Genomic DNA, 53,602 nt, shown 5'->3' with positions numbered 1-53,602 from the left:
TTGCCGCTCGGCCTGCGAAACCTGCCGTGACGGCGTGGTACGCGGAGGCGCCTTGGACCTTCTCTCGCCAGGCCTGTCCGTCACCATGTCCTGTTGGTGACGACGCAGTGTTTCGTCTCGAACCGAGTCGAGATGCGTGCCTAGGTAATCCTGCGCTGCTACGGGGCCAGTGGTGGCAAGTAATGCCAGGACTAGAGCGATGTTCCGCATTGAATTCTCCTGCGTGTTTCGGAAGCCACGGCGCGAAGTGCTGTGCCTTACTGCCATCGTCCGCCCTCGGTTTCAACGAACGTCTCCGGCAAGTGAAAGGCTTGCAGGGCGACGGTCAGGGCGTCTTGGACGTCCGACCATTCGACGCCATCGGGGCCGTCAAGATAGGCGCGGATCAGCAGGCGGCACGCCTGCGCGGCCTTGGACGGGTCGGGCTTGATGGTGAGCGGACTGCGACGCTCGGCGAGTGATGCGGTCACTGTCGTTCTCCTGTCTTGGGGTAGCCGTGAGCCGCTTCGATCTTCTGGGCCAGCTCGGCCAGGTGTTCGGAATCAAGTAGATCCTCGGCGCTAAGATCGGCCGCGAAAAACTCGCTTCCGCTGGGTGGCGCGCGATCGACGGCGAAAGCGGTCAGATAGGGCCGCGCCTCGTCCGTGGCGATCCAGCGCCAGAAAGCATTGCCCTGGCCGAATAAACCGCTCTCGAACATATCGAGCCGTGCTTGTGCGAAGTCGGTCAATTTGCGTCTCCTGACAATCAGGCGGTTCGGCAAAAAAAGGGAGGCCGAAGCCTCCCTTTGTCTTACTGGAACAGTTTGATGAAAGCGGGCGCGAGGCCGATGACTGCGAGGACGAAACCGACGCTGCCGATGACCCAAGTTTGTGCCGTCAGCTTGCTTTCGATTCCCTTGTTCGCCTCCTGAACCTTCACGGCGATATACTCCTCAATAGCCTCTACAACTTCCGCTGCGGCGTCGTCGGACAGATTAGCCGCTTTCAGTGCTCTAAACAATTTGATGTGCATCCGGTTCTCCTTCTCGTTGGTGACGGGAGACACCCGGCATGGGCACCGGCGCCGGCTGTCAGGGACCGCGAAGCGGCCGCGTTAGCGGGCGGTGGGGGAGCCGATTTGCGCAGCAAATTGGGGGGACCGCCGATCCTTGAAAGCTGGCGCGCACCCATGCCAAAATGCCACGACACACAGAGAGAAGAGATTGCGCGGGGCGGGGTTCGATGCCCCGCCCCGCGCTCTGCATGGCACCGAGATCATCGGTTTCGCCCAGCGGGCGAAAGGGGGCGGGGTTAGCCCGCCCCTCCGGCGTCAGCCGGATTGGCCGCGCTTCGCCTTGGCCGCCAGCACGACCGCGACGACTTGCGGATAGACGCATTCGCCGCGCTCGATGTTGCGGATGCCGGGGCCGTCGAGCACGTCCTTTATACGGTCCTCGATGATCTGGCCCAGCTCGGCCGCAACCGCCTCGATGTCAGCACTCGTCTTGCCGATAAACATCGGGTCTTTCGGCCACATGCTTTCCGCGTCGAAATGATCCTTATCGTTCAACGCGGTCGCCAGCGCCTCGATCGCAGCATTTCCAAGCGCACGCTCGAAAGCCAGCTGAGCGAACAGACGATGAGACATAACAACCTCCTTGTTGCCGGAATTGGCAAGGCCAAGGGGAGGGCAGCGCCGGGTCGGGTCAGGGACCGCGAAGCGGCCGCGCTAGCGGGCGGTGGGGGAGCCGATTTGCGCAGCAAATTGGGGGAACCGCCGATCCTTGATGCGGCCTGGTGCAGCCCTCATGCTAGGAAGACACTGACGGGGGGATTTAACAAACTAACGCCCGCCCATCGAGCGGACCTTCACCCTGCGCCGTCTCGCGCCCGAACGATCGCGCTGTATTCCAGCAGCGTTTGCCGGACATTCTCATCATCCACCACATTGAGCGCATGGCCGGTGGCCGATGCCTGATCCGTCCGCATTTCGAGCCAAGCGATCCGCGCCGCGTTCGGCGCTACGCAACCATGCTCGAGCGCGATCTGCTCACTGTAACCGGCGATAACGTCGTTGATGGCCTCAAGGGCCGCCTCATAGGCGATGGCCTGATCTTGGGTCCACAAGGGCGCTGTCGGTGAGAGGGCAGTCACCTTGCCATATAGAGAGGGCAACTGGTCTCCCGGCAAGCGCAAACTACGCCATTTGCGCTTGCCGAGAGTGGGCGGCCCTACCGGGGGGCTTGGGCCGTTGCTGGGCCTATAATCCTCAAACTCACAACGCCAAATGGCGTTGGATAGATTGAAAGGGCGGCGCGACAAACAGATGCCCCCTCGAAGCGCATCGTGCGAAGTTGCGCATGGACCGCGACAATTCTCGCTCTCAGTTGTCGCTCAACCAAGCGAGCTGCTGACCGATTCCAAGCCCCTCCATCGGAACCGATGCGCGCCGTTCGATCTGCGGCCAAAGGGGATCGCGATAGTTGCGGCCTGCGAGAACGATCAGCGGCGCGGCGGCGTCGATCTGCTCGGCCATTGCTTCGATCACGCGCGCGCCCCAAAGGCGGCGCGCGCCTGCCTTCATCGCGCCTAGCGTTTCGTCATAGGGCGCGATGACGGTTTCCGGGGCGATCAGGCCATGCTTTGCTGACAGGATGAACCATGCGCCGCCCTGTCGTTCGACATAGGCACGGGCCTTCTGGAACCATGGCGATGCGTAAAGATCGCGCGCCGGGGCGGGGCGGTCCAGCTTCGCAGCAACGCAAGCGACAAGGAAAACCGGAGACGGGGACGGGGGAGGGTCGATGACAGACGGCGGCGCTGCCTCAAGATCGGCAATGACGGTGCAGCGGCCCCATTTCTGCAATTGGCGCTGCCATCCTTTCGGCGGTCCTTGGCGCTCGGCAACGTGGCTAAGGGTCGGTCCACCGAACAAGTCGGGTTGCTCCCCGATGCGCTGCACCGGGGGAACGTAGCGAGGTTCGCGGATGCAATGGCGGGCCATGCTCGATCCCCTCAAAAGGCGAAAGCGGTCTGGCCGCTCGCCTCGGTAAAGCTGGCGCTATCGCCTGCCGCGTAACGGTCGCGGCCCATGGGGGACCATTGCAGATGCCCGGAACGGTCATAGGAAAACCAACCATCCTCGATCCCGATGATGAAAGACCATGCCTTATCCTCGGCGCAAGGTCCGTGAAGATTGATCGGCCAATGCTCGGCCCCGCGTTCCTGCTGGCAGGGCGACGGCGCGGAAAAGCTGCGAAGCAACGCGGCGCGGTCGGTCGGCTCGGTAGCTCCCATTTCCCGCATGATCTGGCGGGCCTCGACGGTGCTGATGTGGCCGCTCGCCTTCCTGTCGGCGTGGTCCGAATAGCGAAGGCCATAGACAACGGCATTGAAGATATTGCGCGGCTCGGTGAACTCCTGCGTGGCGAGCAATTCGCGCCATTTCCCGGCGCTGATAAGGTCCACCGCATGATGCCAGAGCGAATGAACGCGGTTGCTGTAGCCGTGGCGGTTCGTCACGCCATCGCGGGCGATCTCGATCCCAAGCGCACGCTCGACGTGTTGCACGAAAGGATGGGCGGCAAGCAAAGGATGGCGAAGGCCGATCTTGCGCGGCTCGTCCTGCTCTGCGCGGATGACCTCGATGGGGAACTGAAACAGGCGCGACGGCAGATTCCACGGCGCGGAAAGGGGAAAGTCGCGGGGCACATCAAGCGCCCCGTTAATGTCCAGCACAAAGCCGTTTGGCGCGAAGCCTGCGGCAATGATCTGGTCGCCCAGCTGGTCGGCCTGCGCGGTGCGTATCGCGGCGGCGGCGCTCATGCGCTCAACTCCGCATAGGTGGCGCTGCACTCGTAGCGGATCGCATCGCCATCCCACATAGGACCGCAAACGCCCTTGAATTTCGGTGCGCCCTGCAACTCAGGCCGCTGGCTCGGATTGCTGTCGTAACCGCTGCATTGAAGCCCCTCGACCGCTGCCCGGCTGACGATGGTTTCAAAGGTCGCGCCCTCGATCTCGATCCGGTCAAAGTCCTGCTCGGTCTGGCGGTAGATACGGATTTTCATGGGCTTTCCCTTCCTAATTGAGCCGAAGGCGATGACGGGTCATCGACTTCTGCCGAAAGCGGGCGACGCTGGGCCGGGGAATGCCGCAAACGGGGCCGATCAGGGGGGAGGGGGATCACCCGCCCTGCACGGAGCGCAGCGAAGGAAGGGCGGGGAAACCCGCCTGGTCGCCAAGCGGAGCCGCGCAGCGGCGGAGACGGTCTAGCCCTTGCGGCAGGGGGCAGGAACAGGCCCCAAACGCGACAAATCAGCGCGGCGGCTTGCCGCCTCAATCTGCGCCAGGACAGGCGGTGGCAGCTGCCACCGCCTGCACCGATCAACCCGGCTTGCGGATCGCAAGCAAAACAGTGTTCACGTTGGTTCCGGCGTGGGCGAAAGAACCGGGGGGAAGGTCGATCCATTTGCGACCGTGGAAATAGATCGCCTCGCAACCAGCGATCATGCGGTGTAGCGCCTTGTGGCGCTGATCCTCGCCATACTCTGCCCGCGCGCTCATGATTGCCACCAGCACGCCTCCCGGTTTGAGAAAGGCGAGGGCATGGCGCACATGGTCACAGTCGCGGCCTCGATCAAAAGGCGGGTTCATTATCACCGCGTCGAACGGTGCGTAATGGGCCGGGTCCAATGCGAGAAAATCGCCCTCGATCGCATCGGCAAAGCCGTGGATTACGCGTAGTTCGTGGGCGAAGCCGGGTTGCAGCTCCACGCAAGTTACATCGGCACCAGCGTTGCGCGCGGCCGAAGCAAGCGCGGCCTTTCCCGCGCTAGGCTCTAGAACGCGCTGGCCTGTGCTGATCCTCGCATGTTCGATGACCTGGGCGGCGATCTCCGGGGAAGTCATGAACGCGCCGAAGTTCTTAGCGGGCGTGATATGATAGGCCGGGGCCGCTTCTGCCTCGGTCGTCTCATAGCCATCACCGATAGCCTCGCCGTAATATTCCGCGAGCAACAGATTCACGCTCTGCAGAAGGTCGTCACGCTCGAACCATATGTGCAGATTCCCATTCTTGAAGACGCGAACGCGGAAATAGTCGCCCTCGATCACGGTTGGCAGCGATCCGCGCACGCGTGCCGAATCGGCAACCTGTGAGGCGATGCTGTGGCCCTCTGAAACCGGGGGCTTTTCGTCCAGTTCCAGAAAGACGCGCTCCACGTCCCGCAACGTGTCGCGGCGCTCGTAGCGGTCCCATGATCCCCATTCGTTCAAGGCGCGGTCGATGATGAGACGCGCGCCGATCTTGAAACCGTTGTGCGAGCGAAAGCGGCGATCCAGCTTGGCGAAGACGTTGGCGATGCCGCGCAAATAAAGGTCGCGCCGGTTGGTCCAGATATTCCCGAAAGTGGCGGCGCAGTTGTCGGGCGTGAACGGCACGGGATCATCGCGCAAGCCGTCATGAAACTCCTTGCGGGCCTGCTGATCTAGCAGCTGGTCAAAACCCAGCTGCTCCATGAGGGCCGCCCAGCACCGGCGGTCCATCGTGTGCGTCAAGACGCGCTCGAAATTGTCGCGTGCGTCGATGGTCTTGCGCGCTCCCGTCTCCTTGTCGCGCTGGTCGATAGGCTGCGACTGGATAAAAGCGCGGGTCAACGTGTCCTCGGTCCAGTCGCGGCCACATGACAGCGACAGTGCGCCGCCAAGGGTCAGGCGGGCCGCCTCGTCGCGGGTTGCATGGTAGGTGTCATAGAGGCTGAGCCAAAGGGCTATGGCCTTGTCTCGGCCGTCGCAAATATCCGCGATCTGCGCGGGCGTCATAAGCTCCTGGCCCATGTTCACGCCCCCCCGACAATAAGAGCACCAAAGCCGAAGCCCTCGGCGGCGTCCTCGATGGTGGTCACAAGGCCGTCAAAATCTTCCTCCGGCCCTAGTAGGTCGGCAATCTCGATGACAGCGGGAAGGTCAGCGCCATGATTTTCGGCAAGGTCTTTGATGTAGCCAAAGCGGTCGAAATTGCCCTCTTCCTCATAGCGAGTGAGCGGGATGGTGCGGGCGGCGTTGATCCGAAGAATTGTGGCCAGCGGAATGTCGGTCATGTGCTGTTTTCCCTGCCTAGAATGGAGCCGAAGGCGATGACGGGTCATCGACTTCTGCCCAGCGGCGAGCAGGGCCGGGGAATGCCGCAAATCAGGGCCGATCAGGGGGGAGGGGAATCACCCGTCCTGCACGGAGCGAAGCGAAGGAAGGGCGGGGAAACCCGCCTGATCGCCAAGCGAGGCCGCATAGCGGCCGAGACGGTCCAGCCCTTGCGGCAGGGGGCAGGAACAGGCCCCGAAGTCGAACAGCGGGCGCGGCGGCATTGCCGCCTCAATCTAGGAAAAGCGCCCGCCAGGTCATAGCATAGCGGCGACCTAGCGGGCGCTGCGGCATGTCGCCGGCGACATGCCCAACGGATAGCGCCGGAAGCATCCGAGTAATCGGATCCTCCGTCAGTTTAATTGCCCGAGCGGTTGCGCGACACGTCCGCATAAGGTTTGCGGCGGCACTGGCTGCACCGAAGCCGCGCGATGAGTTCGTATATGCGGGTATCGAAAGAAATGCGGCGTGAGCGGGCGAAGTCGCCCAGCGGGGCGACGACGCGGCGACCGCAAGCGCACTGGATGCGCAGATAGCAGCCTTGCCGATACCAGATAGGATCAATGGGCTTGGGGCGGTTGTAGTTCGCGGCCATTGGGCGCTTATGCGCCAAACGGAACAGGAGGGGAACGCGCCGCGCGCACGCCGGCTATTGGATTGGCAAGGGAAAAGGGCTATATAGGCAATGCTTCGTGTGCTGATTCATTTCACGCACCTACCTGAACCCGCCGTGCTGTCACACGGCGGGTTCAAACTTTTAGGGCGGGCGGCCCTGTCAGACCACCCGCCCCGCTGGATCAGCCCTTATCGGACTTCCCCAGCTTCACAATTGCAATCACGAGCGCGACGGCTGCGATCGTCAATTGAGCTGCTTCATATGCTGTCAAATCACATCACCTCCTTTGAGCGAGAGGATTTGCGAAAGGCCGCTGTCACAGTCCTTCGCCCTCGCTCGATGAAGGCTATACAACGGATTGACGACAATGCGCGCGAAACGCTCTTCACATTTTCGTGAAGCCATTGGATGATCGCCGGCGACCGTTGATGAAAAGGGGAAGCTATGGGCCTCGTATCGCAGGTTAGCGCCGATGACCGGGAAAGCGCATGGCGAATAGTCCGTCATCGCGAAATCATGGAACGACTGATTCCGCTTTGGGCCGTGCTCGGCGTTGCGCTGGTGTTGATGGGCGTGGACCTGGGCGGGCGTCTGCTGTGGACGCTGCCGATGATCGGATATGTCTTTGGGGTGATGGCGGTCGATCATGGCCCTGATTACCGCGCCGCGAATTATTGGGTGCCGGTCCTGGGAAGCCAAGCGGCGGCGCTGCTGCCTCTCATCACCAAATTCTAGATCTCTCTGGAGCGGTGGCAGCTGCCACCGCTCCACGCGCGTCAAGCTCTGCCCTCGAAGCGGGCGATCAGCTGCTCCGCTACGGAAGCAATTTCGGCGGGGTCGGCGGTTTGAGTGCAATCGCCGCCTACAACAGCGCCGAGCGTGCCGCCGTCCAGTTGGACAACGTGGACACGCCACACGTCGCGCCGGAGTTCGTATTGATCGGGAAGCGGCCTCTGCATGATTTCATGAAACACTAGGTCAACCCATTGGCGCGCGTCCGGATCGGAAGACGCATCGGCGTAGTCGGCGCGGCTCGCCATGACGCTGTATCGGTCGCCTAGCATGAATTGGCGTTCGCGCGCGCGCCGGTCCTGCTCGATCCGCGTTACGCGATCTTTTTCCGCCCGCTTCATCGCCTGTTTCATCCGAACATCGTCGGCGCTGCGCGTCAGCGCCGCCATGATGTTGGGGACGCGCGCGGGCATATAATGCCCCGCGCGCTCGGCCGCCTCGATCACAAATTGCAAATCGCTGATCTCGGTAGGCGAGAGGGTGACGCGAACGGCGCTCGCCGTGTTGCTGATTTTCATGGCTGCGGCTCCGGCTCTTCTTTCGCCTTGTAGGCGGCAAGGCCGATCCATGATCCGTTGTCGCCGCGAAACTGGCGCACAACATCGCCGCCGTCCCAATGGCCGGTGAAGATGCCGCGCCGGTTGATGCCGCCGACGGGGCGCGTGCGCGCCGCCAGAAGGCGGGCGCGGCGCGTGTCTCGATCTAGGTGGCGCATGGGTTGCATGGTCAATCCTTCCTATTCGCTGGCGGTGTCGAGGTTTGTGCCGATCTCGTCGGCGTCGAAGTCTTCAAGGGCTGAAATCGCGCTTTCCAGTTCGGAAACTGCGGCGTCCATCGCCTGCGCACGTTCGCTGTCCTCAAGGCTGGGTGGTAGATTCTCGCGGGCGGCCTGTTCGTCATCCTTGACGGTTTCAAGCATGTCGCGCGCCTCATCCAACAGGGCTTTGCCCTTGTCGATCAGCACGCGGGCGGCGGCGATCTGCTTGCGGCGTTCGCGGTTCATGCCTCTGCCCTCACGTCGCCGCTGTCGATCTGGAATCCTGCGCGGGCCAGCTCGTCACAAAGGGCGTGCTGCCTCTCTTCGCGGGTGCCGCTGGTGGCGATATAGCTGCATCGCCCCCAATGGAACGCGAAGCCTGCACGTTTCAGGCATCCGCGAAACCGCTGGTGGGTGCGGTCGCTCCAATCCAGTGTGCCCGCATAGTTGCGGAAAGCGGCGACGGCGCAGACGGAACCATAATTCTCATCACGCCAGCTAAGCTCGATAACCGGGGGCGATTTGGTCATGATGGCCTCCCTCAATATTCACTGGTTAGGAGAATGGTGAGCACGCGGGTTGTGGCATCGGGATTCCACGGTTCGGCGCTGCCAAATTCAAGATCGCGGTCGTAATAGTCGAACTTCCACATGACCGAGAGGGCTGGGCGCGTGCTGTCGTCAGTCCAGCGGGTATGCCATTGGCCGATCACATCACGATAAAGGAAACCGGCGTCATGCTCGCCGTGCGGGTCGTTGTCGGGTGTGAAATCCTCAAAGCCCTCGATCATCTTGAGAATGTCGGACTGCGTGTTCTCGTCCAGCGCCGCGATGCCTTGCGTAATCACGGTGCGACAAGTCACACCCATCGTTCGCCGCGCAATGTCGTTCAGCGCCGCGATGGTGGCGATCTGGTCAGTTGTCGCTTCCATTTTCCTCACTCCTTTAGGCGAAGCCGCTGCCTGCGGCCTGCGGCTCTGACCCGCTGGCGAAGCGCGGGATGGGGAGGGGGAAGCAAAATCGATGGGAGTGGTGCGGGCGGCGCGTCTAGGGAGGCCCCGGCGCGCGGGAGCGCGCCGGAACTGGCCGAACTTGGCGTGCAACCCGGTCCTGTCGATTATGCTTCGGGAACGAAAGGGCGGGTGCCCTTGGTGTTCCCCCCGGTGGCAACTGCCACTACTGACGGGGCGCGGCCCTGGGCCGCTCGATCCTATGTGGCAGCTGACAGACTACTAGGCGCGCGGCCCTGGCCGCTCATTTTCAGCGCTCGCGGTCCTTTGATTTCTCGGCCGCCTGTGTCGGTGATTTGCCTTCGCGCAATGTTGCGGCGACATGCGCCTTTGCGCTTTCGACGATCTGCGCCAGCTGTTCCTTCGATGCGCCGCGCTCGGTAGCTGTGGCGACGCGCTTATCAATGGCCAGCTGGAATTGCGCGAACCTGGCATCGGCCCGGTTCTGCTCAGGCGAGTTTTTCTCGAATTGCGCGGCAAGGCGTAGATCAACCTGACTGACGCCGGGAGGCATGACTTGCAGACGTAGCACGCGATCGGCGGCCTGAATGTCGCGGTCGGTCATTTTCGAAAGGAAATCAGCAGTGCCCGCGCTGATGGCGCGGACTCGTTGCAGCGGGTCCATGCCCTCGGACCAACTGACTTCGATTTGATGATAGCGGCGCTGTTCGATCAGTTGAAGGTGGTGCATCGGCCCTTTGGGATCACGGAAAAAGGCGAGTTCCTGCGCAGAACGGGCGGCTAGCTGGCGCATGTCAGCGGACGTTTCCGCGATCCGGTTAAGCTGCTCATACTGCCGCGACGCAACGGTTTGCGCAGTAGGTAAGTAACGGCTGATCTGATCCTTGGCTTGCTCGATGCTCATAGCGCGCCGTTCGCCAGCTGGCATGAGAGATTCCATCGAGGGCGGAAACGCGATGCCCGCTGGCCCGCGCGCTGGCTCGACGCGGCTCTGTTCGAGGGGCATGGCATCACGGATAACTTTGGCGAGGGAGGCGTGATTTCCGGTATGGAAGCTATCGCGGCTCGCCTCCATCCAGTCCTTCGGCCCCATTGCCTGGATCGAGACGAATTTTTCGGCCGCAAGGGAATGTAGCTGCAAGTGCAGCCGCATGGTACGACCATTGCCCTCACGGAACGGATGAACGGCATTTAATTCGGAGATATGCCGTCCCATGGTATCGGCAAAGCGATCACGATCCATCGACTTGAGGGTTTGGAGGTCGGGCAGCTGCTTAAATTCGTGCTCCATGCTGCGGGCAATGAAGTGCGCTCGCGCAAAAGTGCTGCCGGGTTTGCTTATGTCCACAGTCCGAAAGCGCCCCGCCCAATCATATACATCCTGAAACAGATGATTGTGCAGTTCGCGATACTCGCGCGCATTCGTCGCCGGCATGGCGCGCTGCACAATCAGCTCGCCATGCCGGACAACCGAGAAGAAAGCTTCTCGCTCCTTGAGAATATTATCGGCGCGGATTCCCAGCTTGTTCCGAAGAACGTCGCTGTTACGCCAGGTGTAAGGGTCGCTCACCAATCATGCAGCAAGTTTCTGGCGGGACAGAACATCACGGTTGTAGTCCTGCGCCAGACCAATCGCCACATCGACGGGAATTTGGGTTTCGACCAACAGCAAACAAAAAGAGTGGTCATCCGAAACCAATTCAAGTCCTTCAATCTTGCAATTTGCGATTGCTTCGCAATAAGCTGCCATCACGTCAGGAATGTCTTCCTGCCGACGCGGCTCATACCCCATCGCCTTGATGCGATTCCTGTAGGTGTCGATGATATTTTCCATTTTGCACCTAAAAACGACCTGCTCCCGCCCATAGTTAACATGTCGGGATTTGTATATAAACCACATTGAGTAGCCCCCCATATTTCACTTTCCTGAAATGAGACGCCGCGCAAGCGCGGCGTCTCGTGCATTTTGCGGGGCGGGGCATTCAATCCGCTTGGTCGGTCATCATCGCCAACAGGTAGTCGGCGGCGTTCTGCGCCTCGCGGGCTGCCTCAAAAATGGCGCGCTTGTCGTTGCGGAGCGCGGTCAACCAGTGCTCGATATACGCGGCATGGTCTTCGCGTTCCTCGACCTTGAAACCGACAATCGCGCCGATGAAGGATGCGCCCAGCTCGGCCACGAGTTCGTCCCTCGCATAGTCGGCGCGACTCGTTGAAATCAGGGTTTTTCGGTTGAGGCGGCTTTCATGCCCTGCATGATGCACGGCCTCATGCGCAAGCGTGGCATAGTAGTCGTCGGCGGAATGGAACGCTTCAAAAGCGGGCATTTGGATATAGTCGTCGCGGGTGTGGTAATAGGCTTGCGATCCGCCGATGCGAACGGTTGCGTCGATGCGAGAGAACATCACTTCAAGCTCAACGTCGCGGGTTTCGGGATTGGTGATGATCGGGGCGGGCGCGGGATATTTGCCGTCCAGTCCTTCGACCTGATCGGCATTGAAAACCGTGTATCGTTTCAAGAACGGAATGGCGCGCTCGTTGTCCGTCTCGGAGTCTTTCACGACAAGCTTGTTGGCATAGACAATGGTGGTTCCCTTGCTGCCCTTCCTGACATTGCCGCCCAGCTCCAACGCCTGTTTGAAGGTCAGCCAATAGGGCGAGGCGAAGCCCTGACGCATAGCGCTGGCCCAAAGGCTGAGGACGTTGATCCCACGATAGGCGACCCCATTGTGCCGGAGCGGAATGGTCGGCCCACCGCTCCACGGCTTCACCCACGGCTTGGTGCCCGCTTCCAGCATCGCAAGAATGTCGTCGGTGACGGCCTGATAAATGTCGATCCGGTTCGTTTCCTTAGCCATTTTTCACTCCTTTAGGCGAAGCCGCTGCCTGCGGCCTGCGGCTCTGACCCGCTGGCGAAGCGCGGGATGGGGAGGGGGAAGCAAAATCGATGGGAGTGGTGCGGGCGGCACGGCTAGGGAGGCTCCGGCGCTCGCGCGCGCCGGAACTGGCCGAACTTGGCGTGCAACCCGGTCCTGTCGATTATGCTTCGGGAACGAAAGGGCGGGTGCCCTTGGTGTTCCCCCGGTGGCAGCTGCCACCACCGGCAACGCGCGGCCCTAGCCGCTCATTATACGCGGCCGATTTTACCGGCTGCGTTCTGTAAAATGGGTGCGGTGGCAGCTGCCACCGCCCCGCAAGTTTGCGGGGAGCGCGGGAGTGAAGCGCGCTCCCCATGCCGTCATGCCGCTTGGCTTTCGCTATCAGCGGCATCGGGCAAGGCAGAGGGTCGAAGGGCGGGGGGCAGGATGCGCCGCCCCGCAAGGCGCTCGTTGACCGTCAAGGCAAGATCAGAGCGCTTCATGGTCTGGCAATTCTCTGCGGCGTCGTTGCCGCAACCTTCGGCCAGCAGCTTCAAGAGCGTGGCCTTGCTAAGCTGGTCATAGAATACCTGATTGGGTTCCCACTTGTCGGCCATGTCGATCTGCGCGGCCCCGACGATCTGCGCCAGCTGGCGGTCGCGGTCGCTATGGAACGAAAGGCTCGTGATCTGCGAGGCCACGCAGTAGGCCAGCAGCCGCAATTTCGCTTCGCTGTCCATCTGGCGCATGTCGTCCAGCGTGGGTGTCTCGGCCAAGCGGGCAAGATCGGCCCCCGCGATTTCGTCAATGTCGGCAATCGTGGAATGGCCCATGATCGCCTCGTCAACATGGAAGCGGTTCTTCTCGGCGGTGATTTCGGCGGCTTGTTGCCACGAATAGGAGTTGCCGCGAACCTGCCCCAATAGGCCCGTCAAGAGCACGTCCAGCGCCAGCTCCGGGTCGCTGGCAAGGGCTTCCCGAACCGCCATCGTGCGGATGCCGCCCAGCTGATCCATGACCTTCTGCGAGTAGTCGGGCCGGGGAGGCTTGGGGCCATCGGCGGCGGTGCCCTTGGCGCTGCGCGTGAACGCAACCTGTTCGATACCGTCATGCCCGATGAAGACGATAAGCGAGTGCTCGGCCTTCTGCTCGGCGGTGAAGACGCGGCAAGCCGATACGATAGCGTCCTGCTTGCGGGTCAGGGCGCGCAACTCGTCGTCATAGTCGTGCTCGTCCTCGTCCACCTCGCTTTCCCGCTTGGCGATTGCCGCCTCGATCTCGACCAGCTGCGCGGTTTCTTCCTCGGTCGGATGGCGCTCGCCAGCGGGTTCCAGATGGCCGCGCATCCAGTAGGAATCAGGCCGGTAGAGCTGCCCTTCTGCATCGCGCCAGCCATCTTCGCGCGCCGCCTTGGCGATGGCGTCGAGCCGATCTTGCACAAGGTCCATGACAAGGCCCGCATCATCGCAATAGCGACGTTCTCCGAAAAGATCGGTGGTGAAGGTGCCGCCTGCGGCGCAATAGGCTTCCTCGCCTACAATGCGAAAATGCTTGTCGGTATCGGCAACCTTCTCCTGGGTGAGCATGGCGCGGATTTGGTGGGCGTTGTCGCCGGTGCGCTTGAAAACCTCAAGCTGGCGGTCCTGATCGTCTGTCAGCGCGAAAGCCTGCGCCGCGCCCATGCCGATTTCGTCTTTCTGGAAGGCTTTGAGAATGGTCGGGTGCAGCGCCGCCAGCTTCAACACGCGGCGGACATAGGCGGGGGAGACGCCGAACGATGCTGCAACATCGTCAACGTCTTTGCCGCTGTCGATGATCGCCCGATAGGCGGCGATGGCATCGGCGGGGTGCATGTCCTCACGCTGCGCGTTCTCGGCAAGAGAGATTTCCAGCGCCTCGTCCTTGCTGCGGATTTCAACGGGAACCTCGAAAGTGCCGGGGATGGTCTTTGCCTTCTGCAACAGCTTCAAGGCCCGGTAGCGCCGCCCTCCAGCGCAAATCTTGATCTTGCCGTCCTCATCATAGCCGATCAGGTTTTGCAGCACGCCCCGCGCCTGAATGTCGGCTGCGAGGGCTTCAATTTCCTTGGGCTTCACCTTCCGCACGTTGAGGTCGGAAAGCGCCAGCTTGTTCAGTTGGATGGTCTGGATGGTCATTTTTCACTCCTTTAGGCGAAGCCGCTGCCTGCGGCCTGCGGCTCTGACCCGCTGGCGAAGCGCGGGATGGGGAGGGGGAAGCAAAATCGATGGGAGTGGTGCGGGCGGCGCGACTAGGGAGGCCCCGGCGCGCGTGAGCGCGCCGGAACTGGCCGAACTTGTCGAGCAACCCGGTCCTGTCGATTATGCTTCGGGAACGAAAGGGCGGGTGCCCTTGGTGTTCCCCCCCGGTGGCAGCTGCCACCACCGGCAAGGCGCGGCCCAGGGCCGCACATTTAGCGGCTAGAGAATGGCGAGAGCGAGAACCGCAACGATTGATCCGCACAATGCGGACAAGAGCATCAGGCGTGTCGTCGCGGCATTGATCGCGATCGCAGCGCCGGCACAGGCCCATAGCAGCGCAATCGTGGGTCCAGCGCGGTAGATAAGGAAGCCGATATAGCTGTTCGGCAGGAGCCGCGGATAATCGACGATCAGGCGTGCAACGATACCGCCGCCTGCGAGAATGAGCGCGGCGATCAGCCATGCCGCGATTGCCTCGACGCGCGGCGATGCACTGTGCCTGGGCGCGGCCTGCATCGTCGTTCGCATCGCATCATTCATGCTAATCTTCCCTTATAGCCCTGACCGTCACCCGAATGGGCGGAGACGGCTTTGCTGGCTCCGTGGAGCCGCGCGGCGCAGCCGTGGGGTGGAATAGGGCAGGTTCCCGGCTCCGATCATTTGCACTTGTTCGGCAACTGGCCCCTCTCGATCGCCAGATTCCTCATCGCCTCGTAATCGACACCCCAAAGGCCTCGCCGCTCGTCGGCTGCATCTTTCATGAAACGGGCATAGGCCAGCCCTGAATGTTGCCTGTAATCAACGGCATATCCATGGCGCACCATCGTTGCCGAAACAGATGCCCCATTCGACCGAAACCGGCACGACAGGTTAGACCGGCCCCAGCTTGTCCGCCGCGTGTTGCATATCGGCTCGATCGTCAGCTTTTCGTCCTGAAAATCGCTGGTGCAATCCATGCCGCCATTTTGCTTCACCAGCTCTTCCAAATAGAGCTGCGCTGCGATCTTGGGCACATTGCCCTTACCGTCCTCATCCGGCGCATCGATTCCCGACAACCGCACCCGCTTTTTATCGAGCGTTTCGAGCGTATCGCCGTCGATAATGCGCGGGTTCTCGACGTGGATCGAAACTGGCTCGCTATTCCTTGCTTGCATCTGATTGAACAGCGCACCGAACGCGAAAACAGAGAGAATCGGCAACGCGATTTGCTGATTTCGCGGCCATTTTTTGAAACCTCGGATCAGCACCTGGCTTTCTCCTGAAGAATGTCGTTCCAGTCCATCGGCGCCGGGGCTGGCGGGAGGATGATTTTCAATTCGCGGTCGTTGGCAGTGAGGTGGCCGCGCGCGTCCTCTATGGCCTGTGCCGCTTCCTGGCCGTGTTGCGAGTAGATGACGATTTTGCGGATGCGTTCGGGGATCGCGATCAGGCCATAGCGGCGAATGCCGCCCGCGCCCCATACCTTAAATTTCCCGGCGCTAAGCTGGGACACGGAAACGGCTTCCTCGAAGCCTTCCGCGAGGCGCAGCACGTCGCCGGGTGGCTGGCCGCCGATCCGCATGGCGGCATGTCGGACCAGGCCAAGCGTCAATTTCGCCTCGCGCAGCGCCGCATGGTAGCGTTTCTCGCCGGTTGCTGGATCGAGCAAGATCCGCTGCACGGCGATTATGCCTTCATCGGCCTCGAACGGCACGAGAAGGGCAGGATGCTCTTCGCGGGCATCGGGCGGGCCAACGATGCAGCGCGGTGCGAAGCGAACCTTGAGGCCGGTCGGGTCGATTGCGCGCGAACGCAGATAGCGTTCAGCCGCGGTGCCCGCGATCGGCACGGCGGAATCCCATAGTTGCAGGGCGAGCTTCCGGCGCGAGGGTTCAGGCGCGCGATCGACCGTCTCGCCGCTGGTGTGACGATTGATTTTGCGGCTGTTGAGCGCGGACCATACGGCTTCCTGGCTGCAACCGGCCCAACATTTGAACAGGACGGCCTTCTTGCCGGGGGTGACTTGGAGCGACGGATTGCGGTCGTTGTGGGCTGGGCAGCAAACCATGCCATATGAGCCGCGCCAGTGGCCGCCCATATCCGCTACGATCCGACGTGCGCGTGCTTCGACGTCCATCTGCATCGAACTTCTTTCGTCAACGGTATCCCTACATTGGGATTTATACACATTTCACGGAGGCGGGCAAACGGCCGGGATATATGCCAATATCGCGCATGGCCCGACTAGGGCCATTCAATATAAATATCTCCGCCGGTTATCTTCACTTGCGGATGACTCACGTTCTTTCGCCTCAATCGCTTCGCCCAAGCTGGCGAGAATATCGGCCAGCTCGCGCTTGTCCCGCTCTTCACGGGTTAGCTCCCATAGGGGCAGCTGATCCCTCATGCGCTCCATGTCGCGCGCCGCCTCGATCTGGCGATACTGTTCGCAAGCGGGGGCTGGGTCAGCCGCGATGCCGCGACGGCGGCGAGCGGCGAAGATTTTGGAGAGGAAGGCGGGGAAGAGGAAGCGATAGGCGTTCGTGGCCTGCTTGATGCGCGGGCCAGCGCCTTGCGCTTCTTGATCGGGAACCGGCTCGTAGCGCCGGAACCAGTCGATAATGCGCGCCTCTTTGAGGCGCGAAAGCGTCTGAACGACGCAATTTTTGCTGAGGCCGGTTCCCTCCATGATGGTGTGAAGGCTGGGGAACAACGCGCCGGTGCTATAGTCGATGACGCGGGCCAGGAACTCGATAATCTGGATGCCGGCCTGTCCGATCGCACCGTTACGAATGCGCGGCGTGGTTGTCCGCCGCTGCGCGAGCGTCTGCCGCTCGTAGAGCTTTGCGGCTTCGATCATCTCGCGCATCTGGCGAGCATTGCGGATCGGCGTGTAGGCCTTCGCCCGCTTCTCGTGGCCTACGGCGATGCTGCCGGCCCAGACTTTGACGCGCGGTTTTTCGGCACGCGCTAGCAAGGCGCGGTCGATCTTGGCGAGGCCAGTGCTACGCAGCACGGCGCCTATGGAAGTGGTCATGCGGACCTCCCTTCGTCGGTCCCGCGAGGCCAAGCGCCATCGCTCCCGAAAGCACGCTTTCGAGATTGACTTTCGCTGCCGCACCACCGATAAAGGGAGCCAAGTTAGACGCGCTCACCTTCGGTGGCACAAACAGCCCTCGCTCAGCCAAGCGAGGGTTTTTTGTTGCCCTGTCGCCTCGGGGAGCCACCCCGCACGCAACAGATGAATCGCCGACTCCAAGGCGGAATCAGCGCGTCATAACTGGCTCAAGTTTAAGGGGTTGGCAAGAATAAGCGTGCGCGCACGCTTATAAGGCCCAGTCGGCCCCAAGCTGGGGTTTGAGTAGCAACGGAACAGAAAACCTACATAAGGGGCTTCAAGCATCGTCGATACCTGTGGCACCAGGATCGCGTAGCGGCCTCAACTCGCCGCGCGCCACGATGTCGGGAATGGTGAAGGCATAGCGCCCGAGCATGTTGATGTGCCTGGAACCAAGCGGCGAGAGGCGGGCGACGTCCTCGTCCAGGATCACATGGCCTTCGGCGCGTAGCTGGCTGACCGCCGCGTCGATGTAGATCGTGTTCCAGAGCACGACCAGGTTGACGACGAGCCCGAGCGCGCCGAGCTGATCCTCCTGCCCTTCGCGGTAGCGCTGGCGAAGTTCACCGCGCTTGCCGTGGAATATGGTGCGGGCAAGCAGGTGGCGGCTCTCGCCGCGATTGAGCTGGACCAGGATCCGGCGCCGGTAGGTTTCGTCGTCGATGAACCGCAGCATGTAGAGTGACTTGATGAGGCGGCCAAGCTCCTGAAGGGCACGTGCCAGCCTGGTGGGGCGATCATTGGTCTGAAGGACACGGGTGAGATCGGTCGCGCGCACGACGCCGAGTTTGAGCGATCCGGCCAGTCGAAGGAGATCATCCCAATGTTCGACAATCAGCCTGGTGTTGATCCTATTCGCGGCGAGGTCATCCAGCACGCCATAATCGGCCTTGCCATCGACACGCCAGAACCGCGCGCCGCCAATGTCGGCGATGCGCGGCGAGAACTGGAGCCCGAGCAGGTGAAAAATGCCGAAGATCGTGTCGGTGTAGCCGGCTGTGTCGGTCATGATCTCGCCTGGCCGCAATTCGGTTTCCTGGTCGAGCACGACGGCAAGCAGATAGAGGCTGTCGCGCAACGTGCCGGGCACCGTCAGAGCATTCAGCCCGGAAAAGCGATCAGAAACCAGATTGTACCAGGTGATGCCGCGTTCGCGCCCGAAATAGCGCGGGTTTGGGCCGGCGTGGATCGTGCGGACTGGCACGGTGAAACGCAGTCCATCGGCAGAGGCGACCTCGCCGCTGCCCCAAACGCGGGCCAGTGGTATCCTGTTATGGGCCGCGACCAGCAGCGCGTTGGCTGTGGTCAGCGTCTCGGCGCGGATGAAGTTCTGCTTCACCCAGCTCAACCGTGACCGGCGCAGCGCGGACACCTCGGGACGGACAAGCGGTTCGAATCCGGTATTGGTGGCCTCCGCGACAAGCACCGCGCAGATCGTCGTCGCTATATCCTCGGCGCGTGCATTGCCTTCGCTGGCATGCGTGAACGCCGCCGCGAAACCGGTTCGCGCATGCATCTCCAGGATCAGCTCGGGAAGATCCAGCTGCGGCAAGCGCGCGTCGATTGCCCTATGGAGATCGGTGAGGCTGAGTGGCTCGTCGATCCTGTCGAGCGGTGCGATCGACAGGTCGGCGCCGCTCGCCGTTTTCGTGATGGTCACGGCATCGTTGTCCGGTACGCGCGCCGCTGTCTCGCGGTAGGCGAGATCGAGCCGCGCGGACAGCCTGGCGATCTCCTCGTCGCCAGCGACCGCCACGCCGACCGTGCGGCATACCGTCGGTCGCGCCGCTTCCCAGGCGGCTCCTGTCAGCAGGCCTTTGCGCGGGTCGGCGTAGCGAAGCGAGCGAACAGGAAAGACGTCGCGACGGCGAATGGCGCGGCGTAGCCGGTCGAGCGTACAAAGCCGGTATCCGGTCAGATCGAATGTACCGTCATCACTCTTCAACTGGCGCGCCCACCCCTTGGGGACGAACGATGTTGGTGGCGGTCCACGGCGCTTCTCGCCCCTGTGAACTCTTCGCAGGTGGTCGACCGCGTCGAGCAGCGGCTGTCCTGCGGGCGCGGCTGCAAGATCGAGCGCTGCCAGCATCTTCGGCAGATAGCGCATCGTCCCGGCCTGCTGGCGCAACTCGACAAAATAGCTCTCGTCGTTCGGCCGCGCGAGAAGGTTCACCTGTGCGACGGCGTCGGTCAGCGCTGCCCGGTCGACGAGCGCGAACACGGCCGCGCGCACCTGCGCATCGCTGATGCTATCATCGAGCAGCACGACGCCGGCATCGCGAAGCCGGAGCGATGCGGCATCGAGATCACGCAGCGAACGCATCCGAGCATCCCTGGCGTTGATGCGCGCGTTGGAAAACATTCTGGTCGACACGACGTCGAACAGGTCGATGACATCGTCGCTGGCCGACGCTTCGAGGGTGCGGATGAACGCGACGAGGGTGGCAGCGCGCCGATCGTCGGGGAGGCGGGCCACCGCCTGCGCCCGCGCCGCACCGGCAAATCGCGCCAATGCGACCGCCTTGCCGGGTGGCACCCGGTCAAGTTCGGGCAAGCCCGCTGTGAACGTGCGGATTTCGGTAAGGCGATCAACGGCGCGGCTGATCTCGGGTCCGCTTTGCAGGTATGGACCGTCACGCAGTCGATCGAGCGGGCTTTGCCGCCCGTCGCCAATAACGGCGACCAGCGTGTCGAGCCGGGCGCGTTGCTCTGACGTCAGCCTGTCGATGAGACGGCGATGAACGTGTGTGGCGACCCGTGTGCGGACTCGTGCGATATCGCGCTCGAGGACGGACAGCCCTGGCAACAGCACCTTGGATTCAATCAGCCACGTCGCCGCTGCATCGAAGAGCGCCGATGGCCGATCGGTGCCCGTCCAGCACAGCGCGTACAGGAAACGATGCAATCGGAACGCGATGCGTGGATCGGAGAAAACCTGGTAGCCATAATGGTCGCGGATGCGCGGGCCGTGCCGCCATCGTCCCTTGGTCGCGCAATATTGCGCCATCCGTTCGCACGGCTCGTCGATCGCCAGCTGGCTGCCTGCGAACCGCATGACCGACGCCGGTGTCTGTGCCGGATCTTCGAGAAAGGTACCGAGCAACCGCAAAGAGCCAAGCTGTACCGCAACGCCGAGCCTGTTGTGATCGCCGCGGTGCGCGCCGATGAACATCCGGTCTGCATCGTCGAGATGAAAATGGCGCGCCAACTGGTCCGATGTAGGATCGCCGGCGAAGCGACCATAGCGCCGTGCCTGCTCGTCCGAGAGAAAGCTGACCGGCACTGCTCGGCCTATGCTGCTATTTTAGGCCGAACCCCGCGCTTGCCCAGCAATTCGCTGGCCCGCTCTCGCGGCTGACCTTTCGCATCGACATAAGCATAAAGCGTCGACACTGACACGCCGAGTTGGAGTGCAACATCGCGTGCGGCATTGTCGCGATCCGCCGTCAGCGCCATCGCGGCCTTCAGCTTCTGCTTCGTCATGACCCGCGGCCGACCACCTGCACGGCCTCGCGCCCTGGCCGCGGCCAGCCCCGCCATTGTACGCTCATGGGTCAGATCGCGCTCGAACTCGGCCAGGGTAGCGAAAATACCGAACACCAACCGGCCCGTAACGGTCGTCGTGTCGATATCGCCGGTCAGCACCTTAAGGCCGATCCCGCGCTTCTGCAGATCGCCGACCAGCCCAACGACGTGGGGTAGCGACCGTCCGATCCGGTCGAGCTTCCAGACTACGAGGGTGTCGCCATCACGCATGATGTCGAGTGCCTTGTCGAGCCCAGCCCGTTCGGTCGCACGGCCCGAGCACACGTCGTCGAATACCCGGTCGCATCCGGCACGATCCAGCGCATCGCGTTGTAGATCGAGATTTTGCTCGCCTGTCGACACCCGCATATATCCGATCAGCATCGACGCCCGCTCCTTCTTGCATTAATCTATCGAAGGATGGGTTTACCGGCTATAGGTTTCTGGATGGGTAGATGTGAGATTGAGGGTCATCCAGCGGTCCGATCGTAATCGCCGGCCCGCTTCGCATCAAACCGGGGTTTGTTGTGACGTTCAGGCAAGGCTTTTGTGGATGCCACCGGTGGAGCATGGGGGAAAATCTCTTGCGAGCGAAACGTGATGACTGACAACGACGACCACCAGGATGTCGCGGACCTGCCGCCAGAAGATAAAATGGGCTTTGCTGTTCCGAAGACACCGACCCACTCGCTCATGCTTTTGAACAGCTACATGCGGACCGACATGCTGCAACACATCCATTTGCGCCTTCATAAGATGAGGGATGAGAATGGACCTGGTTCGCCGTTGCATCATATGGCGAAAAGCCTCGAACAGGTTATCGACACCTGGGACGGCATCAATCTGTTCGAGTGCTTTACCCGAAACCGATTCTACATCGATCCGGATTACGAGTTTCGGCCGGAGCAGGATTACCTCCACGACATCAGGCTGATGAAGCATCACCTCAAATGTCACAGGAAAATGATCAAGGACCTGGATAGCTGGCGCTAACTAACCGAGCTATGCGGGAAAAGTCGGCTGATCCCTTATGTAGGTTTTCTGTTCCGTTGATACTCAAACCCCGAACGCTATTGGCGCGAGGCCGATCCTGACTACTGCGACGGGGAAGGGGCGGAGAGTTTCAGCACCCTGTTACGGCGCTGCGAGGCGGCGCTAACGCGCCTCGCCGCCATGCCTGCGGGATCGCTGGCCTATGTGTTCGGGCATGGGCAGTTCATCCAGGCCGCGCGCGCGATCGTCGCCGACGCCCATCTGGACGATCGGGCCAAGATGCGCGCTTTCTGGCGCAAGGGCGAGCCGCCCGCGATCGGCAACGCGCAGCGGGTAGGGTTTCATTGGCAGGGCGACCGCTGGACCTGCGCGCCCGCGCTCGCCGCCTAGATCAACACGCGCTCCACCTCGTCCAGCGTCACGTCATCGGGGCGGCGGTCATAGAGCTGGGTGGTGCGCGTCGAGCTATGGTTCGCCATCGTCGCGGCCGTCTCCAACGTGCCGCCATTCTTCAAATAGGTGGTGATCCCGGTCGCGCGGAAACTGTGGTTGCCGATCGCCGTCCCGATCCCGGCCGCCGCCGCGCGCCGGCGCACCATCGCGAAGGCGTTGGCTTGGGGCAGGGGGGTATCGCTTAGTCGCTTAGTGCTGCGCGCGATCGTGCGGAATAGCGGCCCCTTGCGGTCCTCGCGCAGCTCGCAACCGTCGATATAGGCGGTTAGATAATCCTCTAGATTGTGGTGGCAGGGCATTTCATGGCGCTTGCCGCCTTTCTCATGCAGGCGGACCCATAGCCGCCGATTCTGCATGAACACGTCCTCGACCCGCATCGCCAGCGCCGCGCCGATCCGCGCGAAGCTATAGACCATGAGACCGATCAGCGCGCGGTCGCGCAGGCCCGCATGGGTGGTCACGTCGATGCTGTCGAGCAACCGCCGCGCCTCGTCGGGGGCCAGTACCGGCGTCTTGCCGCGCCGCTGGCTATGCGCCGGCCCGCGCACCGATCCGGCCGGGTTCGCCGGCACGGCATGACCCGTCACCAGCCAGTCGAACAGGTGGCGCACGCCGGCGAGCTGCTGCTTGACGCTGGGGGCGGCCAGCTCGCGCCCCAGCGCCTCGACCCAGGCCGCGACATGAAGCGGCTGCACCTGGGCGAGCGAGGCGACGCCGCGCGCCTCGCACCAGGCCAGGAAGTCGCCGGCCGCCCGCGCATAGGCGCGGCGTGTATGCGGATTGCGGATGGTGACGGCGAAGAACTCAAGGAATCGAAGCTGCGCGCGCTCGTCGGCCGCCGCGATCAGCGCCGGCAACGCCAGCGCGGGCGCGGGCGCGGGGAGGGGGGCGAGCTGGTTCATCGCGCGATCTTCTCCCATCGCGCCGGCGCGGGACGCGGCGCGGCCATCTTGCGGCGCAGCTCGTCGAACACCTCGTCGGCGTCGCGGACGCGGCCAGCCTCCGCGTCCTCAAGGCCGCGCTTTATCGACCCGTCCAATATCCGGCGTAGCAGCTCGTCGCGTAAATCGTGGTGCGGCTCCATGTCGATGAAGTTCTTGACGATCGCGAACACCGCCTCGGAAGGATCGGCGAACATGCCGCGCTCGATCCGCTCCAACAGCCAGTCGGCCTGATCGCCGGTAAGATACGCCTCGAAGCGCAAGCCGCCCGCGCGGGCCTGCTCGCGCAGCGCCTTGGCCTGGTCGCGCTCGGCATAGTTGTCGGCGAAAGCCGTGTCCTCGTCCTGGTCCATATCGCTCCCTTTCGGCGGTGGATCTCGGGACCGTTTAAACGGCTCCATCGGATCGCCATGAGTGTGTGATAAAGGACATTATCATACATAGAACGAGGCGTGAATCCCGCATGTCGCATTCCGGCTATTCAGCTATCGCGTCGAACCGGTCTCGAGCCTCACGCACAGCCATGTGGTTCTGGTCAGCCCATTCGATAAGGGCCAGCAAGGGTTGGAACATCGAGTGGCCCAAAGGGGTCAGGCTATATTCCACCTTGGGCGGCGTGCTGGGGACGACCAGCCTGTGAACGTAGCCATCCCTCTGCAATTCACGCAGGGTCTGCGTCAGCATGCGTTGCGAAATGTCGAACACAAGTCGGCGGATCTCGCTGAAACGGCGCGGGCGTTCCGCAAGCACGATCAGCAGGAGCGAAGACCATTTGCCGCTCAGATTGGCCAGGACGTCCCGTACCGGGCAATTATCCAGGTTGCCGCCATGCGCGCGACGTATCTCGTCGAGCTTCATGCCCCCGTCAACATTGAACACCGCGATGCCGGTGGTTCCCTTCGCGTAACCAGCTTCCATAAAACTGCCTTCTTTACAGGAGTTGAACTCAGTTTAACATCATAGTCTCAATAAGAGACCTAATCTAGCAGCAGGAATATCCCTTCATGAGTGAAACGATCCTCGTCACCGGCGCAACCGGCCAGCTCGGCCAGCGCGTGGTTCACCATCTCCTGGAGACCCAAGGTGTGGCGCCTGAGAGCCTGATCCTGCTGAGCCGTGATCCAGGCAAGTTGTCTGACCTCAGCGCAAGGGGTGTCCAGGCGAGGATCGGAGACTTCGACGACGCAGCGTCGCTGGGCCAAGCCTTCGACGGTGCCGATCGCATTCTCATCATCTCCACGGATGCTGTCGGCGAGCCGGGCAAGAGGTTGCGTCAGCATCTTGCAGCCGTTTCGGCCGCAGCCACAGCAGGTGCGCATATTGCCTACACCTCGATGCTGGCGCCCGAACCGGGTAATCCGGTGCTCTTCGCGCCCGATCATTATGGCACCGAGCAAGCGATCAAGGAAACGGGTCGTCCCTACACGATTTTCCGTAATGGCTGGTATCAGGAGAATCTCCTGATGACTTTGCCGCAGGCGATCAAGATGGGGACGCTCTACACATCGGCAGGCGAAGGCCGGACCTCTCATATTGCGCGAGAGGACGTCGCTCGCGCTATTGCCGCCTCGCTGGCGTCCGGTTCTACGGAGAGCATCACCTATCAGTTGACCGGCCCCGAGGCGCTGACGACCACCGATGTCGCCGCATTGGCGGGCGAGGTCGCAGGCAAGCAGATTCCGGTCGTCAACCTCACCGACGAGCAGTTACTGGAGGGCATCAAGGCGGCCGGCGTCCCGGAGGGCTTCGCGCGGCTTCTGGTGTCCTTCGACGCCAACGCACGCACCGGCAGCAACTCCCTCGTTACCGATGACGTGGCAACGCTTTCCGGACAACAGCCCCTCCCACTTCGGGCTTTTCTGGAGAGCAGCAAGGCCGCGCTTATCGCATAGCAACCGCTTCGCGATGCACCGGCAGGGGCGAGATCAGCAGTCAGTTCTTCGGCCGCCCCATCGATCTCGCTCATGCACCTGTTCAACACCATCCGCCCTCTCGATCCATGCCGCGAAGTCGGACGGTGCGGCCAGATCTAGAGGGCGGATGGCGCTGCACTTCAACGCCGCGATCGTCTCAGGCCGTTGCGCATTCACCAAGCATGGCGCGATCCTTAGCGATTGTTGTTCATTCTCTCACTGGACGGAATAAGCCCTAAGGAAGACGTCCACGGCGTCCGCGACGGATGCAGCCATTTTTCCCTTGGTTTTGGCTCCCCAAAGCAGAGGTTCTACATATCCCGCTTCAAGCAGGCCCTTGAGGTGGATCGCGATCAACATGGGATCGGTGGCGGCCAATATCCCTCTATCCTGCAACTGTTGCACATAGGCCGCCACTTCTTCCCATGCTCGCATTGGCCCGCGCGCATAGAGGCTTGCCCCTAGTTTGCTGTTCGCGCCCTCGGCGATCGCAGTCCGGGTAATGGCGAGCGTCTCCGGTGCGGTGATGAAACGCAGATAGGCCTCCCCAAAGCGCTGGAGCACCGTCCTTACATCATCATTTGGGGCGTCGAGCATATCCACGACCTGCTGGCCCTGCGTTTCGATGGCATTGAACATGGCGGCTGCGAACAGTTCGTCCTTGGACCGGAAATAATTGTAGAGCGTCGCTTTGGAGCCGCCCATCCGAGCCGATATTTCGGCCATGCTGGCCCGCTCGTAGCCGACCTCCTGAAACAGCTGTGTCGCGGTCTCCAGGATCGCCTCTCGCCGCATCTCGGTTTTCAAACGCATCGATTTTTCCTTTTCTGAACCCAACTGTACAGTTTTCCATTGACGAGACAAGGCCGAATCAATATCCGACCGTACAGTTCGGTTATTCAGGAGTCGTCTCGTGGCCCCAATGCTCTCATCCCGGCGAAAAAGACGGATGGCCTTCGCCTGTCTCGCCACCACCATCCTGTTGGCCGGCTGCGCCATTCCGCCACCGAAAGGCGATCTCAAGCCCATTGCCCGGCCCGAGAGTTATGCGGCCACCGAGAGCTTCGCGACCGCCACGCAAGCGCAATGGCCTTCGGACGGCTGGTGGAAGGCCTATGGCGATTCGCAGCTCGACGGGCTGATTGAGGAGGGCTTGGCCGGAGCCACTGACCTGCGTGTTGCCGAGGCGCGCTTCGAGCGCGCCCGCGCGCTTGTCGGGCAGGCGCGTAGCAACCTGCTGCCTTCCGTCAGCGCCAGCGTGGAAGGTGGCGTCACCCAGCAAAGCGACAATTATCTCTTTCCTGAGGGTTTTGCGCCGCGCGGTTGGCCCGATTACGGGCAAGGAAGCCTCAGTCTGAACTGGGAGCTTGATTTCTGGGGCAAGAACCGGGCGGCGCTGGCAGCAGCGAAGGCTGAAGCCGAAGCGGCGGGCGCGGAAGCTGCCGCAACCCGCCTGGCCGTATCCGCCGGGATCGCCGACGCTTATGCCGACCTTGCCGGCCTCTATGCCGAACGGGACGCGGCAGAAGAAGCGATCAAGGTCCGCGGTCAAACGCACGAACTCATGATCGGCCGCAAGAAGCAGGGGCTGGAGAATGACGGTGCGATACAGCGTGCCGCCTCGGCCCTGGCGACCGCGCAAGGCGAAATCGCCTCTCTCGATGAAAATATCGCGCTGACCCGCAACCGCATCGCCGCGCTGATGGGCGCGGGGCCTGACCGGGGGCTTGCTATCGCCCGCCCCGCAATTTCCAGAGTGGCGAGTGCCGGCCTTCCCGCCAATATCCCCGCTGAATTGATCGGGCGTCGCCCGGACATCATCGCGGCGCGCTTGCGGGCAGGTGCTTCGGACAGCCGCATCAGGCAAGCCCGCGCTTCCTTCTATCCCAGCGTCAATCTGACCGGCCTGATCGGTTTGCAGGCGCTCGGCATCGACAATGTCTTCAGCTCTGGATCGGACTTTGGATCGGCAGCCCCCGCCGTGACCCTGCCGATCCTCGACGGCGGCCGCCTGCGCGCGCAATATCGCGGGGCAGAATCAGACTATAAGGCCGCCGTCGCTCAATATGACGGCACGCTCGTCCAGGCATTGCGCGAAGTTGCCGATGCCGCCACCAGCCAGCGCGCGCTCGGCACAAGACTGGATCGTGCCAAAGCCGCAGAACAAGCGGCACAAGCCGCGTGGACCGTCGCCAACAATCGCTATCGTGGCGGCCTCGCCACCTATCTCGATGTTCTCGCCGCCGAAGACTCGCTGATTTCCACCCGGCGGACTGCCGCCGTCCTGCAAACCCGTGCCTTTAGCCTCGACGTCGCGCTGGTCCGCGCGCTCGGCGGCGGCTTTCGTTCCTGAAGGATGCTCCAGCCATGACCACTGTCACTCACGTCGTCGAACATGACATCATCACCACCACCGAGGTGGAAAGCGCCGATGAAGAAACCGCCCGCAAGGCCAAAAGGAAAAAGGGTTTCACCGGTCTCGTCGCGGCCGTGCTGCTGCTTGGCGGCGGCTATTATGCCTATGACTATTTCGTCGCTTCACGCCATGCGGTGACCGACAACGCCTATGTCGGCGCCAATGTCGCCCAGGTCACACCGCTGATCGGCGGGCCGGTGCGCGAAGTGCTTGTCGATGACACGCAGAAGGTGAAGCGCGGCGACATATTGCTGCGCCTCGACGATACCGACGCAAAACTGGCGGTTGCGCGGGCTGAGGCGCAACTGGCGCTGACCGAGCGCAAGGTGCGTGGCCTTATCGCCACCGATAGCGGTCTTGGCGCGCAAATCGCCTCGCGCGCCGCCGACCAAGCCCGCGCCGACGCCCAGCTTGCCGCCGCCCGCGGCGAACTCGACAAGGCCAGGATCGATCTTCAGCGCCGTGAGGCGCTGGTCGCCTCCGGCTCTGTTTCCGGCGACGAACTGACGACGGCGCGCAACGCCCACACCACGGCCCTTGCCAATGTGAAGGCCGCAGAGGCTGCCCGCTCACAGGCTTCGGCGAACCGGCTCACCGCTGTGGGAGACCGGGATGCGAACAAGGCGCTGATCGCCGACACCACTGTCGAAAACAATCCCGAAGTGCTGGCTGCGCGCACGGCGCTGGATCAGGCCCGGATCGATCTCGATCGCACGATCATCCGCGCACCGGTCGACGGCATCGTTTCCAAACGCCAGGTACAGGTCGGTCAGCGGGTGTCGTCAGGCCAGACGTTGATGGTCGTGGTGCCGGTTCAGGCGGCCTATGTCGACGCCAATTTCAAGGAAGTCCAGCTTGCCAAGGTTCGCCCGGGCCAGTCGGTGACGCTCATCTCCGACCTGTATGGCGACAATGTCGAATATAAAGGCAAGGTGATCGGCTTCTCCGGCGGCACGGGTTCCGCTTTCGCGGTGGTTCCCGCGCAAAATGCGACCGGCAACTGGATCAAGGTGGTCCAGCGCCTGCCCGTGCGCATTGCGCTCGATCCCAAACAACTGGCCGAGCATCCCTTGCAGGTCGGGCTGTCGATGACCGCCGATATCGATCTTTCCAACTGAGCCGCAAGGGAGACGCCCAGATGGCAAGCGCCACTGCACATGCCGGAGACGATGCGCCGCCGCTGACAGGCGGCAAACTGATGATAGCGGCGCTTGCCATCGCCTTCGCCAATTTCCTAGTCGTTCTGGACACGACCATCGCCAATGTCTCGGTCCCGACCATTGCCGGGGCGTTGGGCGTATCCTCGACGCAGGGTACATGGGTCATCACCTCCTATGCGGTCGCGGAAGCGATCACCGTGCCGCTGACGGGGTGGCTGTCCAACCGGTTCGGCGCGCAGCGAGTGTTCATCACCTGCTATCTGGCGTTCGCGGTCCTTTCCTTCGTCTGCGGTCTGTCGACTTCGCTGGGGATGCTGATCGGCGGGCGCGTCCTGCTGGGTTTGTTCGGCGGTCTCATCATGCCGCTCTCGCAGATGCTGCTGCTGCGCATTTTCCCACCCGAAAAGGCGACGCTGGCCACGGTCCTGTGGGCGATGACGACGTTGATCGGGCCGGTTGCAGGGCCTATTCTGGGCGGCATCATCTGCGACACCATCGGCTGGCAGTGGATCTTCTTCGTCAAGATTCCCTTCGCCGCGGCAGGCGGACTGATCGTGCTTTATCTCCTCAAGGGACGCAAGGACGAGACGGCGAAGGCCCCGATCGACAAGATCGGGCTGGCGCTGCTCGTCGTGTGGGTGGCGGCGTTGCAGATCGTTCTCGACGAAGGCCGCAACCATGACTGGTTCGCCTCGCCCATGGTCCTCGCCATGGCCATCGTCGCTGTAATCGGGTTCGTCGCTTTTCTTATCTACGAACTGACCGAGAAAAACCCGATCGTCGATTTGCGGATTTTCCGGCATCGCGGCTTCTCCGCAACTGTGCTGACTTATGCCGTGGGGTTCGGCGCCTTCAATGCGACCATCGTCATCCTTCCGCTCTGGCTTCAGCAGAATATGGGCTACACCGCCACCTGGGCCGGCTATGCAACCGGGCTCATGGGCATCCTCGCGGTCATGTCCGCGCCCGGCGTCGGCAAGGCCGTCGAGAAATACGATCCGCGTCTCATCATTTGCTTAGGGATCATCGGCCTAGGCCTGATGACCACCTGGCGGATGAGCTTCAACAGTGAAGTCACCTTCTTCCAGATGGCGTGGCCGACCCTCCTGACAGGGCCGTTCATGGTGATGTTCTTCGTGCCGATCACGGGACTCGCCATTGCGACAGTCAATCCCGATGAGACGGCGAACGCTGCTGGCATGTCCAACTTCCTAAGAACGCTGGCCGGTGCGTTCGCAACATCGCTTGTCCAGACCCGCTGGGCCAACGCGACGCGAGAAAACCAGACCGAACTGGCCGGCGCCATGCACCAGGGACAATCGACCCTGGATGGCATGATCGCGGGCGGCGCATCCCCGGAATCGGCGAGGGTCATGCTGACCAATATCGTCGAAGGGCAAAGCGTCATGCTGGCAACCCTCAATACGTTCGCGGCGATTGTAATGTGCTTCGCCGTCGCTGCCGCCCTCATCTGGCTTGCGCCCAAGCCCAAGGGACCGATCGATACCAACGCGGGTCACTGACAGGGGCCAGGAGGAATTCGGTTTGTGAAATGGAAGAAACCTATGTCGAATAAGGAGGGAGCGGCGATCCGTCCGGTCGCGCAAAGCTCCAGGCGTGCGGAGCGGAAGGAAGAGCGGCGGCGCCTGCTTATCGCCGCAGCCCGCTCGGTCTTTCACGAAAAGGGATTCGCCGCAGCCACCATCGACGACATCATGGCTCGCACCGGTGGGTCGCGCGGAACGCTCTATGGCCATTTCGACGGCAAGCTCGCTCTTTTCGAGGCGATTGTCGAGGAAGAGGCCGAGCGCTTCGCGCAGGCCGTCACCGAAACCATCGCGCCCGCCGCCAGCGGCGATCTCGATGCCATGGCGGAACGGTTGATCGCCGTCGCCACCAGCGAGGAAACGATCGATCTGTTGCGGATGGTGATTGCCGAGCGGCAGCATTATCCGGGTATCGGGGAAATCTATCGCCAGATCGTACCCAGGATCCAGGCATGGATGCGCCGTATGTTCCGTGAACAGACTGGTGCCTCGTTCTGCCGTGACGAAGCCGCGTCGGATTTTCTGGCGGACATGTTCCTCGCCATCGTTCTGGCCGACACACAAATGGGTATCCTGACCGGAATAACCGGCGACCGGCTCGACAAGACGCATCTTATTCGAACGCGCCAGCGTCTCAAGGCCTTGCTCGCCCTGCGAGATCATTTGGGCGCGGACAGGCTGTCCGAGCTCGCCGCTCTCGCGCAACAGGACATTGAAGATGGCCGATGAATGCATCGCGGACTGGGAAGTAATCTCCGCCCGCATCCATGATCTTTGGGTGGACCGCCTCGACAACTATGATCGCGCGATGCGGGGCGATCTTCATGATATCGGCATTCTTGTCCGCGACGAGTTTGCCCTTGGTGATCGGAAGGCCGAACAGGCCATCACCCGATGGACAGCGGAAAATCGGCCCCGATCCCTGCTCAACGCGCAATGGCAGCGCTTTCGCACGGCGATGCAGGATCGGTGGGAGCCTCAAACGCCATTCGATCCGGACAACCGCGATGACCTGAATGCCGCGCGCAATCTCGTGATCCACGATATCGACGAGTTGCTCAACCGGATGATCGAACACTATCGTCTCACCGAGACCACCGCCGCTGTCCAGGTCAATGACTGGCTCAATCTCGTTCGCGTCCTCACCGAGAACCAGCCTCGCAAACGCCTCTCGCCGCGCTGGACCCGTTCCCCGCAATGAATGAAATCAAGGAGCCTGTGATGAATATTTCCGAAACCGTGCCGATGGAACGGCGCAGAGCCATTGTTGTGGGCGCCGCCGGCGGGATCGGCAGTGACATATGCCGGCGCATGGCGCTGGAAGGGTATCGCGTCGTCGTTGCAGACTATAATGAAGACCGAGCCCGTGAAGTCTTGCGCACTTTGGCGGGCGAGGGCCACGACGTAAGCGTGTTCGATGTCACAAAAGATAGGGCGGTGGATGCCGCATTCGATAGCATCGAGGCGGATGGGCCGGCCAGCGTGCTGGTGGTGGCGTCCGGCGGCGCTCCCGTGAACCCGGATAATCCTCATCCCAATATTGCGACGACGGCCACCGAGGACTGGAACCGGGGTATCGCTCTGAACCTCAGCGGGGTTTTCTTCTGTATTCGCAAATTTGCCCAGTTGCGTCTGGCCCGCCCTCTTGAGCACAGCCGGATCATAACGATGACCTCGGGAACCGGCCAGCTTGCGGTAAGCCCGGCCAACCCCGCCTATGTGGCGTCAAAGGCCGCGCTGATCGGCCTCACCCGTCAGGTCGCCTACGATCTGGCTCACGCCAACATCACCGTCAACACCATCGCTCCAGGCGTGGTCGGAACACCGGAATTCTACCGCAATACGAGCGAAGAATTCAGGGCACAAACCGCGCGATCTGCATTGCTCAACCGTTTGGGGACGCCCGAGGAAGTCGGCTTTGGCGTCGTGTTCCTGGCATCGCCGCAGGCGTCCTACATCACTGGAACCACGCTGGATATCAATGGCGGCGCACACATGCACTGAAGCGCCCGGCGGCGATCATTGCTGCCGGCCAGGTCAGAAGGATTGAAACGATGAGCCCGCGCAAAAACATCCTGATCGTCGGTGGCGGTGTGGCCGGACTCGACCTTGCGGGCCAACTGGCGGGCGCCCCGGCGAAGCGGCTGGGCCTTGACATACGCCTCATAGATCGTGAGCCGGCCCATGTCTGGAAGCCCATGCTCCATACGATCGCGGCCGGAACGGCCGACACCGGCGCCAACCAGACCGCCTATCTGGTTCAGGCTCAGCAGCGTGGCTTCCGTTTCGAGATGGGCGAAGTGATGGCCGTCGACCGCGCAGCGAAGCAAGTCCTTCTGGCGCCGCTCGTCGTCGATGGGGCGGAGATTCTCCCCGCGCGCAGCCTGCCCTATGACAAGCTGGTGCTGGCTGCGGGAAGCCGAGCCAACGACTTCGGCACACCCGGCGTCGTAGAGCATTGCATGACGATCGATTGCCGGCGCGAAGCCATTGCCTTCAGCGAGCGGCTGCGTGTCGCAATGCTTCAGGCGATCGCCTCGAACGACCATCTTTCGATTGCTATCGTTGGGGCTGGCGCGACCGGGGTAGAGCTTGCCTCCGAACTGGTGCGGCTGGCCGATGTGCTGGAACAGCATGGCGCTTCGGGAGCGCGAAGCGGGCTGAAAATATACCTTATCGAATCTCAGCCGCGCATTCTCGGCCCCTTTCCCGAGCGCGTAGCGCATGCCGCGCACACGGTCCTGGAGTCGCTGGGCATCGAGGTGTTGACGCAGGCGCGCGTTCTGGCGGGCGATGCCGATGGGTTCCAGCTTGCCGATGGACGCAGGATCGAGGCATCCATCAAACTCTGGGCGGCCGGGGTGCGTGCGCCCGAGTTTGTCGCTGCGATAGATGGCCTGGACCACAGCAGGCTCGGGCAGGTCATCGTAAACCCGAATTTGGCGACACCCAATGACCCCGATATCTTCGCGCTGGGCGACTGTGCGAGTGTCATGCTTCCGGACCGCGAGAGTCCATTGCCGACCACGGCCCAAGCAGCCTATCAGCAGAGCGTTTATCTTGGCCGCACTTTGCCTACAATATTGGAAGGAAAGCCCGTGCCGCCATTTCGCTACCATGACTTCGGGTCATTGGTGTCGCTCGGCGGTTATGACGCTTATGGGACGCTTGGCCGCTTCGGGTTGTTCCGGGGTGGGTTCCTGCACGGGCGCATGGCGCAGCTTGGGCATGCGCTGCTCTATCGGCGGCATCAGGCGCGAATTTATGGACCGGTTCGCGGTAGCCTGCTGTGGCTTGCCGATACCCTCGACACCTCGGTGCGCCGGCGCGAGCGCCTGGCCTGACATGGGCCGCCTTCACCAACGAAGCTGCCTGATCCTCGGTGCATTCTGGCTTGTTCTTCCCGGCACCGTGTGGGCTTCACCGCCCGACATGGAAGTTCTACTGACCGGCCAGGTAGAAACCGATGCCAGTGGCGAACAGGTCGTTGCACTGCGCTTTCTGAACCGGACTGACAGACAAGAAATCCTCGCCCTGCCGGACAGGATCGAAGCGAAAGTCCGGCAGGAGAATCGTGAACGCACGCTCCTGTTGGCGCGCGCTAACGATACAGAGCCGCATCTTGCCATCGACGCGCATGGATTTGGGCAGGCCCATTATCGCCTGCCCGCAAATGAACCCCTCGTCAGAGCCATGGTCTCCATTCCTGCCTGGTCAACTCAGGAGGTGGTGCTTGCGCCCATTGTGAAGACCGCTACGCATGAGGCCGAAAATCGCTCGAATCCGAATGCACCGATTCTTCCACCGCCACCTACCGACAGAAAAGCCGGCAACGCCTTTGTGGACAATCTCGACCTGTATGAACCCATCTATGCCGTTTACGGGCCAGGCACCGACAGCGAAGCTCGCATTCAACTGAGCTTCAAATATCGCCTGTTCGGAGCCTCGGCGAACAGCCAGACGTCTTCCAATTGGCGAGACGGGCTGTACCTCGCCTACACCCAGAGAATGTTCTGGGACCTTGAAAGCAAATCCTCCCCGTTCCGCAACATCGATTTCCAGCCCGAACTTATCTACATCACACCGACAGTTGGCCTTACCGGCGACATCGCCATGACCGTGCAGGCGGGTATTCGTCATGAGTCCAACGGGCGGGACGGTCCCCAGTCGCGCAGCATCAACAGCATCTACATCGCTCCAATGGCAACCCTTCCGATCGCCGGCGATTACAGGCTAACATTCGCCCCCAGGCTTTCCCTGTATGTCGGTAACAAATCCGACAATCCGGATATCGTCCATTATCGCGGACATGCCGGATTGTTCATGGAGGTCGGAGAGGATAATGGACTGCGCCTCTCCACCTCCACCCGTTTCAACTTCGGTTCGGGCAAAGGGGCTGTCAATGCCGACCTGTCCTATCCGTTGCCCCGTCTCCTCGGCGGTGGTCCCGATCTCTATCTCTTCGCCCAGTCCTTCTACGGCTATGGTGAAAATCTGCTCGATTATAACCGGCGCACCCGCCGGTTACGTATAGGCGTTGCTCTCGTGCGATAATCTTGAGGCGACGCCACAGTCTTTCTCTCGCAGAGTTCATGCCGGTATCACCTTCCGCCATCGGGCCTGACCTCGATCGTGCAGCGCACCGGCTTTTTCGCCTTGTCAGCCTGCTCGCGGCATTTCTGCACCGCCTCGCGGTTGCCATCGACGAGCGGCGAGGCCGCGACGATCAACGCCCAGCTCTCGGGCGCGGCGGTCTGCATCAACCGTTGCCCCGCATCCCACATCGTCGGTTCGCCAAGCGCGTGCATCGCCCGCCGCTCGGGCCAGTGCCAACTCGCCGGCATCATCCGCGCGACCGGGCCGGCGAGCGCCGCATAGAGCAGCATCCCCAGCGCCGCGCCCCCCAGCCCGGTCCCGATCAGCCAGCGGTTTTGCACATCGCCGCGCCGTGCGGATGCGAGCCGGTTGCCGACCTCGCGCGCGGCCTGGTCCAGTCCTGTCCGGGCTTCGGCGATCAGCCGTTGATCCTCGCGACGGGCATGGAGCGCCGCCGATACGATCTCGCCCGCCATGTTGTGAGGCGTCATCGACAGGAGAGGACTTTTGGCGATGGGGTCGATCTGCTGCACCAGCACCCCCAGCACCTTTTCGGTGCGGGCCAGCGTCGGCTCGTAATCGGGTATCTCGATGGACTCGCGCGTAGCAGCCAGCCCCGCGATCGCGGCGCGCAGCAACCCGACCTCGCCATGCACCGACGCCAACCGATCCTCGACCCGCGCGAACGCCAGCGCCGGATCGTCACCAGCATCGGGTTCGCGATATTCATCCTCGTCCATCATCCTCTCCCTATCGGCTCAATCCGCGATCGTGACTGATCCCCAACCCCCGCGACAGCTCGCGCCCAAGCTCGCGGCCCGGACTCATTCCGATCTCAAGCCCCAGCTCGCGGGTGCGACCGCGCAGGATCGATTCCACCTGGGGATCGCGCTCAAGGCTTTTCGCCATGCCCGCCATCTCCTGCCCGAGCGTCTTGCGGCCCGCCATGTCGCCGGCGCGATAAAGCCGGTCGCGATCCTGGGAGAGCTGTTGCCAGCGTTCCACGAACCGATCGGCGCGCAAGTTCGGATCGGCCCGCACGCGCGCCTCTTGGCGTATCGCCTCGATCATCGGGCCGCTGCGCCCCGCCGCCGCCTCGCGCAGCAAGCCGGAATCGCGCTTCATCGCCTCGGCCATATCGTCCGAAGCTCGCGGCCGGAGCGTGTCGAGCGCCTGAACCGCGCGCTCGAGCGCGACCTTCTGATGTTCCAGCACCGGCCCGCCCGACGCCCGCGCCTGCAACACCGCCTCCGCCGAACGCGAGGCCCGCTCGACCGCGCGCCGGAAATCGCGATCCTGGCCCTGCTCGGCCCGCGCGGGCAATTCCTTCGCCGGCTCCGGCGTCGGCGTGCGCTGGGGCAGTTTCAGCCCGTCAAACATGCCCCGCTTGGGAGCCGGCTTTTCCTTCGCACCCTGTGCTGGCTCGGCCGCCTTCACCGGCGCGGCCGACAGCTTCAAGCCGTCGAACATACCGCGCCGCGACTGACGCTCGGCCGCGGCCTTCGCCTCGCCGGCACCGCGGTCGCCGCCAATATCGGGCGTGCGGGAATCCTCGCCCATCTGGCGTGAAGTTCCCGCGCGGGGCGCGAGGATCTCCACGCCCTTCCGCTCGGGTGCATCCGCAACGCGGATCTCACCCGACAGCCCGCGCCGATCGGCGAAGGATTGCGCCTCGGCATCGCGATCCCGATACATCGGATAGTCGGACGCCATATCCTTCGCCCGCTCGCGCGACAGCGTGCGGACAAGCCGGCGATCGTCGGCGAAGTCATCGCGGCCGTAATGGAGCTGCACCCCGTCGCGATGCCGGGACAGCGCCACATAGGCCGAATGGCGGTCCATGCCGGGGGTCGCCAGCACATGCGCCCGATCGACCGTCACGCCCTGCGATTTGTGGATGGTCGCCGCATAGCCATGATCGACATGGGCATAATCTTTCAGGTCGAACGCGACTTGACGGCCATCGTCCAACTTCACCGCCATGCTGTCGGGCGACACGCGCTCGACCTTGCCCAGCGTGCCGTTCTTCACCCCAAGGCCGCGATCGTTCTTGAGGAACATGATGCGGTCGCCGGTCGCGAACTCCCGCGCGCCCCGCTCGGCCGACACGCGCACGTCCTGGCCCAGCTCGCCGGCGTCGCGCAGCCGATCGCGCGCAGCCAGGTTCAGGTCGCGCACCTCGGCATTGGTATGGGTGAGGATGATCCGCGTCTTGTCGGGATCGGCGATGCGAGCGCGATCCCAGCCCTCCACAAGGCTTTCCCGCGCAGCCTCGCGCGTCTCGGCCGCGTGGACCATGCCATGCTCGGCATAGGCATGGATCGCCTCGCCGGTGCGGCCTGTTGCGAGCGCCCGCGTGGCGTCTTTCTGCCAGTCCTCATGCTGCCGGCGAACATCGCTGATCTCGGCCGCGCCGTAGCGCTCGGCCAGCGATCGGAACGCAGCGCCAGCCTCGATCGCCTGCAACTGCTCGGCGTCGCCGACAAGGATCACCTTGGCCCCTGCCCGTTCGGCCTCGGACAGCACCCGCTCCATCTGGCGCGTGCCGATCATGCCGGCCTCGTCAATCACCAGCACGTCGCGCGGACCTAGCAGCTCGCGGCCCTGCTCCCACTGATATTCCATGCTGGCGATCGTGCGCGAGGCGATACCGGAACCGCCCTCAAGCCCCTCGGCCGCGATCCCCGACAAGGCCGCACCGCGCACCTGATAGCCCGCCCGCTCCCATTCGTCGCGCGCAACGCCCAGCATGGTCGATTTGCCGGTGCCGGCATAGCCGACGACAATTGCCAAGTCGTTCTTGCCGGTGATATGCGCGAGCGCGTCCTTCTGCTGGCTTCCCAGCGCAAGGCCAACCCTCTCGGCGGTGTCTCGCCCCCCCATTTTAGACGCCGCCGGGAGACCATGCCCGGCCCGATCCGCTAGGCCGTAGCCGGCGCGCTCCAACCGCTGCTCGGTGTCGATCATCTCGCGCGACGTGAACCGGTCCTCGCCGCGTCCGTCCTTCCCCAGCGCTACCAGCTCGGGCGAGGTCCGCACCGCGCTCATCACCTGATCGAACTGGTCCTTGCCGTCGCTATGCCGGAACGCGAACTGCGCCAGGTCGCGCCGCGTGAACGTCGCCTGTTGGCGCGTGATCGCGTCGAGCGCGATTTGCGGATTGGCGATGATCTTCTCGCCATTCTCCCGCGCGATCCGGGCATGGTCCTCGACCCGCTCGGCCTCAAGCCCCTGTTCGGGCATACGCGACGCCGCCGGCCCGATCTTGTGCTGCGGCTCAAGCTCGATCCCCTGCGCCTCATAGCTGCGATGATCTATGCGCGCGTCTATATCCAGTTCGGCGAGGCGCTCGTTCACATGATCGGCCCACGCCTCGCGCCACTCCTGCAACAGCGCCGTGCTGTTCCACTCGCGCACCTTCTGGCCGAAGCCCTCCAGCCCTACCTCGCGCATCGACAGCATGACATGCGCGTGTGGCTTGGATTGCCCGTCCTTTCCCAAGTCCCAATGCACGTTCATGTCCGCGACCATGCCGCGCTCGACAAACTGCTTTTCGACAAAATCGCGGGCGAGCCGGATGCCCTCTTTCTGGTCCAGCTCGCGCGGAATCGAGAACTCGACTTCGCGGGCGAGCTGCGCGTCCTTGCGTTTCTCGCCCGCCTCGACCTCGTTCCATAGGGTCGCGCGATCGTTTAAACGCTCCGGTGTACCTTCGGGTAACATGATTTCCGAATGGACGACGCCGGCCTTGTTCGAGAAATCATGGTCGCGTCCTAGCCGGTCGTCGTGCAGCCGTTCCGCCGCACGATAGGCCGCGCTGGCAACGGCGCTCGATCCGTTGGCGCGACTGATGACCTTGGCCGAGAAATGGTAGATCGCCATGACGGCCGCTATACTGCCTTTCTTAGCGCACGTCGGCAACGACGTATAAGCGCGCACTCACACTCTCTGCCGTTCGCATGATTGACTTTGCCGCATTTTTTATCCGGAGCTGCTGTCCTGTCACCGCGACCGTGCTACGCTGCCACTCCCGATCATGGGCGCGAGGGAGAGAATATGCGTAAGGTCCGCGACTATGACGCCGAGTTGAAGGCGCTGGGCGACAAGGCCCGCGCCCTCAAGGCGAAGAAGGTCCAGCAGCTAGGCGAGCTGGTCACATCCACCGGGGCCGATGCGCTCGATCTCGATGTGCTGGCCGGGGTGCTGCTCGCCGCCGTCGAATCTGCCAGCGCCGACGAAAAGGAGGCGTGGCGCGCGAAGGGGTCCGCCTTCTTTCAAGGACGCGGCCGAAAGGCTGGCCGAAGCACTGGCGGCAACGCGGGAGGCGGAAGCAAAACTGGCGCAGGCGAGACGCAGGGTTGAAGCCGCACAGCGCCGCACCGATACGAGGGAATGGGCCGTGGCTCGCCGCGAACGCACCCGCCACCTCATAGAGCTGGGCGGCCTGGTCCAGAAAGCCGGCTTGGTCGAGCTGGCCGACGACGATCGCGCCACCCTCTACGGCGCGCTGCTCGAACTGGCCGCCAAGGCGCGCGAGGACCGCGACCGGCTCATGCTCTGGAAGCGGCGCGGCAAGCGCGCGTTCGACGCGGAAGCGGAAGGGAGAGACGCACCATGAACAGGCTCGATGTCGAAGCGATCCGCGCCCAGGTCCGCGCGCTCGATTTCACGCGCGGCACCCCGGCCGAAGTCGCGCTATGGCGCGAGGACGATGCCGACGCACGCGCCAATCTCGCGATCGAAGGCATGGACCTCGACTTGGCTGAACACGCCCTGTTCGACATGCTCCGCGAGGAATCCGTGCCCCCTCCCCTCGCCACCGCGATCGTCCTCAAGCTCCTCGATCATCCCGACGCCGACCCGACGCTGGCGATCTCGCCGGCGACGATCGGATGACGATGCGGACCGGCCTCGACCATCTGCCCGCCGTCAAGCGCCGCGAGCTGGAACGGGTCGCCCGCGTCCTGTTCGATGAATTTGAGGATGCCGTCAAAACCAAGCTCTCGGACAAGCGCAAGGGCGGCCGCATCCTCAAGCTGATCCTGTTCGGCTCCTACGCACGCGGCGATTGGGTCGAGGATCGCGCCAGCGGTTACATTTCCGATTATGACCTGCTCGTCGTCGTCAACGCCGACACCTTCACCGATCTGCAAACATGGTGGGCGGTCGCCGACGATCATCTGGTGCGCGAGCTGACCGTCACCAGGCACCTCGCCACACCCGTCAATTTCATCGTGCATTCGCTGATGGACGTGAACGACCAGCTCGCGCGCGGCCGTCCCTTCTTCGCCGACATAGCCCGCGACGGCATCGCCCTCTACGAAGCGCCAGGGCAAGCCCTCGCCGTGCCGCGCCAGCTCGACGCGCAGGAACGCCACGCCGAAGCCCTGCGCCATCGCGACCACTGGTTCCCGCTCGCCGCGCACGCGCTCAAGCTCGCCCGGGACAGCATTGCCGATGGCGTGCCGCGCGATGCCGCGTTCATGCTCCACCAGGCCGTCGAGCGGGTCTATAACGCCGTGCTGCTCGTCCTGACGCTCTACGCGCCCAAATCGCACCGTCTCGGCATCCTGCGCTCGCTCGCCGAAAATCTCGATCCCCGGCTGATCGAAGCCTGGCCGCGCGATACCCGCGCCGCCCGCCGCCATTTCGCGCAGTTGCAGCGCGCCTATGTCGAGGCCCGCTATTCCCATGCCTATGAAATCACCGCCGACGAACTGGCCTGGCTCGTTGACCGCGTGAAGCATCTCCACACGATCGCCGGCGCGATCTGCGCCGAACACCTCGCCGGCGACGACACCCCCGAGAAAAGCCCCGCCGATGAATGAGCATCCCATATCGGACGACGAACGCGCCCGACGCCAGAAGGCGATCGATTTCGCGCGGACCAATATCGAGCTGTCGGGCTTCGCTCTCTCGCCGGGAATGGCGGCGCTGGGCGTCCGGTTCGTCGCCGGCGAACTCTCCGAAAGCGAATACATCGCCGCCGCGCTCGCTCATGCCAACAGCCTGCCCGCAAGCGCGCCGGCGCAGGACTATTTCGCCAGCCTCGCAGAACTCGAAGCCGCATGGGAGGCCCGCGATCGGCCGTGATCCGCGCCGGATATTGGGAAATGACGATGGGAGGGAGTCCTGATGATGGAATGGTTCCGCCAGCTCGGCCGCGCGATCCGTAACCTTGCGCGCATCGCGCGGACCAACCCGATATGGGCGATCACCGCCCTTGTGGTCAGCCCGGTCGCCCTCATCCGCCATCTGTTCGGCGTCCTGGTGCTGTTCCTCATCACCGCCCTGGTGCTGGGGCTTGGGGTGCCGCTCATCCTCGGCAAGCTGCTCGGCCTGCCCCGCGATTCCAATATCTACCAGATCGTGATGATGCTGACGGGCCTGGTCATCTTCCTCGTCACGCTGCGCGCCCTCTTCCAACCGCTGATCCTGCGTTATGGCGGTCCTGCCGGCGACGACACGCACGGCTCGGCCCGTTTCGCCACCGATCGCGAGACAAAGCCCCTCGCCCAAAATGGCGACGGCCTGCTGATCGGTCGTGATCGCAAGTCGGGCAAGCTGCTGCGCTACGCCGGCCCCTCCCATCTGCTGACGATCGCGCCGACGCGCACCGGCAAGGGCGTGGGGACCATCATTCCCAATCTGCTCGACTATCCCGGTTCGGTCATCTGCATCGACCCCAAGGGCGAGAACGCCCGCATCACCGCCCGCCATCGCGCCAGGTTCGGCCCGGTCCATGTCCTCGATCCCTTCGGGGTGACGGGCATCGCCTCGGCCGCGTTCAACCCGCTCGATCGCCTCGACCCTGCCGGCCTCGATCTCGCCGACGACGCGATGACTCTGGCCGATGCGCTGGTCTATGACGCTCCCGGCGAAGCCGGCGAGGCGCATTGGAACGAGGAAGCCAAGGCGCTGATCGCCGGCATCCTCCTGTGGGTGGCCTGTGACCCGCAAGCGCAAGGCCAGGATCGCACGCTGGAAGCCCTGCGCGACTGCCTCACCTTCGCCCCTGATAATTTCCAGCGGATGCTGCGGGAAATGTCGCGCAGCACGCAGGCGCGGGGCCTGATCGCGCGTGCCGCCAACCGCCACCTGGGCAAGTCCGACCGCGAGGCAGCCGGCGTGCTGTCGGCCGCGCAGCGCCATACCCATTTTCTCGATTCCCCGCGCATGTCGGCCGTGCTGGGCCGCTCGGATTTCACCTTCGCCGATGTGAAGGCGCAGCCCACAACCGTTTATCTGGTGCTGCCGCCCGATCGGCTCGCCACCTATGCCCGCTGGCTGCGCCTGATGCTGGCGCAAGGGCTGACCGATCTGGCGCGCGCACCCGCCTCCCCTGCCCGCCCCGTCCTGTTCCTGCTCGATGAATTTGCCGCGCTCGGCCGCCTCGAACCTGTCGAGCGCGCTATGGGCCTGATGGCCGGTTACGGCATCCAGCTCTGGCCGATCTTGCAGGACGTTCACCAGCTCCGCGCGCTCTACGAGCGCCGCGCCGGCACCTTCCTGTCCAACGCCGGCGTCTTGCAGATATTCGGGGTCAACGATCACGACAGCGCCAAGCTCGTCTCCGATCTGCTCGGCCAGGAGACGGTCGTGTTCGAGACCATGAGCCGCGCGATCGACGCGGAGGAAACCGGCATATCGTTCGGGTCGCAGCATGTCGCGCGGCCCCTACTCACGCCCGATGAGGTCCGCACCATGCCGGCCAATCTGGAATTGTTGTTCCTCGCGGGGCAACGCCCGATCGTCGCGACCAAGCTCGCTTACTATGCCGATCGCGAGTTCGCCGGGAGATTCGACAAACCGTGAACCGGACTATCGAGCAAGGGGATAGGCCGATTGTTGTATAGTGTCAGAACCGCCGCCAAGGGCGGAAGGATAGGATATGGATCAGCGCGTCATTGATCTTTGGGACCGGCTCATGGCCTATGGAGAGAGCGGTTCCGCCCCTCTCCCCGCGATCCGCGATGAAGTGTTGGAGCTGCACGCGGCGATTACCGATGAGGAAAGCCGGCTTGGCCTCATGCGGATATTCAATCTCGTTTGCGACCTGGTGGCCGTGCATCTCCAAGAGACGAACGGCAATGTTGAAGCCTTCGCCCAACACCGCCAGGGCCAGATATGGATGTTCCTGCGCGCGGAATGCCTTGTCGATGGCGTGCTGGACCGGGACCGGCTGCGGTATGTGACCGGGCGCGAGGTGCAGGCCGGTCGCATGACGGAGGATGATCCGCTGCGCCGCTACGCATTGGGCGATGACTCCGCCTTTGATGGGCTTATGGCAGCGCCGCCGCCACAGAAGCGGACGCGCCATTAGGACCGGCTCAAATTCTACGCGCTAGATCCTCTGACCCCGCGAGGATCTAGCTTTCCAAAAAATCAGCCGCCTGGGAAGCCCGTAGAGCGCCATGCCGGCCGAACCCTCCCCGACCTTGCCGAACGTCTGAAATGAGGCCCAGCGGCCCGGAAATCGCGCCTGTGGCGACATTTCCGCCTGCCCTGCCCTCTCGGATTGATCGCTGTCCTATCCGCCTGGCTTTTCTGGAAAGCCAATTGCGACGGTGCCGCTGGCGCTGTGGCTGCGATGGAGGCGCAGCGTTTAAACGATCCCCTTTCTAACAAAAAGCGTGCCGGCGAAGCCGGCTCATCATGGGGATGCCGGGTGGGAGGATCGCTAAAGCGATCCGGGGCGGCCGAAGGCCGCGAGCCGGCGGGGCGAAGCCCCAAGAGGCGGTGTTTTTCTTCTTTCTGATTGTGCCTGAAGCGCGGCGCTGGTGAGTCGCGCTGCCGTTGTCCCGATTTTCGGGACAAGCTGTCCGATCTGGCGGGACGCTGGTGGGTGAAACCACGATGATCCAGCCTCTCGTCATAATCTTCCGCTGAAGTTATCCACAGGTCAGCCTAGTGTTAAAATATGGGTTTAGTGATGTGTTACGGAAATTCGGCCTGCCCGGAAAGGCGCAGAAATCCTCGCTTTTTTGGCAGAAATTTGCCGCGCGGTGAATCCGCTCTGACGAAAAAGCGAATCCAGAGTGACGAAAAGGCGAATCCACTATGACGATAGCGCCAGGCCTTCCCTGCCGCGCTCAAGCGTAATCGAAATGACGATAGCGCGGCGGTGAATCTGAAATGACGATAATCCGCTTGCGTATGTGAAATGACGATAGTAGCCCTAGCGTTAGTGAAATGACGATAGACCCCTCCCCTTCCCTGTTTGACGCGCCGATCGCCGCGCCGGTCTCGGCCGTGGACGGCGACGATCGCACGCCGCTGCTGCCGGTGCGCCATCCCAACCAGGACTTGTTCATCTGCGACGTGCTGGACGCCATCCCCAAGGATGACATGGCCTCAATGGAGCATCCGGTGTTTTCGCTCTCGACCAAGCCCGACAACCGGACGCGGCGCTACGAGCATAACGGCAACGTCATCGAGATTATCCCCTCGGGCAAGGGGCTGGCGACGATCCACGACAAGGACATATTGATCTACTGCATTTCGCAGCTCGTCGCGAAGATGAACCAGGGCGAGCAACCTAGCCGCACGGTGCGCCTGCAAGCCTATGACATGCTCGTCGCCACCAACCGGCAAACCAGCGGCGAAGGCTATCGACTGATGGCCGACGCCCTCACCCGCCTGCGCGGGACCACGGTGCGGACCAATATTCAAACGGGCGGTGTCGAAGAAACGCGGATTTTCGGCCTGATCGAAGAGGCCAAGATCACGCGCAAGACGTTCGATGGCCGGATGCTCGATCTCGAAATCACCCTGTCGGATTGGGTCTATCGCTCGGTCATCAGCAAGAACGTCCTGACGCTCCACCGCGACTATTTCCGGCTCCGCAAGCCGTTCGAGCGGCGCATGTATGAACTGGCGCGCAAGCATTGCGGCGTGAAGGACGAATGGAAGATCGGCCTAGAGTTGCTACAGAAGAAATGCGGCTCGAACAGCCCGCTCCGAGTGTTCCGGGCCTTGGTCAAGAAGGTCTGCGAGCATGACGCCGATCACGGCCATTTCCCCGACTATGCGGTGACGATGGATGATGACGTGATCTTGTTCCGCAACCGCTCGGGCCTCAAATCCAAGCCCGATCCGGTCGCCAGCGCCGGCGACGATGCGCCCTATATCGACCCGGAAACCATGCACGACGCCAAGACGGCCGCGCCAGGCTATGACGTGTATGCGCTCTATGACGAATGGGTGTCGTGGTGGCACGACATGGGCAAGCCCGAACTCAAAAGCCCTGCCGGGGCCTTCCTCGGCTTCTGCAAGAAACGGCACGAACGCAAACCACTACGCTGATCCCCTGCTCTATGCGGGCAAGCGGCCATGTTTACTTACCCGCATGTTTGCATGTGGACATGCTCACTTGCCTACAGGGCTTTCCCCCATCTTGCGAAGCCAGTCGTTGAACGCCTCGGCCATCGCGTCCTGTAGGCTCATGCCGTGCTTGCGGGCGGTCATGTGCATGGCGAAGGACATTTCCGGGCTGAAATAGCCCGTCATGGCCTTCTTGCCCTGACGGCTCGGCGCAACCGGGTTGCTGCTCGATCCGCTGCCGGAGCCTGCGCCAGTGCCACGGGCGATCGGCGCGGCCGCCCTCCCCTCCGGCTCGACCATCGCCGGCGCTGGCGCTGCATCGCGATCCCGCAATGCGAGCAATGATCCCTTCCGGCTCATGCGTTGGCCCTCCGCTTCCTAGATGCTTGCATGTTTACATGCTCGCATGTCCACTTGTAAAGCTGGCGCACCTCATCGGCCGCCTTGCCGCTCGGCTCGATCTCCATCGCCGTCTTGCCCTCGGCCGCCGCGTGGCGAAAGGCGGCGCGATCCGCGATATGGTGGGGGCAGGCGTCAAGCCCATAATCCTGCACGAGCTGCGCGGCTTCGTCATACATGCGCGGCGCGGTCGGGCTTCCCGCCGTGAAGATCACGAAAGCAGGCTTGCCGCGCATCTTCACAAGGCTGGCGGTCGTCTTGATCGCCGCCAAATCGAACGCGCTGGGGCGGCAAGGGATCAACACTAGGTCGGCCGCCTCGACGGCGGCGCTGGCGGCGCTGTCGGCGTGGGGCGGGGTGTCGATTACGATGAACGCCGCGCCCTGGCCCGTCGCCTGCTCGATCTTGGCGGCAAGGCGAGGGGGCGCGCTGTCGATCACGACCGGGGGCGCATCCTGTCGCCATGCCGCCCACTGGCTCGCCGTCGCCTGCGGGTCGACGTCGATCACAAGGGCGGTATGCCCGGAATCCTCGGCGGCGGCGGCCAGGTGCAAGGCGAGGGTGGTTTTCCCCGCGCCGCCCTTCTGGCTGATGATCGCGATTGTTGGCATGTGAATATCCTTACATGATCGCATGTTTGCATGTGGTCATACTGGCTTGCTCCGGTTGCGTCAACGAAACCCCGAACTGGCGCGCAGCGTCAATGAAACCCCGAATTGCGGGGAGGGGAGGGCGGTCTAGCCGTCGTCGCCGCCCTCATCCTCGCTGCCGTCGTCCAGCGGCTCATGCTCCATGCGGCCGTGATCCTCGATCGGGCAAAGCGGCGCTCCGGCCAGCTCAAGCCATTTGCGCGCGGTCCTCACGGTATAGCCGCACGTCGCGCACTCGCATTTGAGCATCCGGGTTTTCTGCTTCTTCGGCGCGGTCGACTCCCCATCGGTGTCGAGACGGGCATGGGGGAGGGGGCCAACGGCGTCCAAGATCGGCGCGACGGCCGCAAGAAACGCCTCGCCGGGGGTGGTGGCGCGCATCGGCCCGACGAGCCCCAGCCCCAGCGCGATCCGTTTAAACGCTTTCCCATGCCCTGCCGGGATGCCGACGGCGGCATGGACCAGCTCATGCGCGAGGATGGCCGCGATCTGCGCCGGCATGGCGTCAGGCGCGTGCGCGAGGTCGGGCCGGATGAAGATTTCAAAATGCCCGTCCGCGCTCAGCCGGTTATCCCAGCACTCGCCGATCGCCTTGCCCTTCCGGCCCGAGCTGGTGAAGCCGATCGCCACGCGGATACGCGCGGGCAGGGGAGCGTCCAACGCCGCGAACAAGGGGGCCATGCCCGCCGCCACCCGATTGAGCCAGCTTTCCCGGTTGTCCTGTTCCATACCTTCTACTCCCTTCAAATCGCCCTGCGGGGCGATGGCTGCGGCCATCGCTCCCGAGTTCGCGCGGAGCAGCCGGCGAGAGAGGGGGGCAGCGGGAATCTGCGGGAGTGGTGCGGGCGGGCGCTTCGCGCCAACCCGGTCCCGCTGATTGCCGTTGCTGGGGAGAGGCGGCCGGGACCGCCTTTCCCCATGCGAACGAACATCATGCCGGCGCACGCCGGCACCATGCCCGAGATCCGCTTGCGATCTCGGCCCCGCCATGTGGGTCGTCACCTTCGGCCAAGACCGCTTGCGGGCTTGGGGAGCGAAGCGAGTAGAGCCACGGTGCCGCGCAGCGGCAGGCGCAGTCTCCTCGCCTAGATTGAAATTGTTGCTCAAATGAGCTACATCGTTCGTCTGACTAGGGAGATTCCAATGGCTGCTACCGCGTTCGTGCGTGCGCGCATCGACGAAACATTGAAGGATGAAGCCGCCGCCGTCCTAGCCGAGCTGGGGCTGACGGTTTCCGATGTGGTCCGCATGACGCTTACGCGGGTCGCCAAGGACCATGCCTTGCCGTTCGAGCTGAAGGTGCCCAACGCCGAGACGCGCGCCGCGATCGAATCGTCCCGCGCGACCATGAAGGCGCGTCGTGCGCGCTTCACCGATCCCAAGGAACTGTTCGATGCCCTCGACCAAGAAGCCCGCCAGCAGTAAGCGGGCTTCGTTCCCAAGAGAGGCATCCTACGAAAAGCGGTTCGTCAAGGATTGGGAGCGGCTGTCGCGCAGCGGCCGCTACAACATGAACCAGCTCAAGGAAGCGATGATGCTGCTCATCGCCAACGATGCGCCGCTTGGCCCGGAATGGCTGGACCACGCCCTCAAGGGCGATTGGAGCGATCATCGCGAGTGCCATATCGGCGGCGATTTCCTGCTGATCTACACGATTGAGGGCAATCTGGTGAACTTCGTGCGCGCGGGAACCCATTCGGAACTGTTCGAGTAATCGGCTCGACGGCCGAACGTTTGGAAGGCAGGGCAATGAACGCCGACGACATGAAGGTCGAAACCTTCGCCTGCGTCTTTGACGCAATCGCCGACACGCCGGAGGAGGCGACGGAGTTGAGGACGCGCGCGGACCTGATGCGGGGCATCACCGCGCGGGTGAAGTCGTGGGACGTGCCGCTGGGCGAGGCCGCCAAGCGGCTCGGGCTGACGCCGCCCCGCCTCAACGACCTCCTGCGCGGGAAGTTTAACAGATTCTCGCTGGATGACCTGATGACCGCCGCGACGGCGGCGGGCATCGCGCCGCCGGCACCGCGCAAAAGCTCGTGGGATGACCTGCGCGGGATAGTGAAGGGCAACGGCGCGCGGTTCACGATCGAGGAAATCAACGACGCCATCGCCGAAGCCGGCGCAGCAGCCGGCATGGCCGGGATGAACGACCATGACGGGGACTGATCGAAACGGCGAAATCCTTTATCCACCGATGGAGGCGGCCGAAATCCGGCGGTGCGCCAGGAGAGCGGTTTGAGCCAGGCCGGGTTTGCGCGCTTGCTGTGGGCGCACAAGCGCACGGTCCAGCGCTGGGAGGCCGGCACGATGCGGCCGACTGGCGCGGCGCTCGCCTTGCTGACGCTGGTGAAGCGGCGCGGCATCCAGATTCTCACCTAGAAGGATTGATAGAATGGCCGGCCATCGCCCCTTTTCCGATCTTATGAAAGATTGGAGTCCCGAGCGCCGCGCGCGTAATGAGGCCCATAAGGCGAAGTTGGAGGCCGAGTTGATGGGCCGCGCTGCTACGCGCGATGCGATCGAAGAACTGGAAGCTGGCAAGGGCGTGCGCTTCACCAGCGTTGAGGCGCTTATGTCTGATCTCCATGATGACGATTGATCGACCCGAAACGGCGGCCGAGTTTTTCGCGCGGCGCTCCAAAGGTCGTGCGGTGGGTGATCTCGACCGCATTCTCGACAAGGTGCCTGATCGGCCGCCGGAACCCGGCGACGAATTGAAGGCTGGACGCCCGATCGCCTACATCGCCGGTAATCGGCGAGGGTGCCGCGAGATCCGCGCACGCGATCTCGCCCGCCATGTGGGCCGGAACCTTGGGCCAGGACCGCTTGCGGGCTTGGGGAGCGCAACGAGTAGGGCCACGGTGCCAGCGCCAGGCGCTTAGATCATTTTGGCTATCAGCCTTGCACTAGTGCAACCTTTGCACTACATTGAAGCATGGTCACGATGTTTCGCGGTCCCCGCTGGAAAATTGCCGTCTATGGCCGCGATCATGGCGTGCCGCATTTCCACATCGAAGGCCCGGATTTCCGCTGCTCGGTGGCGATTGCATCGTTTGACGTGATCGTGGGCACCGTGTCGGCGGCGGTCTTGAAGGACGCATTGGAATGGGCGCGGCCTAATCAGGCTTTGCTCATGCAGACGTGGCAGGAGTTGAACGGATGAACATCACCGACAAGGCCCGCACCATTACCGCCGTGCGCGCGACCGGGCCGTCATCGCTGCATCTGTCCTGGTCGGAAGGGACGGCGGCTGATCTCGATCTTGGCGCGGTCCTCGCCGATCGCGCCTTTGCCGCGCTGCGCGATCCGGGCGAGTTCGCCAAGGTCGAAGTGGGCGATTGGGGTCATAGCCTGGCCTGGCCTTCGGGTGCGGAGCTGGGCGCGGACATGCTGTGGCTCGAAACGCTGTCGGCAACCGGGCATGGCGATGTGCGCGCCTTCCTCGAATGGCGGCTGCGCCATGCGCTGTCGCTGTCGAAGGCGGCCGATGCGCTTGGCGTCTCGCGCCGCATGGTCGCCTACTACTCCAACGGCGAAAAGAAGGTGCCGAAACCAATCTTGCTGGCGTGCCGGGGCTGGGAAGCCAGCAATGGGCTATACCGGGCCGCCTAACCGGACATGAGAGCGATCTTCATCCGCCACGGCGAAAACACCGGCAACGCCGGCGTGCCCTGCCACGATCTCGCGACGATCGCGCTGACGGAGCGCGGCCACGAACAGGCGCGCGCGGTCGCGGCGAGCTGGACGCAAGCGCCCGCGCTCATCGTCACCTCGCCCTATACCCGCACCCGGCAGACGGCCGCGCCGACGATCGCGCGCTTTCCAGGCGTGCCGGTGGAAGTGTGGCCGATCGAAGAGTTCACCTATTTGCAACCTGCGCGCTGGAACGGCACGCGCAGCGCCGAACGGATGCCGCACCTAGAACGGGGGTCTGAGTAGCAACGGAACAGAAAACCTACATAAGGATTTCAAGGCTCTTCGTCCGGATCGGCGGTTTTCGGATCACGTAGCGGCCTGAGTTCACCGCGAGCGACGAATTCCGGGAGTGTGAAGGCGTATCGGCCGAGCATGTTGACGTGGCCGAAGCCGAGCGGCGAGAGACGCGCGACATCCTCCGGCTTGGCGTCGTAGCCTTCAGTGACGAGCTGGTTGATGGCGGCGTCCATGTAGATCGTATTCCAGAGCACGACGAGATTGACGACCAGGCCGAGCGCTCCAAGCTGGCCCAGTCGGCCCCAAGCTGCGATTTTGGCCAAGTCGGAGAACGTTTTGGGAACGTGGCATTCGGTATTGACGATGGAAATCATAGAAGAGGACAGTTCGCTCCATCATAGGGAGTGGGTTGATGGATCGGAGTATTCCGGGCGGGGATTTGATCGGACGATGGAGCCTGAGCTTTGCCGATATTGATTTTGTAAATTCGAAGCCGGCCCTGACGCGCCTTGGCCTCGCCGCGCAGCTGAAATTCTTCGCTTCCCTGGGGTTTTTCGCGATCGATCCCGGCTCAATCCCTACCGATGGCCTCTCGTATCTGGCCGAGCAACTCGGTGTCGAGGCTGGCGAGATAGCCGGTTATGACTTTTCCAGTCGGACAGCACGACGGCATTGTGCGGAGATCCTGATCCATCTTGGATATCACCGCATGAAGCGGGTGGATCGCGCGCAATTGACGGAATGGATTGCTGGCGAGCTGTGCCCGGGCGGCCAGTCGATCAATGCCATGCTTGAGCATGTTTTCCTGTGGTGCCGGGACCGGCGTATTTATGGGCCGTCGCGCAAGGAGCTTGAACGTGTCGTTCGCTCACAACGGCAAGATTATCTGGACACCTGGCTGATCGGAGCCAGTGATCGGCTTTCGTCAGATGCGGTGGCGTTATTGGAAGCCTCGCTTGCCGATCCGGACAGCTCGACCGGATTCAACAGGATGAAGGGTGACGCCGGACAGGCAACGCTCGACAACATTCTCGACGTGACCGAGAAACTCGCCTTTATCCAGAGACTTGATCTTCCCCATGATCTCCTGACGGCTACGGGCAAGCCATGGGTCGATCAGATTGTTCGCCGCGTTGCCGGTGAAAAGGCCTCGGAGATGCGCCGGCATGCGCCGGCGCGACAGCTCGGCCTTTATGCGATTTATCTAATGTCGCGGGAGGCGCAACTCACTGACGCGATGATCGACCTGCTGATCGAAACCGTTCACAAGATCGGAACGCGCTCGAAACGCAAGGTGGTGGGCGATATCGCGAAAGACATCGAGCAGGTCTATGGAAAGGAGCGCCTGCTGGTCGAGATCGCCAGCGCCTCGATCAATGAACCATCGGGGCGCATCTGCGATGTCATTTTCCCGATCGCCGGTAAGGCCAAGCTGGCGGCGATCGTCAAGGAGAGCCATGCGAAGGGCGCTCTGGACCGGCGCATCTACAAGGTGATGCGTGGTTCCTGGGCCAATCATTACCGGCGCATGCTGCCAAGCCTGCTTTCCGTACTTGAGTTCCGGTCGAACAACGCGGTGTGGCGGCCGGTCCTGGCGGCCCTCGACTGGATCAGGAGCAAGGTGGATGGCGGATGCCGCTTCGTGCCATTGCAGGATGTTCCGATCGATGAGGTGATTCCAGCGCGATGGCGCAGTTCCGTCATTGATGACGATGGGCGGGTAAACCGGATCAGCTATGAGCTTTGCGTCCTGACGCAACTGCGCGACCGCATCCGCTCCAAAGAAATCTGGGTGGTCGGGGCGGATCGCTATCGCAATCCCGATGACGATCTTCCCAAGGACTTCGAGATCAGGCGAGATGCGTACTATTCCGGCCTCAGCCTGACGCCAGATGCGCAGGCGTTTTGCGCCTCGATCCGGGAGGAGCTTGAACGGGAACTGTTGCTCCTCAATGCCAATATTCCACAAAACGACAAGGTCCGGCTCCTGTGGCGCGGCGACAACCGGATATCGATTACACCGTTCAAGCCCTTGCCCGAACCGAAGGGTCTCGCTTCGATCAAAAGCGAGATCGGTCAGCGCTGGCCGATGACCGGACTGCTGGACGTGTTGAAAGAGGCTGCTCTGGACACGGGATTGATGGATGCTTTCGAAACGTCGGCCTCGCGGGTTACCCTGTCGAAAGCAGCCTTGGCTCAGCGTCTTTTGCTGTGTCTCTATGGCTTGGGCACGAACGCCGGGCTCAAGCGGGTCGCTGGCGCAACACCCGATGTCAGTTACGAGGAATTGCTGCATGTCCATCGCCGTTTCATCCACGCGCCAGCGCTGAGGGAGGCGTGCGCGCGGGTAGCAAACGCGACACTGGCAATCCGCAATGCCGCAGTATGGGGAGATGCGGGCACGGCATGCGCGTCCGATTCAACGAAGTTCGGCGCGTGGGACCGCAACCTGATGACGGAATGGCACGCCCGCTATGGCGGCCGTGGCGTCATGATCTACTGGCATGTGGAGAAGCGCGCGACCTGCGTTTATTCCCAGCTCAAGCGGTGCTCTTCCTCGGAGGTCGCCTCCATGATCGAAGGCGTGCTACGCCATTGCACCGACATGGAAATCCAGCGCCAGTACGTCGATAGCCACGGCCAGAGCGCAGTCGGCTTTGCGTTCTGCCGACTCCTTGGATTTGAGCTTGCCCCGCGGCTGAAAGCAGTGGCACGCCAGAAACTGGCCCTTCCCCAAGCCGGCATGCGCACGCGGCTTTCCAATTTACTGCCGATCCTCTCCAGCCCGATCGACTGGGACGAGATCGAGCAACAATATGACGAAATGGTCAAATATGCCGCTGCCATGCAATCGCGCACCGCCGATCCGGAAGCGATCCTGCTCCGGTTTGCCAGAGCCGAAGTGATGCACCCGACCTACAAGGCGCTGAGTGAACTCGGCCGCGCGGTCAAAACAATCTTCCTATGCCGGTATTTGCGTCAGGAGGCATTCCGCCGCGAGATCCACGAAGGGCTGAATGTGGTTGAGAACTGGAACGGCGCTAATGGTTTCGTGTTCTTCGGCAAGGGCGGCGAGATCGCCACCAACCGCATCCATGAGCAGGAAATCTCCGTTCTGGCGCTACACCTCCTGCAAGCGTCGCTGGTGTATGTGAACACCCGCATGCTTCAGACCGTACTGGTTGAGCCGAAGTGGGCGGGGCGGATGACGCCGGAAGATTATCGTGGTCTCATGCCGTTGATCTACAGTCATGTGAACCCTTATGGCCGCTTCGACCTCGACCTGAACGACCGGATTGATTTTGGACGGCTTGCAGCGTGA

64 protein-coding genes and 3 pseudogenes are annotated in these 53,602 nt (G+C 62.8%); 29 read left to right on the top strand and 38 right to left on the bottom strand.

Annotation, left to right across the window (positions count from 1 at the left end; genetic code table 11):
• Positions 1-257 precede the first annotated feature (257 nt).
• The 12 genes from BES08_RS31480 to BES08_RS31430 all read right to left on the bottom strand — a co-directional run bounded on the left by BES08_RS31480 (position 258) and on the right by BES08_RS31430 (position 6,717).
• On the bottom strand, positions 258-470 hold the full coding sequence (locus tag BES08_RS31480) for a hypothetical protein (protein ID WP_059153606.1): 213 nt from the start codon (positions 468-470) through the stop codon (positions 258-260).
• A complete protein-coding gene (locus tag BES08_RS31475) occupies positions 467-730 on the bottom strand; it encodes a hypothetical protein (RefSeq protein ID WP_037471423.1) in 264 nt (87 codons plus the stop codon). Before BES08_RS31475 ends, BES08_RS31480 begins: the two co-directional genes overlap by 4 nt.
• A gap of 62 nt (positions 731-792) precedes the next feature.
• A complete protein-coding gene (locus tag BES08_RS31470; protein WP_004213291.1) occupies positions 793-1,014 on the bottom strand; it encodes a hypothetical protein in 222 nt (73 codons plus the stop codon).
• A 297-nt stretch (positions 1,015-1,311) separates the two neighbouring features.
• On the bottom strand, positions 1,312-1,629 hold the full coding sequence (locus BES08_RS31465; protein ID WP_006953908.1) for a hypothetical protein: 318 nt from the start codon (positions 1,627-1,629) through the stop codon (positions 1,312-1,314).
• 221 nt (positions 1,630-1,850) lie between these two features.
• Positions 1,851-2,108: a hypothetical protein gene (locus BES08_RS31460; RefSeq protein ID WP_008831892.1), complete on the bottom strand. Its 258-nt coding sequence runs from the start codon at positions 2,106-2,108 to the stop codon at positions 1,851-1,853.
• A 256-nt stretch (positions 2,109-2,364) separates the two neighbouring features.
• Positions 2,365-2,985, bottom strand: a complete 621-nt coding sequence (locus BES08_RS31455) for a DUF6884 domain-containing protein (protein ID WP_030541642.1) — start codon at positions 2,983-2,985, stop codon at positions 2,365-2,367.
• A gap of 11 nt (positions 2,986-2,996) precedes the next feature.
• A complete protein-coding gene (locus BES08_RS31450) occupies positions 2,997-3,806 on the bottom strand; it encodes a hypothetical protein (RefSeq protein ID WP_008831890.1) in 810 nt (269 codons plus the stop codon).
• Complete coding sequence (locus BES08_RS31445) at positions 3,803-4,051, bottom strand: hypothetical protein (RefSeq protein WP_030541643.1); 249 nt, start codon at positions 4,049-4,051, stop codon at positions 3,803-3,805. The genes BES08_RS31450 and BES08_RS31445 overlap by 4 nt, the downstream gene beginning before the upstream one ends.
• 316 nt (positions 4,052-4,367) lie before the next feature.
• The gene (locus BES08_RS31440) at positions 4,368-5,804 is read right to left on the bottom strand and encodes a DUF4942 domain-containing protein (protein ID WP_008831824.1); all 1,437 of its coding nucleotides are present in this window, start codon (positions 5,802-5,804) and stop codon (positions 4,368-4,370) included.
• Between the two features lie 17 nt (positions 5,805-5,821).
• Positions 5,822-6,082 carry a hypothetical protein gene (locus BES08_RS31435; protein WP_008831823.1) on the bottom strand — a complete coding sequence of 87 codons (261 nt, stop codon included), beginning with the start codon at positions 6,080-6,082 and terminating at the stop codon, positions 5,822-5,824.
• 117 nt (positions 6,083-6,199) lie between these two features.
• Positions 6,200-6,346, bottom strand: coding sequence for a hypothetical protein (locus BES08_RS33840; RefSeq protein WP_021223025.1), 147 nt, complete (start codon positions 6,344-6,346; stop codon positions 6,200-6,202).
• A 134-nt stretch (positions 6,347-6,480) separates the two neighbouring features.
• Positions 6,481-6,717: a hypothetical protein gene (locus tag BES08_RS31430; protein WP_008831822.1), complete on the bottom strand. Its 237-nt coding sequence runs from the start codon at positions 6,715-6,717 to the stop codon at positions 6,481-6,483.
• A 465-nt stretch (positions 6,718-7,182) separates the two neighbouring features.
• Between BES08_RS31430 and BES08_RS31425 the strand changes: the two genes are divergently transcribed.
• A complete protein-coding gene (locus BES08_RS31425) occupies positions 7,183-7,473 on the top strand; it encodes a hypothetical protein (protein ID WP_008831821.1) in 291 nt (96 codons plus the stop codon).
• A gap of 41 nt (positions 7,474-7,514) precedes the next feature.
• On the opposite strand, the gene BES08_RS31420 is transcribed toward BES08_RS31425, so the two are convergent.
• The 15 genes from BES08_RS31420 to BES08_RS31350 all read right to left on the bottom strand — a co-directional run bounded on the left by BES08_RS31420 (position 7,515) and on the right by BES08_RS31350 (position 21,337).
• On the bottom strand, positions 7,515-8,048 hold the full coding sequence (locus BES08_RS31420) for a hypothetical protein (protein ID WP_037520606.1): 534 nt from the start codon (positions 8,046-8,048) through the stop codon (positions 7,515-7,517).
• Complete coding sequence (locus BES08_RS31415) at positions 8,045-8,254, bottom strand: hypothetical protein (RefSeq protein ID WP_004213310.1); 210 nt, start codon at positions 8,252-8,254, stop codon at positions 8,045-8,047. Before BES08_RS31415 ends, BES08_RS31420 begins: the two co-directional genes overlap by 4 nt.
• 12 nt (positions 8,255-8,266) lie before the next feature.
• On the bottom strand, positions 8,267-8,533 hold the full coding sequence (locus BES08_RS31410) for a hypothetical protein (RefSeq protein ID WP_008831641.1): 267 nt from the start codon (positions 8,531-8,533) through the stop codon (positions 8,267-8,269).
• Positions 8,530-8,817, bottom strand: coding sequence for a hypothetical protein (locus tag BES08_RS31405; protein ID WP_030541545.1), 288 nt, complete (start codon positions 8,815-8,817; stop codon positions 8,530-8,532). The genes BES08_RS31410 and BES08_RS31405 overlap by 4 nt, the downstream gene beginning before the upstream one ends.
• A gap of 11 nt (positions 8,818-8,828) precedes the next feature.
• Complete coding sequence (locus BES08_RS31400) at positions 8,829-9,218, bottom strand: DUF3768 domain-containing protein (RefSeq protein ID WP_008831643.1); 390 nt, start codon at positions 9,216-9,218, stop codon at positions 8,829-8,831.
• Positions 9,219-9,546: 328 nt separating this feature from the next.
• Complete coding sequence (locus tag BES08_RS31395) at positions 9,547-10,827, bottom strand: Fic/DOC family protein (protein WP_069710412.1); 1,281 nt, start codon at positions 10,825-10,827, stop codon at positions 9,547-9,549.
• Positions 10,828-10,830: 3 nt separating this feature from the next.
• Positions 10,831-11,091, bottom strand: a complete 261-nt coding sequence (locus BES08_RS31390; RefSeq protein ID WP_022684640.1) for a hypothetical protein — start codon at positions 11,089-11,091, stop codon at positions 10,831-10,833.
• Positions 11,092-11,239: 148 nt separating this feature from the next.
• Entirely contained in the window at positions 11,240-12,112 is an 873-nt protein-coding gene (locus BES08_RS31385; RefSeq protein ID WP_059153607.1) for an ArdC family protein, read from the bottom strand.
• 380 nt (positions 12,113-12,492) lie between these two features.
• Positions 12,493-14,268: a ParB/RepB/Spo0J family partition protein gene (locus BES08_RS31380; RefSeq protein ID WP_059153608.1), complete on the bottom strand. Its 1,776-nt coding sequence runs from the start codon at positions 14,266-14,268 to the stop codon at positions 12,493-12,495.
• A 282-nt stretch (positions 14,269-14,550) separates the two neighbouring features.
• Positions 14,551-14,871 (bottom strand): hypothetical protein, encoded by a 321-nt coding sequence (locus tag BES08_RS31375; RefSeq protein ID WP_020819818.1) that lies wholly within the window; start codon positions 14,869-14,871, stop codon positions 14,551-14,553.
• Positions 14,872-14,987: 116 nt separating this feature from the next.
• Positions 14,988-15,578: a thermonuclease family protein gene (locus BES08_RS31370; RefSeq protein WP_020819817.1), complete on the bottom strand. Its 591-nt coding sequence runs from the start codon at positions 15,576-15,578 to the stop codon at positions 14,988-14,990.
• The gene (locus BES08_RS31365; RefSeq protein WP_231958570.1) at positions 15,572-16,408 is read right to left on the bottom strand and encodes a DUF7146 domain-containing protein; all 837 of its coding nucleotides are present in this window, start codon (positions 16,406-16,408) and stop codon (positions 15,572-15,574) included. Before BES08_RS31365 ends, BES08_RS31370 begins: the two co-directional genes overlap by 7 nt.
• Before the next feature lie 156 nt (positions 16,409-16,564).
• A complete protein-coding gene (locus BES08_RS31360; RefSeq protein ID WP_059153610.1) occupies positions 16,565-17,347 on the bottom strand; it encodes a hypothetical protein in 783 nt (260 codons plus the stop codon).
• 358 nt (positions 17,348-17,705) lie between these two features.
• Entirely contained in the window at positions 17,706-20,711 is a 3,006-nt protein-coding gene (locus BES08_RS31355) for a Tn3 family transposase (RefSeq protein WP_006960593.1), read from the bottom strand.
• An 8-nt stretch (positions 20,712-20,719) separates the two neighbouring features.
• Complete coding sequence (locus BES08_RS31350; protein ID WP_006960595.1) at positions 20,720-21,337, bottom strand: recombinase family protein; 618 nt, start codon at positions 21,335-21,337, stop codon at positions 20,720-20,722.
• Between the two features lie 216 nt (positions 21,338-21,553).
• Between BES08_RS31350 and BES08_RS31345 the strand changes: the two genes are divergently transcribed.
• Together BES08_RS31345 and BES08_RS31340 are read left to right on the top strand one after the other, a co-directional pair.
• Positions 21,554-21,946: a hypothetical protein gene (locus BES08_RS31345; protein ID WP_054434835.1), complete on the top strand. Its 393-nt coding sequence runs from the start codon at positions 21,554-21,556 to the stop codon at positions 21,944-21,946.
• A 72-nt stretch (positions 21,947-22,018) separates the two neighbouring features.
• A pseudogene (locus tag BES08_RS31340) lies at positions 22,019-22,336 on the top strand (histidine phosphatase family protein); the annotation flags it as partial.
• Here the strand turns inward: BES08_RS31340 and BES08_RS31335 are convergent.
• The 3 genes from BES08_RS31335 to BES08_RS31325 form a co-directional block, all read right to left on the bottom strand.
• Entirely contained in the window at positions 22,333-23,301 is a 969-nt protein-coding gene (locus BES08_RS31335; protein ID WP_008831330.1) for a tyrosine-type recombinase/integrase, read from the bottom strand. The pseudogene BES08_RS31340 and the gene BES08_RS31335 overlap by 4 nt on opposite strands.
• Positions 23,298-23,693, bottom strand: coding sequence for a hypothetical protein (locus BES08_RS31330; protein ID WP_008831331.1), 396 nt, complete (start codon positions 23,691-23,693; stop codon positions 23,298-23,300). Before BES08_RS31330 ends, BES08_RS31335 begins: the two co-directional genes overlap by 4 nt.
• A 124-nt stretch (positions 23,694-23,817) precedes the next feature.
• Entirely contained in the window at positions 23,818-24,198 is a 381-nt protein-coding gene (locus BES08_RS31325) for a winged helix-turn-helix transcriptional regulator (protein WP_030092864.1), read from the bottom strand.
• Between the two features lie 146 nt (positions 24,199-24,344).
• On the opposite strand from BES08_RS31325, the gene BES08_RS31320 reads away from it, so the two are divergent.
• Complete coding sequence (locus BES08_RS31320; protein WP_030092863.1) at positions 24,345-25,232, top strand: SDR family oxidoreductase; 888 nt, start codon at positions 24,345-24,347, stop codon at positions 25,230-25,232.
• 237 nt (positions 25,233-25,469) lie between these two features.
• Here BES08_RS31320 and BES08_RS33535 read toward each other — a convergent pair whose 3' ends face one another.
• Positions 25,470-26,066: a TetR/AcrR family transcriptional regulator gene (locus tag BES08_RS33535; protein ID WP_069710411.1), complete on the bottom strand. Its 597-nt coding sequence runs from the start codon at positions 26,064-26,066 to the stop codon at positions 25,470-25,472.
• Positions 26,067-26,202: 136 nt separating this feature from the next.
• On the opposite strand from BES08_RS33535, the gene BES08_RS31310 reads away from it, so the two are divergent.
• Genes BES08_RS31310 through BES08_RS34450 form a run of 8 tightly spaced genes read left to right on the top strand, consistent with a single transcriptional unit; the run spans position 26,203 to position 34,930 of the window.
• The gene (locus BES08_RS31310; protein WP_037522124.1) at positions 26,203-27,606 is read left to right on the top strand and encodes an efflux transporter outer membrane subunit; all 1,404 of its coding nucleotides are present in this window, start codon (positions 26,203-26,205) and stop codon (positions 27,604-27,606) included.
• Positions 27,607-27,620: 14 nt separating this feature from the next.
• Positions 27,621-28,787 (top strand): HlyD family secretion protein, encoded by a 1,167-nt coding sequence (locus BES08_RS31305; protein WP_080727322.1) that lies wholly within the window; start codon positions 27,621-27,623, stop codon positions 28,785-28,787.
• A 20-nt stretch (positions 28,788-28,807) separates the two neighbouring features.
• Positions 28,808-30,352, top strand: a complete 1,545-nt coding sequence (locus tag BES08_RS31300; RefSeq protein WP_037522126.1) for a DHA2 family efflux MFS transporter permease subunit — start codon at positions 28,808-28,810, stop codon at positions 30,350-30,352.
• Positions 30,353-30,376: 24 nt separating this feature from the next.
• Positions 30,377-31,105 carry a TetR/AcrR family transcriptional regulator gene (locus BES08_RS31295; RefSeq protein ID WP_155276492.1) on the top strand — a complete coding sequence of 243 codons (729 nt, stop codon included), beginning with the start codon at positions 30,377-30,379 and terminating at the stop codon, positions 31,103-31,105.
• On the top strand, positions 31,095-31,577 hold the full coding sequence (locus BES08_RS31290; RefSeq protein WP_007686174.1) for a hypothetical protein: 483 nt from the start codon (positions 31,095-31,097) through the stop codon (positions 31,575-31,577). Before BES08_RS31295 ends, BES08_RS31290 begins: the two co-directional genes overlap by 11 nt.
• Entirely contained in the window at positions 31,574-32,380 is an 807-nt protein-coding gene (locus tag BES08_RS31285) for an SDR family NAD(P)-dependent oxidoreductase (RefSeq protein ID WP_007686172.1), read from the top strand. The genes BES08_RS31290 and BES08_RS31285 overlap by 4 nt, the downstream gene beginning before the upstream one ends.
• A gap of 50 nt (positions 32,381-32,430) precedes the next feature.
• Entirely contained in the window at positions 32,431-33,720 is a 1,290-nt protein-coding gene (locus tag BES08_RS31280) for an NAD(P)/FAD-dependent oxidoreductase (RefSeq protein ID WP_007686170.1), read from the top strand.
• Between the two features lies 1 nt (position 33,721).
• Entirely contained in the window at positions 33,722-34,930 is a 1,209-nt protein-coding gene (locus BES08_RS34450) for a phospholipase A (RefSeq protein WP_231923484.1), read from the top strand.
• A 47-nt stretch (positions 34,931-34,977) separates the two neighbouring features.
• Here BES08_RS34450 and BES08_RS31265 read toward each other — a convergent pair whose 3' ends face one another.
• Positions 34,978-35,715 carry a DUF6118 family protein gene (locus BES08_RS31265; protein WP_007686165.1) on the bottom strand — a complete coding sequence of 246 codons (738 nt, stop codon included), beginning with the start codon at positions 35,713-35,715 and terminating at the stop codon, positions 34,978-34,980.
• Between the two features lie 7 nt (positions 35,716-35,722).
• A complete protein-coding gene (traA, locus tag BES08_RS31260; RefSeq protein WP_007686163.1) occupies positions 35,723-38,854 on the bottom strand; it encodes a Ti-type conjugative transfer relaxase TraA in 3,132 nt (1,043 codons plus the stop codon).
• Between the two features lie 174 nt (positions 38,855-39,028).
• On the opposite strand from traA, the gene BES08_RS31255 reads away from it, so the two are divergent.
• From BES08_RS31255 to BES08_RS31220, 8 genes are all read left to right on the top strand, one after another.
• Entirely contained in the window at positions 39,029-39,334 is a 306-nt protein-coding gene (locus tag BES08_RS31255; protein ID WP_007686162.1) for a conjugal transfer protein TraD, read from the top strand.
• A gap of 37 nt (positions 39,335-39,371) precedes the next feature.
• On the top strand, positions 39,372-39,590 hold the full coding sequence (locus BES08_RS31250) for a conjugal transfer protein TraD (RefSeq protein WP_007686160.1): 219 nt from the start codon (positions 39,372-39,374) through the stop codon (positions 39,588-39,590).
• Positions 39,587-39,868 (top strand): hypothetical protein, encoded by a 282-nt coding sequence (locus tag BES08_RS31245; protein WP_007686159.1) that lies wholly within the window; start codon positions 39,587-39,589, stop codon positions 39,866-39,868. Before BES08_RS31250 ends, BES08_RS31245 begins: the two co-directional genes overlap by 4 nt.
• Positions 39,865-40,800, top strand: coding sequence for a HEPN domain-containing protein (locus BES08_RS31240; protein WP_007686157.1), 936 nt, complete (start codon positions 39,865-39,867; stop codon positions 40,798-40,800). The genes BES08_RS31245 and BES08_RS31240 overlap by 4 nt, the downstream gene beginning before the upstream one ends.
• A complete protein-coding gene (locus tag BES08_RS31235) occupies positions 40,793-41,065 on the top strand; it encodes an antitoxin VbhA family protein (RefSeq protein ID WP_007686155.1) in 273 nt (90 codons plus the stop codon). Before BES08_RS31240 ends, BES08_RS31235 begins: the two co-directional genes overlap by 8 nt.
• A 45-nt stretch (positions 41,066-41,110) precedes the next feature.
• Positions 41,111-42,787, top strand: coding sequence for a type IV secretory system conjugative DNA transfer family protein (locus BES08_RS31230; RefSeq protein WP_007686152.1), 1,677 nt, complete (start codon positions 41,111-41,113; stop codon positions 42,785-42,787).
• Between the two features lie 76 nt (positions 42,788-42,863).
• Positions 42,864-43,295 carry a hypothetical protein gene (locus BES08_RS31225; protein WP_007686151.1) on the top strand — a complete coding sequence of 144 codons (432 nt, stop codon included), beginning with the start codon at positions 42,864-42,866 and terminating at the stop codon, positions 43,293-43,295.
• 869 nt (positions 43,296-44,164) lie between these two features.
• Positions 44,165-45,277, top strand: coding sequence for a replication initiator protein A (locus tag BES08_RS31220; protein WP_007686147.1), 1,113 nt, complete (start codon positions 44,165-44,167; stop codon positions 45,275-45,277).
• A gap of 63 nt (positions 45,278-45,340) precedes the next feature.
• Here the strand turns inward: BES08_RS31220 and BES08_RS31215 are convergent, their stop codons facing one another.
• The 3 genes from BES08_RS31215 to BES08_RS31205 all read right to left on the bottom strand — a co-directional run bounded on the left by BES08_RS31215 (position 45,341) and on the right by BES08_RS31205 (position 47,073).
• The gene (locus BES08_RS31215) at positions 45,341-45,655 is read right to left on the bottom strand and encodes a ribbon-helix-helix domain-containing protein (RefSeq protein ID WP_007686146.1); all 315 of its coding nucleotides are present in this window, start codon (positions 45,653-45,655) and stop codon (positions 45,341-45,343) included.
• Positions 45,652-46,305 (bottom strand): ParA family partition ATPase, encoded by a 654-nt coding sequence (parA, locus tag BES08_RS31210; RefSeq protein ID WP_007686145.1) that lies wholly within the window; start codon positions 46,303-46,305, stop codon positions 45,652-45,654. Before parA ends, BES08_RS31215 begins: the two co-directional genes overlap by 4 nt.
• Before the next feature lie 126 nt (positions 46,306-46,431).
• Entirely contained in the window at positions 46,432-47,073 is a 642-nt protein-coding gene (locus BES08_RS31205; protein WP_008831324.1) for a SprT-like domain-containing protein, read from the bottom strand.
• Between the two features lie 414 nt (positions 47,074-47,487).
• Between BES08_RS31205 and BES08_RS31200 the strand changes: the two genes are divergently transcribed.
• The 5 genes from BES08_RS31200 (at position 47,488) to BES08_RS31180 (ending at position 48,946) form a co-directional block, all read left to right on the top strand.
• Positions 47,488-47,769, top strand: coding sequence for a type II toxin-antitoxin system RelB/DinJ family antitoxin (locus BES08_RS31200; RefSeq protein WP_007685985.1), 282 nt, complete (start codon positions 47,488-47,490; stop codon positions 47,767-47,769).
• Positions 47,738-48,058 (top strand): type II toxin-antitoxin system YafQ family toxin, encoded by a 321-nt coding sequence (locus BES08_RS31195; RefSeq protein ID WP_007685988.1) that lies wholly within the window; start codon positions 47,738-47,740, stop codon positions 48,056-48,058. Before BES08_RS31200 ends, BES08_RS31195 begins: the two co-directional genes overlap by 32 nt.
• 35 nt (positions 48,059-48,093) lie before the next feature.
• Positions 48,094-48,513 (top strand): helix-turn-helix domain-containing protein, encoded by a 420-nt coding sequence (locus BES08_RS31190; RefSeq protein ID WP_007685989.1) that lies wholly within the window; start codon positions 48,094-48,096, stop codon positions 48,511-48,513.
• A gap of 69 nt (positions 48,514-48,582) precedes the next feature.
• Positions 48,583-48,726, top strand: coding sequence for a type II toxin-antitoxin system RelB family anti-toxin transcriptional regulator (locus tag BES08_RS31185; RefSeq protein ID WP_007685990.1), 144 nt, complete (start codon positions 48,583-48,585; stop codon positions 48,724-48,726).
• Positions 48,727-48,739: 13 nt separating this feature from the next.
• Positions 48,740-48,946 carry a hypothetical protein gene (locus BES08_RS31180; protein ID WP_008831325.1) on the top strand — a complete coding sequence of 69 codons (207 nt, stop codon included), beginning with the start codon at positions 48,740-48,742 and terminating at the stop codon, positions 48,944-48,946.
• On the opposite strand, the gene BES08_RS32575 is transcribed toward BES08_RS31180, so the two are convergent.
• Positions 48,918-49,145 (bottom strand): hypothetical protein, encoded by a 228-nt coding sequence (locus tag BES08_RS32575; RefSeq protein WP_008831326.1) that lies wholly within the window; start codon positions 49,143-49,145, stop codon positions 48,918-48,920. The genes BES08_RS31180 and BES08_RS32575 overlap by 29 nt on opposite strands.
• Positions 49,146-49,291: 146 nt before the next feature.
• On the opposite strand from BES08_RS32575, the gene BES08_RS31175 reads away from it, so the two are divergent.
• From BES08_RS31175 to BES08_RS31165, 3 genes and pseudogenes are all read left to right on the top strand, one after another.
• Positions 49,292-49,510, top strand: a complete 219-nt coding sequence (locus BES08_RS31175) for a DUF4160 domain-containing protein (RefSeq protein ID WP_008831327.1) — start codon at positions 49,292-49,294, stop codon at positions 49,508-49,510.
• The gene (locus BES08_RS31170) at positions 49,507-49,959 is read left to right on the top strand and encodes a DUF2442 domain-containing protein (RefSeq protein WP_008831328.1); all 453 of its coding nucleotides are present in this window, start codon (positions 49,507-49,509) and stop codon (positions 49,957-49,959) included. The genes BES08_RS31175 and BES08_RS31170 overlap by 4 nt, the downstream gene beginning before the upstream one ends.
• Before the next feature lie 6 nt (positions 49,960-49,965).
• Positions 49,966-50,274 (top strand): annotated as a pseudogene (locus BES08_RS31165) (phosphoglycerate mutase family protein); the annotation flags it as partial.
• A 41-nt stretch (positions 50,275-50,315) separates the two neighbouring features.
• Here BES08_RS31165 and BES08_RS31160 read toward each other — a convergent pair.
• Positions 50,316-50,582, bottom strand: a pseudogene (locus tag BES08_RS31160) (Tn3 family transposase); the annotation flags it as partial.
• Positions 50,583-50,692: 110 nt separating this feature from the next.
• Here BES08_RS31160 and BES08_RS31155 point away from each other — a divergent pair.
• The gene (locus BES08_RS31155) at positions 50,693-53,602 is read left to right on the top strand and encodes a Tn3 family transposase (RefSeq protein WP_069710408.1); all 2,910 of its coding nucleotides are present in this window, start codon (positions 50,693-50,695) and stop codon (positions 53,600-53,602) included.

This window comes from Novosphingobium resinovorum (assembly GCF_001742225.1).
Taxonomy (GTDB): domain Bacteria; phylum Pseudomonadota; class Alphaproteobacteria; order Sphingomonadales; family Sphingomonadaceae; genus Novosphingobium; species Novosphingobium resinovorum_A.
This window is presented reverse-complemented; position numbering and strand designations above follow the sequence as displayed.

Coding starts and splice junctions, on each gene's coding strand:
- BES08_RS31305 (WP_080727322.1), top strand. CDS start 27,621: ATGACCACTGTCACTCACGTCGTCGAACATGACATCATCACCACCACC.
- BES08_RS31465 (WP_006953908.1), bottom strand. CDS start 1,629: ATGTCTCATCGTCTGTTCGCTCAGCTGGCTTTCGAGCGTGCGCTTGGA.
- BES08_RS31410 (WP_008831641.1), bottom strand. CDS start 8,533: ATGAACCGCGAACGCCGCAAGCAGATCGCCGCCGCCCGCGTGCTGATC.
- BES08_RS31375 (WP_020819818.1), bottom strand. CDS start 14,871: ATGAATGATGCGATGCGAACGACGATGCAGGCCGCGCCCAGGCACAGT.
- BES08_RS31420 (WP_037520606.1), bottom strand. CDS start 8,048: ATGAAAATCAGCAACACGGCGAGCGCCGTTCGCGTCACCCTCTCGCCT.
- BES08_RS34450 (WP_231923484.1), top strand. CDS start 33,722: ATGGGCCGCCTTCACCAACGAAGCTGCCTGATCCTCGGTGCATTCTGG.
- BES08_RS31385 (WP_059153607.1), bottom strand. CDS start 12,112: ATGGCTAAGGAAACGAACCGGATCGACATTTATCAGGCCGTCACCGAC.
- BES08_RS31290 (WP_007686174.1), top strand. CDS start 31,095: ATGGCCGATGAATGCATCGCGGACTGGGAAGTAATCTCCGCCCGCATC.
- BES08_RS31175 (WP_008831327.1), top strand. CDS start 49,292: ATGTTTCGCGGTCCCCGCTGGAAAATTGCCGTCTATGGCCGCGATCAT.
- BES08_RS31380 (WP_059153608.1), bottom strand. CDS start 14,268: ATGACCATCCAGACCATCCAACTGAACAAGCTGGCGCTTTCCGACCTC.
- BES08_RS31470 (WP_004213291.1), bottom strand. CDS start 1,014: ATGCACATCAAATTGTTTAGAGCACTGAAAGCGGCTAATCTGTCCGAC.
- BES08_RS31225 (WP_007686151.1), top strand. CDS start 42,864: ATGGATCAGCGCGTCATTGATCTTTGGGACCGGCTCATGGCCTATGGA.
- BES08_RS31400 (WP_008831643.1), bottom strand. CDS start 9,218: ATGGAAGCGACAACTGACCAGATCGCCACCATCGCGGCGCTGAACGAC.
- BES08_RS31190 (WP_007685989.1), top strand. CDS start 48,094: ATGAACGCCGACGACATGAAGGTCGAAACCTTCGCCTGCGTCTTTGAC.
- BES08_RS31280 (WP_007686170.1), top strand. CDS start 32,431: ATGAGCCCGCGCAAAAACATCCTGATCGTCGGTGGCGGTGTGGCCGGA.
- BES08_RS31205 (WP_008831324.1), bottom strand. CDS start 47,073: ATGGAACAGGACAACCGGGAAAGCTGGCTCAATCGGGTGGCGGCGGGC.
- BES08_RS31445 (WP_030541643.1), bottom strand. CDS start 4,051: ATGAAAATCCGTATCTACCGCCAGACCGAGCAGGACTTTGACCGGATC.
- BES08_RS31255 (WP_007686162.1), top strand. CDS start 39,029: ATGCGTAAGGTCCGCGACTATGACGCCGAGTTGAAGGCGCTGGGCGAC.
- BES08_RS31360 (WP_059153610.1), bottom strand. CDS start 17,347: ATGACCACTTCCATAGGCGCCGTGCTGCGTAGCACTGGCCTCGCCAAG.
- BES08_RS31240 (WP_007686157.1), top strand. CDS start 39,865: ATGACGATGCGGACCGGCCTCGACCATCTGCCCGCCGTCAAGCGCCGC.
- BES08_RS33535 (WP_069710411.1), bottom strand. CDS start 26,066: ATGCGTTTGAAAACCGAGATGCGGCGAGAGGCGATCCTGGAGACCGCG.
- BES08_RS31345 (WP_054434835.1), top strand. CDS start 21,554: ATGACTGACAACGACGACCACCAGGATGTCGCGGACCTGCCGCCAGAA.
- BES08_RS31220 (WP_007686147.1), top strand. CDS start 44,165: ATGACGATAGACCCCTCCCCTTCCCTGTTTGACGCGCCGATCGCCGCG.
- BES08_RS31365 (WP_231958570.1), bottom strand. CDS start 16,408: ATGGGCGGCCACTGGCGCGGCTCATATGGCATGGTTTGCTGCCCAGCC.
- BES08_RS31230 (WP_007686152.1), top strand. CDS start 41,111: ATGGAATGGTTCCGCCAGCTCGGCCGCGCGATCCGTAACCTTGCGCGC.
- BES08_RS31435 (WP_008831823.1), bottom strand. CDS start 6,082: ATGACCGACATTCCGCTGGCCACAATTCTTCGGATCAACGCCGCCCGC.
- BES08_RS31195 (WP_007685988.1), top strand. CDS start 47,738: ATGCCCTCGACCAAGAAGCCCGCCAGCAGTAAGCGGGCTTCGTTCCCA.
- BES08_RS31350 (WP_006960595.1), bottom strand. CDS start 21,337: ATGCTGATCGGATATATGCGGGTGTCGACAGGCGAGCAAAATCTCGAT.
- BES08_RS31320 (WP_030092863.1), top strand. CDS start 24,345: ATGAGTGAAACGATCCTCGTCACCGGCGCAACCGGCCAGCTCGGCCAG.
- BES08_RS31310 (WP_037522124.1), top strand. CDS start 26,203: ATGGCCTTCGCCTGTCTCGCCACCACCATCCTGTTGGCCGGCTGCGCC.
- BES08_RS31335 (WP_008831330.1), bottom strand. CDS start 23,301: ATGAACCAGCTCGCCCCCCTCCCCGCGCCCGCGCCCGCGCTGGCGTTG.
- BES08_RS31300 (WP_037522126.1), top strand. CDS start 28,808: ATGGCAAGCGCCACTGCACATGCCGGAGACGATGCGCCGCCGCTGACA.
- BES08_RS31455 (WP_030541642.1), bottom strand. CDS start 2,985: ATGGCCCGCCATTGCATCCGCGAACCTCGCTACGTTCCCCCGGTGCAG.
- BES08_RS31245 (WP_007686159.1), top strand. CDS start 39,587: ATGAACAGGCTCGATGTCGAAGCGATCCGCGCCCAGGTCCGCGCGCTC.
- BES08_RS31425 (WP_008831821.1), top strand. CDS start 7,183: ATGGGCCTCGTATCGCAGGTTAGCGCCGATGACCGGGAAAGCGCATGG.
- BES08_RS31265 (WP_007686165.1), bottom strand. CDS start 35,715: ATGATGGACGAGGATGAATATCGCGAACCCGATGCTGGTGACGATCCG.
- parA (WP_007686145.1), bottom strand. CDS start 46,305: ATGCCAACAATCGCGATCATCAGCCAGAAGGGCGGCGCGGGGAAAACC.
- BES08_RS31330 (WP_008831331.1), bottom strand. CDS start 23,693: ATGGACCAGGACGAGGACACGGCTTTCGCCGACAACTATGCCGAGCGC.
- BES08_RS31235 (WP_007686155.1), top strand. CDS start 40,793: ATGAATGAGCATCCCATATCGGACGACGAACGCGCCCGACGCCAGAAG.
- BES08_RS31450 (WP_008831890.1), bottom strand. CDS start 3,806: ATGAGCGCCGCCGCCGCGATACGCACCGCGCAGGCCGACCAGCTGGGC.
- BES08_RS31285 (WP_007686172.1), top strand. CDS start 31,574: ATGAATGAAATCAAGGAGCCTGTGATGAATATTTCCGAAACCGTGCCG.
- BES08_RS31390 (WP_022684640.1), bottom strand. CDS start 11,091: ATGGAAAATATCATCGACACCTACAGGAATCGCATCAAGGCGATGGGG.
- BES08_RS31325 (WP_030092864.1), bottom strand. CDS start 24,198: ATGAAGCTCGACGAGATACGTCGCGCGCATGGCGGCAACCTGGATAAT.
- BES08_RS31440 (WP_008831824.1), bottom strand. CDS start 5,804: ATGACGCCCGCGCAGATCGCGGATATTTGCGACGGCCGAGACAAGGCC.
- BES08_RS31215 (WP_007686146.1), bottom strand. CDS start 45,655: ATGAGCCGGAAGGGATCATTGCTCGCATTGCGGGATCGCGATGCAGCG.
- BES08_RS31170 (WP_008831328.1), top strand. CDS start 49,507: ATGAACATCACCGACAAGGCCCGCACCATTACCGCCGTGCGCGCGACC.
- BES08_RS33840 (WP_021223025.1), bottom strand. CDS start 6,346: ATGCCGCCGCGCCCGCTGTTCGACTTCGGGGCCTGTTCCTGCCCCCTG.
- BES08_RS32575 (WP_008831326.1), bottom strand. CDS start 49,145: ATGGCGGGCGAGATCGCGTGCGCGGATCTCGCGGCACCCTCGCCGATT.
- traA (WP_007686163.1), bottom strand. CDS start 38,854: ATGGCGATCTACCATTTCTCGGCCAAGGTCATCAGTCGCGCCAACGGA.
- BES08_RS31430 (WP_008831822.1), bottom strand. CDS start 6,717: ATGGCCGCGAACTACAACCGCCCCAAGCCCATTGATCCTATCTGGTAT.
- BES08_RS31405 (WP_030541545.1), bottom strand. CDS start 8,817: ATGACCAAATCGCCCCCGGTTATCGAGCTTAGCTGGCGTGATGAGAAT.
- BES08_RS31155 (WP_069710408.1), top strand. CDS start 50,693: ATGGATCGGAGTATTCCGGGCGGGGATTTGATCGGACGATGGAGCCTG.
- BES08_RS31180 (WP_008831325.1), top strand. CDS start 48,740: ATGGCCGGCCATCGCCCCTTTTCCGATCTTATGAAAGATTGGAGTCCC.
- BES08_RS31200 (WP_007685985.1), top strand. CDS start 47,488: ATGGCTGCTACCGCGTTCGTGCGTGCGCGCATCGACGAAACATTGAAG.
- BES08_RS31415 (WP_004213310.1), bottom strand. CDS start 8,254: ATGCAACCCATGCGCCACCTAGATCGAGACACGCGCCGCGCCCGCCTT.